Genomic DNA, 57671 nt, shown 5'->3' with positions numbered 1-57671 from the left:
CGCCGTTCGGACCGACGGTCGCGTTGGCGAGGTTCACCTGGCCGAGCGAGCCGTTCGGGCCGAGGCCCACCTGCAGCGCGGTCTCGGTGAACGAGCCGTCGGCGGCGTGCGTCTGCTCGTTCACGCGCAGTTGCACGGCCGCGGTCAGCGCAGTCGACAGCGGGGCGACGAGGCTCGTCGTCATGCCCGAGAGCAGCGGTGTGATGGTCGCCTTCGCGGTCGTGAGCGCGGTCGAGAGCGGAAGGCCGACGAGGCCGAGATTCGAGGCATCCGTGCTGAGCGTCGACAGCGTGTCATTGACCACCTGCGTGACCTTCGCAGCCACCGCGATCGGGACGTACTGCACCAGGTCGGTGCCGGCCGGCAGATCGTTGATGCTCGAGACGCCCGCGGCGGCGAGCAGGTCGTCCATCGTGATGGTGACCGTGCCGCCCGCGATCGGGTCGGCGACGTTCACGCCCAGGGTGCCCGCCACGCCGAGCACGGTCTTCAGGGCGGTGTCGATCGGGGCGAGCGCGCCGGTCAGCACGGTGCCGCCGACCTGGATCTGCTTCGCCTCGAGCGTGTACGAGCCGCTCTGCGTGCCGTCGGCCGTCTGCTTCGCGGAGGCCGCGAGCAACCCCCACTGCACGTCGAGGCTCGCGGGATCCGTGGCCGGATCGCCGACCGTGATCTCGGCGTTCGAGCCGGGCGCAGGGCTGCCGATGTTGCTCGGCGTGACGTCCGTGCCGATGCCGGCGAGGCTGCTCGCCTGCGAGACCGCGCCCGAGAACGCGACGGACGAGCCGTCGCCGTTCGCCTGCGCGTACTGGCCGACACCGCCGAGCTGGATGATGCCGTTGTCGCCGAACAGGTTCACACCGTTGATCGGAATGCTCAGCGCGCTGAGCGCCGTCGGGTCGAGCGGGGTGTCGCTCGTGACGGCGTCGGAGCCGTCGGTGTTCACGGCCTTCGCGCCGCCGAGCGACGCGACGCTGTCGAGCGCATCCGTCGTGAGCAGCGTCGTGTCGATGAGCCGACCGTCACCCTGTGACACGACCGACGCGGCGTTCGCGCCGGACGGGATGACCAGGGCGAGCGCAAGCCCGATCCCTGTAATGGCGCCGGCGACGCCGAGGCGGCGTCCGGCGGGACTGATGGTGTGCATGTTTGGGCCTCCCCCAGGGTCTGCTCCGGCGGCGAATCCACTACGCCGTGGACCGGAACGCGGCCAACGTACGAACACCGAGGTCGCGCAGGCATCGGTAGCGGCCACTGAGTCACTACTGAAAAGACGAGCGTCCGGATTTCCGTAGCCCCCGACCGCGCCTCCCCCCGTTGAGGGGCAGACAGGTGAGTTGTCGGACAGATGTAATAAAGGCGGATTCACAGAACACCGCACCTGATCGATCTGGGGGGAACGATGGAGGACGGGAAGCTTTTCGGACGCGCTCACGAGGTGGAGTTCGCCCGGCATGCCCTTGCGAGCGGCCGCGGTCTGCTCGTCACCGGTGTGGCCGGCGTCGGGAAGACGCACTTCCTCGCCGAGCTGAGCCGAGTCATGACGGATGCCGGGTCATCCGTTCTGCTGACGAACAGCGCGCACGCGGTGTCCGACCTCGCGGCGCTCGAGGCGCGGCATCCGATCATCATCGTCGACGACGCGCATCGGCTCGACCACCGGCTGCTCGAGCTGCTGTGCGATGACGCCGAGCACGGGGCGGTCACGCTCTGCCTCGCCGGGCCGCCGATCACGGAGGTGCCCGAGTCGGCCGCCGCAGCGCTCACTTCCGTCGTGCAGGCGTGGCTGTCGGGCGCGGGGGCGTCGCGGCTGCGGCTGCCGCACCTCTCGGCCGACGAGACGGGCGCCCTTGCCCGGGCACTCGCGGCACCGCACGAGCTCAGCGCCTTCTGGTGCGAGAAGATCCAGCGCGCGAGCGGCGGCCTGCCTGCGCTGATCGAGGTCTATGTGGCGGATGCCGTGCGCAAGGGCCGCCTGTCGCGGACCCCCGAGCTGCTCGACCCCGAGAGCCGCGAGCTGCCGCCCGCCGAAGCGCTCGAGCAGCTACGCCCACGCCTGGCGGGCCGCGAGCGGCCGCTGCTCACCGCGCTCACGGCGCTCGGCCAGCTCGCCGGGCTGCCGCTCGACCGGGCGCACGTGATCGTGCGCCGCGGCGATATCACTGCCCTCGCCGATGCCGAGCTGCTCGAGATCCGTGCGGACGACGACACCGTGCACGTCATTCCCGCCGTCGCGGACCTGGCCGCGAGCGGGCTCACCGCCGCGGAGGAGAACGAGGCGCTCCAGCAGGCGGCGGATGCGTTCATGCGCTTCGCGCCCGACGGCCGCCGCTCGCCCGTCGAGGCAGCCTTCCTGGTGCGGACCTGGCGGCGTCTGGGGGGCTGCGCCGCTGTCGACGGCTGCGAGCCGAGCCAGGTCGCCGAGGTGGTCCATGCGGCAGCGCGCCTCTACACGCGGGCCGGCCGGGCGCGCCAGGCGCTGGAACTGCTCGAGCAGTGCCCGCACGATGCCCTGACCCTCATCGAGCAGGCACGCGCCCTGACCGCGCTGCACGAGCATGACGAGGCACTCGCACGGCTGCAGGCGGCCGAGCCGCTCGTGAGCGAGCTGCGCGAGGCCCGCATGCTGCTCGGCCGCTACAACGTGCTGCTCGTCTGGCACCTGCGCGACCCCCAGGCGTTCGACGCGGTGGCCGCACGCGCCGGCGCGTGGCTCGACCAGCCGGAGTGGCGGCGCGAGCTCGCCGTGCCGGGCAAGCTGCGCCACCTCTCGCCCCGGCGCGGCCAGGGCACGACGGGGACGGTCCCGAGCGTGCTCGCTGGGCTCCCCGCCCACCGCGGGTTCCGCGCCACAGTGCTCGCCGCGGCCGGCCTGACGCGGGTCACCGGGTGCGGCGACGACGGCGACGAGCTGCTGCGAATGGCGGAGGCGGAGGCCCCCGCAGCCGCGCGGACGGGCTCGTCGACCTCCGCCCTCATCGCCGCCTTCGTCGTTCGCGGCTGCCGGCTGCTCGCCGGACTGATCCGCCAGGAGGACCCCGCCGTGCTTGCTACGGCGCTGCAGCGCGTCATCGACGCCGCGGTCGTCGTCGGCGGCCAGTCCGTGGAGAACCTGGCGATCGCGACGTGGGCCGAAGCACTGTACGCATAGCGCCTCGGTGACGCCCACGCGGCCAGAAGGCACCTCGAGAGCATCGACACGAGCGTGCTGCCCGAGCGGCTCGAGACGTGGATCGAGATCGAGTACGCCCGCACGCTCGCCCACACCGGACGCCTCGCGGAAGCCCACGCGCTCGTGCACAGGCTCACGCCGATCGTCGCGGCAGCAGGCGACGACTGGGCGTCGTTCGGGCTGATGCGGGCGCGGGTGAGCGTGAAGGCCGCGAGCGGGCAGTCGGCGCGCGCCGAGATGCTCGCTCGCAGCGTGGCGCTGCGCCTCGAAGGGGCGGCCCCGGCGCTCGCCGAGCTGATGCTGCGCGAGCCGCGGGCCGGAGTGGAGCTCGCCGCGAGCGCGTCGGCGGTTCCGGAGGCCGAGACGAGCGACGGCGCGACGGAGCGCGACGCCGTCGTCACCCCGATCACCCCCGCCCTGCGGGGACTCGCGAAGGTGCTCAGCGGCCGCGAGCTGCTCGTGGCGCGCCTCGCCGCGGCCGGCCGGACGAACGCCCAGATCGCGAGCGAGCTGTTCCTCTCGGTGCGCACGGTGGAGTCGCACCTGCACCACGCCAGGGTCAAGCTCGGGGTGACGGGCCGCGAGGGGCTCGCGGCCCTCTTCAGCAGTCCGGGAGACCCCTTGGCGCCGGCTCTCTAGGCATCCGCCTCACCCGCGCAGTGCGCCGGCATCAGCCGTGCTTCTCGGCCGTCACCGGCGCGAGCGTGTAGTCGGGGTAGGTGCCGGTTCCGCTGAAGACGGCGGTCAGGCTGCTCGATGAGCCGAAGACCGACGACGGCACCTGCCAGACGTAGTGCCCGCCCCTGCTGGAGACGAGCGGCCCGGAATCGAGCGTGACAGGGCTCCAGTTCCAGCTGTTCGAGTCGTCTGCGTCGCGGTAGATGATGCCGTTCTCGATCATGAACTCGGCGCCGACCCCGCCGAACTGGTAGCCGGTCGAGGTCTGCGAGTCGGTGTCGATGAACACGTGGTCGAACGAGAACGCGACGTTGTAGTCGGCCGAGAACGTCGTCACGTCGGGCCCGAAGTCGATCGCGGCGTCCGTGATCGGCGTCGGGCTCGGGATCGAGGCGGTCACGGTCACCGAGGGCCGCGAGTTCCGCCCGTCCGCCCCGAGAGCGGTGACCGTGAACGTGGCGCCCGCACCGAGCGGGAGTCCGCCGATATGGGCGGAGTGAACGGATGCCGGCAGCGCGAGGGTCTGCACGCCGTTCACGGCGACCGAGTAGCCCGTGACCGTGCGCGCCTGGTCCGCGCCCCAGCTGAGAAGCGCCGAGCCCGCAGACACCGCCGAGACCGTCACATCGCTCGGCGTCGCCGGTAAGGGTCCCGATGCGGGCCGAGTGCTCGCCGTGACGACGCGGCCGCTCGCCTGGGCGCCGGACGCGCTCCGGGCGCGCACGTCGAAGGAGTAGCGGTGCGACGGCACGAGCCCCGACACCGTGTAGGCGAAGCCGTTGCGACCGGCCTGGTCGGCCCCCACCGCTGCGACCTTGACCCCGTTCTCGTAGACGTCGTAGCCCACGGCATCCGTCTTCGGCACTGCCGGCCACCCCAGGGTCACGGTGGTCGCGGTGCGGCTGCGCGCCGCCACCCCGGTCACCGCGCGCGGCGGGGTGACGCGGCTCGGTGTGGCGAGAGCGGATTCCTGTGCCCAGTACGCGTCGGACGGGATGGTGTCGTAGGGGTTCGGAAGCGTGTCGTCGGTGGCGTACACATACCCCGCGTTGTTCGCCTTCGCGGCGGCCATGACGGCGGGCAGCTGCGACTGGTCGACGTCGTAGACGATGTTCCAGAACTTGTCGGGGTCCGCCGTGGCCTGCCAGGGCAGCGGAGCGAGGTCGGCGGTCGGGTCGAGGTAGCTCGACGCCGGGCCCTCGAAGGTCGCGAGCACGTCGGCCGCGTCCTCATAGCACTGCGGCACGCTGATGCCGGGGTTCAGGACCGACAGCGCCCCGAGATGCTGCTCGTGGAGCACCTCGGTCAGATAGCGGTAGTCGTCGGCGAAGGCGCTGCTGCCGCTCGTCGGCCCGCAGGTGTTCATGCCGTCGTCGAAGAAGACGCCGTCGATGGACGCGCCGTAGAAGGAGTACCAGCGGTCGACGTCCTGCTCGGCCTGGACCATCCACGAGGTCGCGTCGGTGTCGCCGAGTCGCGTCGTGCGCACGGGGTCGGAGCCGCCGAGGTAGCCGGTGTCGACGTAGCCGAGGACCTTGACGCCGGCCGCGTGCGCCTTGTCGATGACGCTCTTCCATGCGTCGTCTTCTGCGGAGCCCGGCCCGTTCGAGACGTTGACGACCACGAAGCCGAGCGAGCGGCCGGTGGCGATCAGCCGCGGCCAGTCTGGCGAGGTCGGCGTGATGTAGGCGGCCGCCGCGAGGTGCTGGCCGAGCTGCTGCCGGCTGGCCGGCGAGCTGTGCGAGCCGCCCGCGCCCGGTGTTCCGGCGAGAGCGGGTGCTGCGCCGGCGGCGGTACCGGCGACAGCGAGAGCGGCTGCGAATGCCAGCCGGGTGACGGCGGATGCCTTCATCGTGGTTCACCTTCCATTGCGTGGGTCCGGTGGTGCACTTACTTGAGTCCTGAGGTGGCGAGGCCGTCGATCACGCGCCGCTGCATCACGATGAACGCGATCAGCACCGGGGCCATCGCGAGCAGGCTCGCCGCCATCAGCACGGGGTAGTTGATCGTCACGTCGCCCGCGATCGTCGCGAGGCCCGCGGCGAGCGGCATCTGCGCAGAGTCCGTCGTCACGACGAGCGGCCACAGCAGCTCGTTCCATGAGAACAGCACCGTCGTGATCGCGAGCGCGCTGATCGACGGGCGCGCGAGCGGCAGCATCACGCGCCAGAAGATCTGGATCGGGTTGGCGCCGTCGATGCGCGCCGCTTCCTCGAGCTCGCGAGGCAGGTTGATGAACGCCGTGCGCATCAGGAAGGTGCCGAAGGCGCTGAACAGCCCGGGCGCGACGAGGCCGAGCACCGTGTTCAGCCACCCGAGGCTCTGCACGATCTGGTACTGCGAGATCAGGTACGCCTGCGAGGGCACGAGCAGGATCGACAGCACGATGGCGAGCAGGATGCCTTTGAAGGGGAACCGCATGCGCGCGAACGCGTACCCGGCCAGCGTGCACAGCACGATCTGCGCGAGGGTGCGGATCACCGTGATGACGATCGAGGTGCGCAACTGGGACAGGAAGGGCATCCGCTCGAAGACCTGCACGTAGTTGCCCCACTGCAGGTGCGCGGGCCAGAAGACGGGCGTCACGGACTGCACCTCGGCGTTCGTGGACAGCGACATGATGATCTGCCACAGGAACGGCAGCGCCATGATGAACCCGCCGACGGCCAGCACGACGTGGATCCAGGCGTGCGAGGGCCTGCGTCGGCTGCGCGTGCGAACGGATGCCGAGAGCTCAGTCATTGTGGACCCACCGTCGTTGGAAGCGGAACTGGAACAGCGTGATCAGCCCGATGAGCGCGAAGATGAAGATCGCGACCGCGGCGGCGAAGCCCTTGTCGTTGGTGATGAAGCCCGACTGGTAGAAGTAGAAGACCAGCGACATCGTCTTGGGCATGACGGCGTTGTGCGTGCCGAGCATCGCGTAGAGCAGATCGAAGAGCTGGAAGCTCGAGATGATCGTCACGATCAGCACGAAGAAGATGCTGGGCGTGAGCAGCGGCACCGTGATCGAGCGGAACTGCCGCGCGCGCGAGGCGCCGTCGAGCTCGGCCGCCTCGTAGAGCTCGGGCGGGATGTTCTTGAGCCCGGAACCGAGCAGGATCATCGAGAAGCCGAGCGAGGACCATAGCCCCACGATGGAGACGGCGACGAGCGCGAACCACGGCGTGGTCAGCCAGTACGGCCCGTCGATGCCGAGCAGCCCGAGGAACCAGTTAAGCAGCCCGAAGTCGCCGTTGAAGATCATGCGCCACACGAGCGAGATCGCCGTGGGCATCGCGACATACGGCAGGAAGAAGAGCACCCGATAGAACTGCGCGAAGCGTAGCCCCGGGGTGTTGAGCAGACTCGCGAGCCAGACCGACAGGGGCACCCCGAGGAGCACGATGGCGGTGTAGATGACGGTGTTGAGCAAGGAGCGGTAGAGCTGCGGGTCGCGGAAGAGCTGCGCGTAGTTCGCGCCGCCCACCCAGGTCGAGCCGCCGAAGACGCCCCAGGTGGTGAAGGAGTAGTAGGCGGTCTGAATGATCGGCCAGAGGTAGAAGCCGGTCACCCCGATGAGCAGCGGCAGCACGAAGAGCCACGGCCAGGCGCCGTCGTATCTGCGGCGCCGCCGCGGGGCATCCGCTCGCATCGCCTCGCTCGTCGAGCTCGTCATCGTCGTCCTTCCCGATCGCCCGGGCGGGGCCGGTCGCGCTGCTGCACGGCCGGCCGGCACGGGGTCGATCCTCGCTGAGTCAGCGATGGCGTCACTTCTCCTTGGCGAGCGCCGCGTTCATCTGCTCGGCGAGATCCTTGCCGACGTCGCTGACGGACTTCGTGCCGTCGAAGGCGTCGGGCAGCAGGTTGGTCTCGAGCGTGTTCCACGCGGCGGTGTTCTTCGACACGGGCAAGGGCTTGGCGACCGAGACCTCGTCGAGGAAGAGCTGCAGGTTGACGCCGGGCATCGACTTCGCGAACGCGGTCTGGGTGCCGGTGTAGGCGGGGATGACGGCGCCCATGTCGCCCTGCTGCTGCTGGGCCTCCTTGCTGGCGAGGTACACCTGCAGGGCCTGCGCGGCGCCCTTGTTCTTCGAGTTCGCCGCCACGACGTTCGCGACGCCGTGGATCACGTTCGCGTCGACCTTGCCCTTCGGCAGGCGGTACGCCTGCACGTCCTTGGCGATCGGGGCTGCGGCGATCTCGCTGCGGGCCCAGTCGCCGCCCTGGTACATGGCCGACTTGCCCGAGACGAACCACTGGTCGCCCGGGGTCTCGGTCAGCTGCTTCATGTTGGGCGAGGCGCCGGACTTGATGAGGTCTGCCCAGAACTGCAGGCCGGCCTCGGTGGCCGGATCGTCGTAGCCCGACTTCTTCCCGTCGGGCGAGACGACGTAGCCGCCCGCCTGGAAGATCGTCGGGTAGTAGGTGGTCTGGCCGTCCATGCCGGCCGAGACGCCGTAGATGCCCTTCGACTTGAGGTTCTGCGAGATCTCCGTCGCGGTCTTCTGGAAGTCGTCCCACGTCCAGTCATCGCTCGGCAGCGCGACGCCCGCCTCCTGGAACAGCGCCTTATTGACCCACACGCCGATGGTGTCGAAGTCCTTCGGCACGCCGTACTCGACCTTGTTGTAGGTATAGAGCTCGTCGAGCGACGACGAGTAGTTCTTGGGGTCGATCGCCCCGGCCTTGACCTCGCCGGTGATCGGCTCGAGCTTGCCGTTGGCGGCGTAGAGCTGGAAGTTCGGCCCGTTCATCCAGAACAGGTCGGGCAGCGCGTCGCTCGACGCCTGGGTCTGCAGCTTGGTCCAGTAGTCGGCGAAGGGCGTGACGCTGACCGTCACCTTGATGTTCGGGTACTCCTTGTTGAATCCCTCGAGGTTCGCGTCGATCGCCTTGACCTGGGTCTGGTCCCAGACGGCGTAGGTGAGGTCCGCCTTGGTGTCTTTCGCGACGGCCTTGTAGCTGCTGTCGCTCGACGAGCCGGTGGACGTTGCGGCTCCCTGGCTGCAGCCGGAGAGCAGCGCGACGGCGCCGAGGGCGCCGACGATGCCGATGAGCGCACGGCGGCCGTGCGTCAGGCGCTGGGGTGTGGCAGGCATGCTCGATCTCTTTCTTGGGGGTAGGCCGTCAGCGCGCGACGGCGATGGTGGGTGATGCAAGGGGCAGAGAGGCGAAGTAGTCGCGGATGCCGTTCGGCAGCTCGGGCACGTCGAGAGGCTGCGAGCCCGAGCGCAGCGACGTCGTGGCGAGGGCGCCGGCGGCGACCGCCTCGCGGGCCGCGACGGGCGACAGCTCGGGCGGCTCGCCCACGAGACTGCGCAGGAACTCCGAGACGGTGAGCAGGTCGGCATCCGTGTGCCCATCGCTGTCGCCCGCGATCGGGTACTGGGCATCCCCCGCGAGGTCCCACGAGCGGCGACGGTTCCACACCCGCACGACGCCGTCGGCGGTGTCACCGAAGTTCTCGAGCCGCCCCTCCGTGCCGATGACGGTGTAGTTGCGCCAGTAGTCGGGGGTGTAGTGGCACTGCTCGTAGCTGGCCATCACCCCGTTGTCGAGCGTCATGAGCACCATCGAGAGGTCCTCGACGTCGACCACCGGGTTGAGGCCCGTCTGCGCGAGCGGCGGCCAGTTCTCGTACGAGAACCAGTCGGTCATGAGCTGGCCTTCGCGGGTGGCGCGGTCGGCGATGGCGCCGTAGAGGCTGAGCGCCCCCATGCCCACGACGCGGCGGGTGTAGCCGCCGGCAAGCATATGGATGACGTCGAGGTCGTGGCTCGCCTTCTGCAGCAGCAGCGAGTTCACGTGGCGGCGATCGGCGTGCCAGTCCTTGAAGTAGTAGTCGCCGCCGTTGCCGACGAAGTGCCGGCACCACACGGCCTTCACCTCGCCGATGTCGCCGCGGCGCACCAGCGAGCCCATCAGGCGGGCGACGGAGGAGTGGCGGTAGTTGTGGCCGACGTAGAGCGGGGTGCGGGTCTGGGCGGCGGCCGTCATGACGGCATCCGCCTCGTCGAGCGTGATCGCCATCGGCTTCTCGAGGTAGACCGCGACCCCTGCTCGCAGCAGTTCGGTGGCGATCTCGGCGTGCGTCCAGTCGGGTGAGGTCACGATCGCCGCGTCGATGGCCCCGGCCTCGATCAGCTCGCGGTGGCTCGCGGTGACGAGGACCTCGGCGCCGAACAGCTCGCGGGCGCGGGCACGCCCGGGTTCCGTGGGGTCGGATGCCGCGACCACCGCGGCGTCGACGCCGGAGGCCGCGACGTGTTGGGCGATGACGGCACGCTGGCCGATGCCGATCACCCCGACCCGGATGGTCCCGGGAGTTGCCGTCGTCATTCCGTCACCGCCTCTTCGCGCGTTTGTGATCTATATGATGCCGAATCGCTCACATATGCACAATATGAGGACGCGACAACGATCACACGGTCAGCCGGGAAGCTTTTACAAATCGGAAACGTCGCGGGCCGCGCTCAGCCGCGCGAAGGGCCGGCGCGACAGGTGCGGAGCGTCAGTCCGCTGCGACGACGAGCTCGACGCCGGCGCTCTGCAGTTCCGCGGCGAATGCGAGCGCCACGGGTTGGTCGGTGACCAGCAGGTCGATGCGGTCGAGCGGGCAGATCCGCGCGAAGGTCGAGCGCGCGAGCTTGGTGGCATCGGCCACGACGATCACCTTGCGCGCCACCGCAGTGAAGTATCGGCTGACCGCGGCCTCGCCCTCGTGCAGGGTCGTCGCGCCGTACTGTGCGCTGAGCCCGTCGACGCCGAGCACCGCGACGTCGAGCGCGAACTCGGAGAGCGCCGCCTCGACGAGAGAGCCGATCAGCTCATAGGACTGCCGCCGCGCTACGCCGCCCGTGACCACGATCTTCACGTTCGCGCGCACCGACAGCTCGTAAGCGATGTTGAGCGCGTTGGTGACGATCGTGATGCCGCTCTCGCCGTCGGAGCGGATGAAGCGGTCGCTCTTGCCCAGCTCGCGCGTGACCTCGGTGGTGGTCGTGCCGCCGTTGACGCCCACGGTCTGCCCCGGCTGGATGAGCCGCGCGGCCGCGCGTGCGATCGCGGTCTTGGCCTCGGCCTGCCGCGCGATCTTGTACTGCAGCGGCAGCTCGTAGCCGGCGCCGAGCGCCGCGGCCCCGCCGTGCGTGCGGGTCACGAGCCGCTGGTCGGCGAGCGTCGTCAGGTCGCGGCGGGCCGTGGCGGGCGAGATGTCGAGGGCCTCGCCGATGTCCGCGATCGTCACGTTCCCGCGTTCGCTCACGAACTCGAGCAGGGCGTTGAGCCGCTGCTGGGGCGTCATGCGTGCCACAGACTTCTCCTTGCGTCATCCGTTGGCTCATTCTAGGGATGCAGGAAAAGCCGTCATGATCTAGTTTGATTGTCTTGCTTGATTTCGATCATGAATGATCTGCAAGAATGGCCTTGCCGCTCAACCGGGCTGCTCAGAACGGAAGGGACCCATGTCCGAGCTCTTCGTCGCCACCGAATTGACGTCACAACCCGAGACGTGGCGCGCTGCGGCCGCCGCTCTTCCGGCCGTGGCCGAGCACCTGCCGCAGCCCGGCGAGCGCGTCGCGGTCGTCGGGTGCGGCACGAGCTGGTTTATCGCGATGAGCTATGCGGTCGCCCGCGAGCAGGCGGGCCACGGCGTGACGGATGCCTTCGCGGGCTCCGAGTACCCGGCGGGCCGCGCCTACGACCGCGTCGTGGCGATCTCGCGCTCGGGCACCACGACCGAGATCATCGATGTGCTCTCGGCCGTCCAGGGCCGCACGGTGCTCATCACCGGCGTCCCCGGCTCTCCCGCGACGACGGTCGCGGACGAGGTCGTCGAGCTGTCCTTCGCCGACGAGCAGTCGGTCGTGCAGACCCGCTTCGCCACCACGACGCTGGCCCTGCTGCGGGCGGGGCTCGGCGACGACATCGAGAAGCTGGCCGTGCAGGCGGAGGCGGCGCTCGCGATCCCGATCGACGGCCTGCTCGACGCCGAGCAGGTGACCTTCGTCGGCCGGGGCCCCGCTGTCGGGCTCGCCTTCGAGGCGGCGCTCAAGACCCGCGAGGCCGCGCAGTTCTGGGCGGAGTCCTACCCCGCCATGGACTACCGGCACGGTCCGATCGCGATCGCCCAGCCCGGCAGGCTCGTCTGGGCGCTCGGCCCGTATCCTGCCGACCTCGACGCCGAGGTCGAGGCGACCGGCGCGACGTTCGTGCACCACGACCTCGACCCGCTCGCCGCCCTGATCGTCGCCCAGCGCTTCGCGATCAGGGTCGCGCAGCGACGCGGGCTCGACCCCGACCACCCGCGTTCGCTCACCCGCTCCGTCATCCTGCGGTGAACCGGCCCCGCGCCGTCCTCGGCATCGACGTCGGGGGCACCACCGTCAAGGCCCGGCTCGAGACCGTGGCCGGCGAGCTGCTCGAGGCGCGTCGCGAGGCGACCCCGAAGGGCGATGCCGACGCCGCCCGTCTCGCCGCGCTGGCCGCGCGCCTCGCCGTGGACGCCGCAGCGCATGCGGAGGTTGCCGCAATCGGACTCGTCGTCCCGGGCATCGTGCAGGTGGCGACGGGCCGCTCCGTGCTCGCCGTGAACCTCGGCTGGCGTGACGTGCCCGTCGTCGAGCGCGTGCGAGCGGCGCTGCGGCAGCGCGGCGTCGATGCTCCGCTGGTCTTCGGGCAGGACGTGCGCGCGGGCGCCCTCGCGGAAGCCGTGAACGGCGCTGCCCTCGGCATCCCTGGCCCCGTCGTGTTCCTGCCCATCGGCACGGGCGTCGCGGCGTCCGTCGTCACCGACGGCGAGGTGCTGTTCCCCGACGGCTGGGCAGGCGAAGTGGGCCAGTTGCGGCTGACGGATGCCCGGTTCGGCGGTCGCCTGCTGGAGGACATCGCCTCGGCGCCGGCCCTCGCGGCCTCCGCCGGCGCACCCGATGCCCGCATCGCGATCGAGCGCGCGGTCGCGGGAGACCCGCAGGCCGGAGCCGCGCTCGACGACGCCGTCGCAGCACTGGCGGAGGCCGCGGCGTGGTTCGTCGCCGTCCTCGGCTGCTCGCGCATCGTGCTCGGCGGCGGCCTGGCCGAGGCCGGCGAAGCTGTGCTGACGCCGCTGCGTGAGGCGGTGGCCGGGCGGCTTGAGGGGTTCCCGCCCGTCGAGATCGTGGGCGCGGCGCACGGCGACGTGGCCGGGGCGATCGGCGCCGCGCTGCTCGCCCGCCGGGCGGCCGGGGACGCGCGTCGATGAGCATCGTCGTCGTGACGCCGAACCCCGCCGTCGATGTGACCTATCGTGTCGCAGAGCAGCGCATCGGCACGACCCAGCGTGTGCGCGACGTGCGGCGGATGCCGGGAGGCAAAGGCGTCAACGTCGCCCGCGTGCTGGCCGCGCTCGGGCTCACGAGCCTCTCCGTGCTGCCGCTCGGCGGCCCCTCCGGCGCCTGGGTCGCGGCGCGCCTCGACGCGCTCGGCCTTCCGACGCGCCCCGTCCCCATCGCGGGCGACACGCGCTCGACCGTGACGGTCGTCGACGGGCGCGCGCACCCGACGATGTTCGGCGAGCCGGGGCCGGTCCTCACCGCGGCCGAGTGGGAGCGTGTGACCGCCGCGGTCGCCGCCGGCGTCCAGGGCGCCCGGCTCCTCATCGTCTCGGGCTCGCTCCCTCCGCAGACGCCGCCCGAGATCGTCGCAGACTGGGTCGACGTGGCCCGTCGCGCAGGCGCCCGCTCGATCGTCGATGTGCCCGGCGACGCGCTGCTCGCGGCCGCCGCGGCCGGGGCATCCGTCGTCAAACCCAACCGCGACGAACTGCTCGAGGCCACGGGCGCCGACGGCGAGGCCGCGGGCGCCCGATCGCTGCTCGCCCGCGGAGCGGGCGCCGTCGTGGTCTCCCGCGGTTCCGCCGGGATCGCCGCCTATCTGCCGGACGGCCGACTCGAGCTGGCCGCCGTGCCGGGCGTCCGAGGCAATCCGACGGGCGCGGGGGATGCCGCGAGCGCGGGCCTCGCCCGGGCGCTCGCCTCCGACGCCGCGTCGGACCGGGGCTTCGACTCGGCGCTGCGCCACGCGAACGCGCTCGGCGCCGCTGCGGTGCTGCGCCCTGTCGCCGGCGAGGTCGACCTCGACACCTACCACCGCTTCCTCGCCGCACTCCCCTGGCCCGAAATGGAGATGTCATGACCGATGCGGGAATCCGCGCGACCGTCGAGAGGGCGCGCGACCGGGGCACCGCAGTCGGCGCCTACAACGTCGTGCTACTCGAGCACGCCGAGGCGATCGTCGCGGGGGCGGAGCGCGCGGGCGCGCCCGTCATCCTGCAGATCAGCGAGAACTGCGTGCGCTACCACGGCGCGCTCGCCCCCCTCGTGCTCGCGACCGCCGCGATCGCCCGCGCGGCGGCGGTGCCCGCCTTCGTGCACCTCGACCACGTCGAGAGCACGGAACTCGTCTACGAGGGGCTCGAGCTCGGCGTCGACAGCGTCATGTTCGACGCGTCCCGCCTGGACTACGCGGACAACGTCGCGGCGACGCGCGAGGTCGTCGAGCGCTGCCACGCCGCCGGGGTCGCCGTCGAGGCCGAGCTCGGCGAGGTCGGCGGGAAGGACGGCGTCCACGCGCCCGGAGCACGCACGGATCCGGACGAGGCCGCGGCCTTCGTCGCGGCCACTGGCGTCGATCTCCTCGCCGTCGCCGTCGGCACCTCGCACGCGATGCAGCAGCGCACGGGTCACGTCGATCGCGAGCTCATCGGGGCGCTCAGGGCGGCAGTGCCCGTGCCCCTCGTCCTGCACGGCTCCTCCGGCCTCGACGACGCCGAGCTGGCGGCCGCCGTCGGCGCGGGCATGGCCAAGATCAACATCTCGACGCACCTGAACGGCCTGTTCACCCACGAGGTGCGCGCCGCGCTCGACGCCGACCGGGTCGTCACCGACCCGCGCCGCTACATCGCGCCGGCGCGCGAGGCGGTCGCGGCCGAGGTCGCGCGCCTGACGGCGCTGCTCGCAGCCCGTTAGCGGCTCGTCGCTCCCCCGAACGCCGCCACCCCGGTGCGCGTGCCGAGGAAGAGCGTGCCCGCGGCGAAGCTCGGCGACGCGAAGTTCGGCACCGGCCCGGTGTCGAGCCGCTGCAGCCGCTTCCCGGTCGCGGCGTCGAACTCTGTGAGACCGCCGTCCGGATACGACGTCGCCCAGACCGTCCCGCCGACCACGATCGGGGCGCCGTTCGCTGCGCCGAACCGCGGCCCGAGCCGCCAGGTCGCCGTGTCGATCGCCTGAAGCCCGCCGCCGCGGCACGGAACGAACAGCCGCTTCGTCGCCGGATCGTAGGCGGGCCCGCCGTCCGGGTCGCTGCCGCACACGCCGCGCACCTCGGCCGCGCGCGACAGGTCGGAGGCGTGCAGCGCATAGCCGACATCCGTCTTGCCGACCGCGAAGAGGAGTCCGCCGGGAAGCAGCACGGGATTGCCCGTCGCGAGGTCCTCGTCGCCGCCGGCCTCCGGGTCCTTGAACGACGCGAGCACCTCGAGCGACGGCGAGAGCTTCACGACGCTCTCGGTGTACTGCAGCCGGTCCATGCCGGGCGGAAACGGGTTGGCGTTGCCCGTCGTGACGTAGACGCTGCCGTCGACGCCGATCGCGGGCGCACCGCCCGAGAGCCAGATCGCACCGCCCTCGCCGTCGGGCGCGACCTTGAAGCTCACGAGGTCGCCGGCCGCCGTCTCGGACGCCCCGACGAGCCACCCGTGGTAGCGGCCGCAATCGCCGATGTTGCCGCCGTACCCCACATAGACGCGGCCGTTGCCGACCGCCAGTCCCGCGCGCTGCAGGAGATGAACGGATTCCTCGCCCTTCCCGAGCGGCGGGTCGACGTCTTCGCTCAGCAACACCTGACCGGTCGCCACCGCGAGGCCGACGAGCCGGTGGTGCACGGTGCCGCGCGCGTCGACGACCTCGCCGACGGCGAAGATCTCGCCGCGCCGCGGATCGATCGCGAGCGTGGAGGTGATGCCGAGCGGATCGATATTCCCGCAGCCCGTGCGCTCGGCGACGCCGGTGAGCGGCGCGCCGATCGTGTACGACCACAGCTGCTTCCCCGTGGCCCGGTCGAGCGCGACCACACGATTCTTCTCGGTGCCGGCGAAGACCGTGCCGCCCATGACGACGGGCTGGCCGTAGACCGCCGCGCCGAGGTCCGCCGTCCAGAGCTTCCGCGCCGCCTCGGGCGACGGCCCGCCGACGGCGCCCGTGCGGCCCTGGTCGGCGTGATAGCCGGGCCACTCCGCGGCGGCAGCGGCATCGGTGGGCGGACGCGAGGGGGCGACGGATGCCTGCCGCGGCGCCGCGGGCGGCGAGGAGGCCGCCACGTGCGCACCTCCCGCCGAGCACCCCGCGAGCAGTACCGCCGCCCCGACAAGGAGCGCCGCCGCAGGCATCCGTCGCCGTCGCATGCCCTCAGTCTGCGCTCGCACCGGGACGCACGCGAGGGGTGCGTTCGGGTCCCCGCGCTCGCGCGGAAGGGACCCGAACGCACCCCTCGGGGCTTCAAACGGCGAATGCCCTACGGCAGGTAGTACATCGGGTTCGGGAGCTTGAACTGCTCGCCGTGTGCGGCACCGGTCAGGTCGGAGTACTGGTCGCCGAAGTCCGCGACGATGTCATAGCCCTGCGACTCGATGTAGGCGCGGGTGCCCGACTTGTACTCGATCGTGGTGCAGCTGGCCGCGGCGCAGGTCAGGTACGACGGCGGCGTCGGCTGCTTCAGGAACAGCTTCGAGCTGTCGATCGTGCCGTAGCCGTCCTTCGCGAGGTTCGAGATCGTCGCGTCGCGCTGCGCCTCAGGCCGGCCGGTGATGAAGTACACCGTGTAGCCGTGGGCTTGCGCGAACTGGTACAGGCCGACCATGCCGGGCACCGCAGGGAAGGCACCTGCGACGGTCCAGTAGCCGTTGATCGTCGGGTTGTAGCCGAACGCGTTGGCGACCTCGTAGTCGTAGGTGTTGACCAGCGTGTCATCGACGTCGAAGACGATCGCGGGCTTCTTGCCCTTGTCGGGTCGCGCCTGCGGCGAGGTGAGGTACCTCTCGGCGCCCGCGACGATCTTCGCCATCTGCTTGGCGTAGTTCGACGTCGATGACGGGATGGTCGCGGTGACGTTGTCACCGACCCCGGGGATGTCGTACGTCGTGGTCGCCGAGCCGTAGTAGGCCTTGATCTGGTCTTCGACGATGCCGACGTTCGACTCGGTGTTGCCGTCGACCGGCACGAACGAGTTCTGCGCCAGTGCGCCCGCCGCCTCGCGGTCGACCTGCGTGGTCTGCGAGTGGCCGTGGTCCGGATATTGGTTGTGCGCGTTGGCAGCGAGGCCGCCGCCGAGCACGAGTCCCCCTGCGGCGATTGCGGCGCCGAGGATGATGGGGAGGCGGTTCGAGGTGCGTGTCACGAGGACCCCCGTTCGGGTGAATGGACGGTGAATAACCCGTGAACTTAGCAGACCCCTAAGACGGGGGTGTTAACGCTCGATCGTGAACTCCGTCGCGTGCGTCACGGGCGTCTCAGTGACGGCGACGGATGCCAGGCGCGCGGCCCTCGGGCCGCGATCGAGCCAGGCCAGCATCCGCTCGACGGCGCCCGTCTCGCCCTCTGCCTCGACCTCGACCGAGCCGTCGGCGAGGTTGCGCACCCAGCCCGCGAGCCCGAGCTCCTGCGCCCTGGCGCGCGCCGCGTACCGGAAGCCGACGCCCTGCACCTCGCCGGTGACGACCGCGTGCACCCGCCTCATGGCGCCCGCGTCAGCTGGTCTTCGCGAAGACGTTCATCGGCAGCGCGAACGACAGCGCGATCGAGACGATGCCGGCGAAGAAGACCAGGGCCTGCCAGCTCGGAAGCTCTGGGGCGACGGCGAAGAGCACGAATCCGCCCGCGAAGAAGATTCCGGCGATCACGAGCTTGATGACGGTCATGGGGTCCTCCTGCCCACCAGCCTATCGGGGGCCGGGCTGCATGAAGCGCCATGCTTGGAGCATGACGCGCGCCCGGCCCCCGAGCGAGCTCGGTTCGCTCGGCTCGGATCTCAGCGAGGCCACCTCCGCATACCTCGCCTCGTGGCGGCTGACGGCGGACGCCCCGCCCGTGGTCACTCGCACCAGCGCGATCTCGTTCGTGCGCACGAGCGACGGCACCCCGGCCGTGCTGAAGCTGGCGCGGGTCGTCGAGGAGCAGCGCGGCAATGCGCTGATGGCGTGGTGGAGCGGCACGGATGCCGCATCCGCCGCCGTCCTCCAGCACCTCGGCCCTGCGGTGCTGCTCGAGCGCGCCACGGGTCCGCGCTCGCTCTCCGAACTCGTCGCCCGAGGTGACGACGGCGACGATGCGGCCACCCGGGTGCTCGCCGAGACGGCGCTGCGCCTGCATACGCCGCCGCACCACAAAGTGCGCGCGGTGCCCCTGCGCCGCTGGTTCCGCGACCTGCTGCAGACCTCGGATGAGGAGAACGCGGATGCCCGCGCCACCGCCCTCCGCCTGCTCGAGAACCCGCTCGACGAGGTTCTGCTGCACGGCGATGTGCACCACGACAACGTGCTCGACTTCGGCGACGCCGACGCGCCGGCGTGGAAGGCGATCGACCCGAAGGCGCTCGTCGGCGAGAGCGGATTCGACTACGCGAACCTGCTCTGCAACCCGCACGAGACGTATCGATCGAACCACGAGCCGGCCCGCCTCGAGCGGCGCATCGGCGTCGTGGCATCCGTCACCGGCGTCTCACCCGACCGCCTGCGCGACTGGCACACCGCCTGGCACGCCCTGAGCACCCTGTGGCGCGAGCCGCGGCATTAGTGCGCCCCGCCGACAGCTGCGCCCGCGGCGGCACGCACAGTTGTCGGCCGCAGGCGCAGAAACCGGGTCGGGTCAGTGCCCGATGTCGGGCACCGTCTTCGGCCGCACGACGAACCACAAGCCGAGCACCGACAGCGTCGAGGTGACGACCATGATGGCGCCCATCGGCAGGCCGCTCGTCAGGTGGAAGAGCCCGACGATCGGGGCGACGACGCCCGCGAGCACGAATTGGAACGCTCCGAGCAGCGAGGCGGCGGTGCCGGCCTCGTGCGGGTGCGAGTTCATGGTGAGCACGCCGACGGTGGGGAATCCGAATCCGCAGGCGCAGATGAAGAACCACAGCGGCACCATGACCCCCCACACGCCGAGCCCCGCGGCGCTCGTGATGACGATGGCGATCGCGGCGGCGAGCATGACGGCGGTCGAGGAGGCGAGGATCCACTGCGGGCCCACCCGGTGCGAGAGCCGGCCCGCGGTCTGCACACCGATGATGATGCCGACGGAGTTCACGGCGAACAGCAGTCCGTATTGCTGCGGCGAGAAGTCGTAGAGGTCCTGGAACAGGAAGGTGCTCGCCGAGAGGTACGCGAACAGCCCCGCGAAGTTCATTGAGCCGACGAGCACGATGCCGATGTAGATGCGGTCGGTGAGCACCGCCTTGTAGCGGGCGCCGACCGTGGCGTGCGCTGAGCCGTGCCGTGCAGAGGGCGGGCGCGTCTCGACGATCCACAGTGCGACGCAGCCGACGACGAAGGCGCCGTAGGCCGCGAGCACCCAGAAGATGCCGCGCCAGGGCATGATCAGCAACAGCTGCGAGCCGAGGACCGGGGCGATGACCGGCGCCAGGCCGTTCACGAGCGCAAGGTTAGAGAGCATGCGCACGAGCGGCCGCCCGCCGAACAGGTCGCGCACCATCGCCTGCGCGACGACGCCGCCGGCGGCCGCGCCGAAGCCCTGCAGGAAGCGGAAGACGCTGAGCACCTCGATGTTCGGCGCGAGCGCCGCACCGAGGCACGCGATGATGTGCAGGCTCGTCGCGAGGATCAGGGGAAGGCGGCGGCCGACCCGGTCGCTCCACGGGCCGACGAGCAGCTGGCCGATGCCGAAGCCGACCGTCGTCGCCGTCAGGGTGAGCTGAGTGAGCGAGGTCGTCGTGTCGAGGTCGGCCTGCAGCGTGGGCAGCGACGGCAGGTAGGTGTCCATCGTGAACGGGCCGAGCGCGGTGAGCGCACCCAGGATGAGCACGTAGCTGAGCCGTTGGCGGCTGCTCAGCGCGTCGCCGGGGTGGCGGCGGCGCGCAAGCGTCTCGTCAGAGGCGGCGAGGGTGAGGTCAAGAGGGGCGGTCGAGGTCACGAAAGTCCAAAGCGAAGAAGAGAGCGGTGCGAAAGGCGCCCCTGCACGTTCTTCCTCGAATCGATTCGACGGCGCACCTCAATGTTACGCGAGGCCCGGTCGTCACAAAAGCACGCGCCGGCGCCGGATCCCGTGCTTTTGTGACGACCGGCGTGGCCGGGTCAGCTGAGCGAGATCGCCGTCCACGAGACGGGGGGCAGCTCGATCGTCAGCACACCGTCGGCGAGAACGGCGCTCGCGTTGGCCCGCGGCACGACCCGCTCCTGGTCCGCCAGCGTGTTCTGCGCGTAGACGTCGGCGTCGGCGAGGGTGACGGCCTCGGCGACGTGCGCGAATCCGAGACCGCGCACGTCGATCGTGAGCTGGGCCGGCTCCGTGAGGTCGCGGTTGACGAGGAAGACGGCGGCGTGATCGTCGTCGACCGTTGCGACGGCATCGATGACGGATGCCTGCCCGTGACGTGCCGTCTCACACGTCGGCGCCTCGATGACGGGCTTGATCACCTGCCCCGACGCGAGCCGGCTCGTGATCGAGAACGGGTAGAACGTCGTCTGCCGCCACGCCGGTCCGCCCGGCTCGGTCATGATCGGGGCGATGACGTTGACGAGCTGCGCGAGCGAGGCGGAGGTCACGCGGTCGCTGTGCTTGAGGAGCGTCATGAGCAGGTTGCCGACCACCACGGCATCCGCCACCGTGTACACGTCCTCGAGCAGGCGCGGTGCGTGCCGCCACTCGCTCGAGGCGGCGGCTGCGGGGTCGGGGCTGTCGCCGTCGGCATCCGTCTTGTGCAGGTACCAGACGTTCCACTCGTCGAACGAGAGATTGATCTTCTTGCTCGACCGCTTCTTGTAACCGACGTGATCGGCGGTCGCGACCACGGTCTCGATGAAGTAGTCCATGTCGTTCGCCGAGGCGAGGAACGAGCCGAGGTCGCCGTCGTACTCCTGGTAGTACGCGTGGCATGAGACGTAGTCGACGAACTCGTAGCTGTGCTCGAGGACCGTGCGCTCCCAGTCGCCGAAGTGCGGCATGCCCGAGCCCGACGACCCGCAGACGACGAGCTCGAGGTCGGGCTGGGCCGTCTTCATCGCCTGCGCGGTGCGCGCGGCGAGCTTGCCGTAGTCGTCTGCCGACATGAAGCCGGTCTGCCAGGTGCCGTCCATCTCGTTGCCGAGGCACCACATGCGCACGTTGTGCGGCTCTGGCGTGCCGTTGGCGATACGCAGGTCCGACAGCGCGGTGCCCGAGGGATGGTTCGCGTACTCGAGCAGGTCGAGGGCCTCGAGGATGCCGCGGGTGCCGAGGTTCACGGCCAGCATCAGCTCGGAGTCGGTGAGCTTCAGCCAGCGGGCGAACTCGTCGAGGCCGACCTGGTTGGTCTCGATCGACCGCCAGGCGAGGTCGCGGCGCACCGGGCGCTTGTCGCGCGGGCCGACGGAGTCCTCCCACCGGAATCCCGAGACGAAGTTGCCGCCGGGGTAGCGGATCGTGGTGCTGCCGAGCTCCTTGACGAGCTCGACGACATCCAGGCGGAATCCGTCTTCATTCGCCGTCTCGTGGCCGGGTTCGTAGATGCCGTCGTAGACGCACCGACCGAGATGCTCGACAAACGAGCCGAAGGTGCGGCGGTTGACGGGGGCGATGACGGCATGGGGGTCGAGCTCGATGTGGGCGCGCGGCAACTAACGGTCCTCTCGAAGGACGGGAATGGGGATCTTCCTAGCCTTTCACGGCGCCGGTGAGGCCGCCGACGATGCGCTTCTGGAAGATCGAGAAGAAGATCAACGCCGGGAGCATCGCGAGCGAGGTGAACGCAAGGATCTTCGCGGTGTCGGCCGAGTACTGCGACGAGAACGCCTGCACCCCCAGCGGCAGAGTGAAGTTCGACTGCGAGTTGAGGATGTACAGCGGCAGCACGTAGTTGTTCCAACTGCCGATGAACGCCAGGATCGCGACCGTCACGACGCCCGGGATCGACAGCGGAATGGCCATGCGGAAGAAGAAGCCGAGGCGGCTGGCGCCGTCGATGGAGGCCGCCTCTTCGAGCTCGTTCGGGATCGCCCGGAGGAACGGCACCAGGATGATCACGGTCGTCGGCAGGCCGAAGGCGATCTGCGGGATGATCACGCCGAAGAGGTTGTCGATCAAGCCCAGGTCTTTGACCATGATGTACAGCGGCGTGATCGCGATGACCAGGGGGAACATGAGGCCCGCGGCGAACAGCGAGTACATCGCGCCCTTGAGCTTGAAGTCGTAGCGGGCGATGACGTAGCTCACCGCCACCCCGAGAACGACGACTCCGGCCGTGCTGACCAGGGCGACGATGACCGAGTTCGCGAACTCACCCCAGAACGTCGTCGTCGAGAGCACGCCGAGGTAGTTGCTGAAAACCCAGGGGTTCGGCAGTCCCGCCGGGCTCGTGGTGATCTGGGAGTTCGTGCGGAAGCCGCCGACCACGATGTACAGCACCGGCGCGATGCACACGGCGATGAGCAGCAGGGCGATGAAGTACGTGAGCGGGCTGCCCCACTTCTGCGGTGTGTCGCGGTCGACCGTCCTGCGGTACAGCCGACGGGGCTGGACCGGGTTCTCGGCAGCGGTCATCAGTGGACTCCCTCGGTGACGGCGCCTTGCAGGTCGCGGCGCAGGATGAAGCGCTGGTAGAGCAGCGCGATGATCAGCGAGATCAGGAACATCACGACCGCGACGGCCGAGCCGTAGCCGTAGTTCCCGGCGGTGCGGCCCTGGGCGACCATGTAGGTCGCCATGGTCGAGGTGCCGGCGGTGGAGGCGATGTACTGCCCCCAGATGATGTAAACGAGATCGAACAGCTGCAGCGAGCCGATGATCGACAGGAACGCCCAGATGCGAATGGTGGGACCGAGCAGCGGCAGGGTGATGCTCCGCTGGATCTGCCAGTACGAGGCGCCGTCGATCGCGGCTGCTTCGAACAGCTCCTCGGGGATGGACTGGAGGCCCGCGAGCATCAGGATCACGGCGAAGCCGATGTACTTCCACGAGATGATGCCCATCAGCGACCAGATCGCGATGTTCGGATCGCTCAGCCAGTCCGCGGCGAGGAAGCCGAGCCCGATGTTGTGGAGCAGATCGTTGACGGCTCCGCTGGACTGCAGCATGAGGCTGAAGCCGGTGCCGACGATGACCTCGGAGATCACGTAAGGGACGAAGATCAGGATGCGGATGGCCGCCCGGCCCCGGATCTTCTGGTTCAGCAGCAGCGCGAGCACGATCGCGAGCGGCCCCTGGATGACCAGGGAGAGGACCACGATCTGCAGGTTGTGCCAGAGCACCTTCTGGAACTCGGGATCGGTGAGGATCAGCTTGTAGTTGTTGAGCCCCACGAAGTCGGTGGCGGGCCCGTAGCCGTGCCACCGGAAGAAGCCGTAGAACGCGGCGAGCGCGACCGGGAAGATCACGAACGCCAGGAACATCACGATCGCGGGGCCCGAGAGCACGGCGATCTCGAGCCGCATCAGGGCACGGCTGCGGCGCTTGCGCGCCGACGGCGTCGGGGACGCGGCCTGAGCCGTGCCCCCGACGCGAGTCGTGCCCTGCGCCTCGCGGCCGACGGCCGCTGCGGTACCCAGGGTGTCGCTCATCTGCTCGTACTCAGCCCTTCGCCGCTGCGGCGTTGGTGTCCTTGACGATGTCCGCCGCGGTGCCCTTGCCCGCGAGCAGATTGACGACGGCGGTGTTGAGCGCGTTGCCGACGTTCTGGCCGTACTGGGTGTCGAGGAAGTTCACCGTGTAGGCGGCCTTGTTGAAGGCCTGCAGCGACGAGATGTTGTACGGCTGCGTGACGACGGACTGCGCCTCCTTGTTCACCGGGATGGACTGGAACGCCGTGGCGTAGGCCTTCTGCTGCTCGGGGGTCAGGATGAACTCGACGAACTCCAGCGCCTCCTTCGGGGCGTTCTTCGACAGCGAGTAGCCGCCGCCGCCGGCCATCAGGGCCGACGGGTCGCCCTTGCCACCCGCGACCGAGGGGAACGGGAACCAGCCCAGGTCGGGAAGCGGCTTCTGGTCAGGAGTCAGCGACGCGATCACTCCGGGGTCCCAGTTGCCCATGAGCTCCATGGCCGCCTTGTGGTTGGCCACGAGACCCGCCGAGGAGCCGGCACCCTGCTGGGCGGCGGTGGTGAGGAATCCGTTCTGGAACGGGTCGGTCTTGAGCAGCGCCGCGACGTCCTCGCCCGCCTTGGTCCAGCACTCGTCGGTGAACTTGAGCGACTTCGTGACCTCGGTGATGGTCTTCTGGCTGCACTCGCGCAGGGCGAAGTTGTAGTACCAGTGCGCGGCCGGCCACGCGTCCTTGGCGCCGACGGCGATCGGCGTGATGCCGGCGGCCTTCAGCTTGGCGACGTCGGTGTCCAGCTCGTCCATCGAGGTCGGGGGCGTCGTGATGCCGGCCTGCTTGAACAGGTCCTGGCTGTAGTAGATGCCCTCGGGCTGGGTGTCGGTCGGCACCGCGTAGACCTTGCCATCGATCGTGTTGCCCGCGAGAGCCGCGCCCGCCGCCGTCTTCGTGGCGTCGTCGAGGTCGAGCGCCTGCAGCTGCCCCGCGTCGACCATCGCCTGCATCTTGCCGCCGCCGCGCTGCATGAAGATGTCGGGCGCGGAGCTGGAGTTGAGGGCGGTCTGCAGCTTGCCGTCGAAGTCCTCGTTCTGGATCGCTTGGAGCTTGATGGTGACGTTGGGATGGGCGGTGTGGAAGGCGGCCACCGCATCCTTCCAATACTGGGCGCCGGGACCCGTGGTCGAGTTCTCCCAGAGGGTGAGCGTGACCTTTCCGTTGGCGGACGAGCCGCCCTTGTCGTCGCCGTTGCCGGCGCAGCCGGCGGCCGCGAGCGCGACCCCCAGCCCGAGCGCGAGCACCGCCGCGCTGCGTGATTTCCGCGTCATTGTGGAAACTCCCTGATTGTCGTCGTTGACACCGTTGGGGCGAATTAGTTGCGCAAACTCAACGGCCATTCGCCAGAGCCGAGCCCTTTTTACACCGAAAAGGCTCTCGTGCAAAACGATTTCCTTTCGCAAGTTGCAAAACCGTTAGCGACCAATAATGTTGGCGTCATGCCCTCACGGCCCGTCGGCGCCCGCCCGACGCTCTCTCTCGTCGCCGAGACCGCCGGCACCAGCGTGCCCACCGTGTCGAAAGTGCTCCGCGGCGGGACCGACGTGTCCGCCGAGACACGGGCGAAGGTGATGAATGCCGTGCAGGCCGTCGGCTACACGCGCAGGCCGCGCAGCACGGGCGAGAGCGGCCAGGACGAGGGCGCCACATCGACCGCGCTGAACCTGGTGGTGACGCACCTCGAGGGCTCGTGGGCGAACCAGGTTCTGGTCGGCGTGGGGCACGCGGCCGCGGCATCCGATCTTGATCTCATCATCACCCTGGCCCAGCCGGGCACCGACTGGGCATCGCGCATCCTGCGGCGGCGCGGCATCGGTGTCGTCGGCGCACTGCTGGAGCCCACCTCGCCGCAGTTCCACGCGCTCGTCGCTGCGGGCGTCCCGATGGTGCTGCTCGAGCCGATGAGCGCACCGCCGACCGGCATCGCAGGGATCGGCGTGGCCAACTGGGACGCGGGCCGCATGGCCGCCGAGCACCTGCTCGCCCTCGGCCATCGGCACATGGGCGTGATCGCCGGCTATTCGCGGCACATCTACAGCCGCGCCCGCGTCGACGGCTTCCGCTCGACGGTGAGCGCCGCCCCGGGCGACTCGAAGGTCACCGTCGCCCCCGGGCAGTGGGACGAGGAGCGCGCCCGCGCCGACACGCACAAGTTGTTCGACCGCGACCCGGGGATCACCGCGATCTTCGCCTGCTCCGACCCCATGGCGCTCGGCGTGTACAACGCACTTGCGGAGCGCGGCCTCAGGATCCCCACGGACATCAGCGTGGTCGGCTTCGACGACCTGCCCGAAGCGCACTGGATCAGCCCGCCGCTCACGACCGTGCGCCAGCCGAGCAGGGAGATGGGCGAGAGCGCCGTCAGGATGCTGCTCGACCTCGCCCGCTCAGAGGGGGCGGCGGGGCGTGCACGCCCGCGCATCGAGATGTCGGCGGAGCTCGTGGTGCGGGCCTCCACCGGCCCCGCCCGGCCTCGCTAGCCGCTCAGCTCGGGCTGAGCGAGGCCGGGTCGGCGAGCAACGGCTCGAAGGCCAGCTCGGCGGCGCCGATCAGCAGGATGTCGCTGCCGAGGCGCGTGCGCGTGATCTGCACACCCTCGAGCGTTTCGGGCAGGGTCGCGTGCGCGACCGCCCGGTCGAGGGCGGCGGCGTCAGCCTGGTAGAGCGTGGCGAGGAAGCCGCCGAGCACCACGAGCCGCGGGTTGAAGAGCGTGAGCGCCGTGCCCAGCGCGACGCTGAGCAGTTCGAGCTGGCGGTGCACCTCGGCGCGCACGGCGGGGTCATCGGATGCCTGGATCGCGGCGGTCAGCCCATCGGCATCCACGCTCTGCCCCTCGAGCCCGAGCACCTTCAGCAGGCGGGCACGCGAGACCTCGGCCTCGAGCGTGCCGGCGAGCCCGCCGGAGTCGACCGCGTCGGAGGAGACGACGCGGACGTGCCCGAGCTCGCCCGCGTGCCCCGCAGCCCCGGTGAACGCGGCGCCGCCGAGGATCACTCCCCCGCCGATGCCGCTCGAGCCGCCGTTGACGTAGATCAGCTCGCCCACCCCGATGCCCGCGCCGAAGACGTGCTCGGCGTAGGCGCCCAGCTGGGCGTCGTTCGACGCGCGCACGGGCAGCTGCGTGGCATCCGCCAGCAGCTGCGCGAACGGCACGTCGACCCACCCGAGATGCGGCGCGCGCCGCACCAGCCCGTCGGACTGCCGCACCAGCCCCGGCACCGCGACGCCGATGCCGACGACCCGGTCGACGGATGTCGCCTCGATCAGCCCGGCGATCGCGTCGGCCGCCGCGCCGACGGCCTCGCCGGGCGTCGGCACGCGGTCGAGGGCGACGCGCCGGCGCTGCTGCACGCGGCCGTCGAGGCCGACGAGGCCGACCGTGACGGCGTCGATCTCGGGGTTCACGGCGAGTGCGGCAACGCGCGGGTTCGGGGAGATGACGGGGCTCGGTCGGCCGACGCGCAGGTTCGCGTCGGGGCCGGATTCGGTGATGAGCCCGAGGTCGGCGAGCTCGCCGACGAGCGCCCCGATGGTCGAGCGGTTGAGGCCGGTCTCGCGCGTGACGTCCGACCGGGACACGGAGCCGACGTGGTGCGCGATCGTGAGCACCGTCGACAGGTTGTGCATGCGCACGCTGTCGAGGTTGTTGCCACGGCGGGTCGGACTCACGGCACCCCTATTCCTCGGTCTCGGGTCGTCATCGGCGGATTCCCGGTCGCCTCCGAGCATCCCACGAACTGGGACGGCGGCCCATCATCGACGGGGTCCGAGACGCTCGGCGAGGTTGAGGTGCCGCCCGACGCGCGCCCCGAGAAGGGCGCATAGGCACTCACCCGCCCGCAAATAACCGCCGTCGGCCGGGGCTCCCGGACGATTTGTCACCTTTCGCACGATCCGTCACCCCGGGTTCCGGCATCGATGTGACACATCGTGCGAGAGGTGACGGCCCCCGAATCACACCTCGGGAATCACGCCCGTCTCGGCGAGCCGCGCATACCACAGCGCGCTGTCCTTCTTGGTGCGCACCTGGGTGTCGTAGTCGACGTGCACGATGCCGAAGCGCTTCTCGTAGCCGAACGCCCACTCGAAGTTGTCCATCAGCGACCACACGAAATAGCCGGTCAGCGGCACGCCCGCCTCGATGGCGCGGTGCGCCGCCACGAAATGCCGCTGCAGATAGTCCGTGCGCTCGGGGTCGTGCACGTGACGCTCGCCGTCCTCGCCGATGACAACGCGGTCGTCGTAGGCGGCGCCGTTCTCGGTGATGACGAGATCGAACTCGGGGTACAGCTCATGGGTCGAGACCAGCAGGTCGTAGAGGCCCCGCGGCGCGATGTTCCAGCCCATCGCGGTGACCGGCCCGGGTTGCTCGGCCCATTCGACGCGCCTCGCGCCGGGGAACGGCGTGCCGACGGTCGAGTGCTCTGGGCCGCGCCGCACCGTGTCGGTGTTGTAGTAGTTGATGCCCAGCAGGTCGATCGGCTGGTGGATCAGCTCGAGATCGCCCGGCAGCACGAACGACCAGTCGGTGATCTCCTTGGTGTCCTCGAGCAGGTCGTGCGGGTAGCGACCGCGCAGCTGAGGCTCGGTGAAGGCCCGGTTGCGCAGCGCCTCGATCTGCCGCTTGGCATCCAGGTCGTCGGGGTTGTCAGGATCGGCGGCATAGACGGATGCCAGGTTGTTGGTCACCGAATACTTCGCGTCCGTCTTCGTCACGACCTTGCGCAGCTCGATCAGCGCGAGGCCGTGCGCGAGGTTGAGGTGGTGCACCGCCTGCAGGCTCTCGAGCTCGCTCAGGTGGCCGGGCGCGTGCTCGCCGGCCGCGTAGCCGAGGTAGGCCGCGCACCACGGCTCGTTGAGGGTGGTCCAGACGGAGACCCGGTCGCCGAGGCGCTCGCCGACGACGCGGGCGTACTCGGCGAACGCATAGCTGGTCTCGCGGTTGGTCCAGCCGCCGCGGTCCTCGAGCGCCTGCGGCAGGTCCCAGTGGTACAGCGTGACGACGGGCTCGATGCCGCGGGCGATGAGCCCGTCGATGACCCGCTCGTAGAACGCGAGCCCCTTCTCGTTCACCGCGCCGACGCCGTCGGGAACGATGCGCGGCCACGCGATCGAGAGGCGGTAGGCGTGGAGGCCGAGCGAGGCGATGAGGTCGAGGTCATCGTCGACGCGGTGGTAGAAGTCGACGGCCACGTCGCCGGTGTCGCCGTTCGCGACCTTGCCCGGGGTGTGGCTGAAGGTGTCCCAGATGCTGGGCTTCCTGCCGTCTTCGGCGACGGCCCCCTCGATCTGATACGACGCGGTCGCCGAGCCGAAGGTGAAACCCGCGGGGAAGCTCAGACCGCTCTCGCGGAAGTCGTCGGTGGTCATGCGGTGCGTGCTACCTCTCCATCGTGGTGGCGTCGCCGATCCACGACGAGGTGAATCGGTTAAGCGGATCCTATCGGGCGCGCGGGGCGGCGTGCTCGGTTGCGCTGCTCGGATCCGCGATGCGCTGCACGGACGCGAGGCGCGCACTGCGGATCTGAGCAGCGCGTGCGTGGCGGCGCTCAGCCCGCGACGACAATGGCCGCGAAGTTCGCGGCGAGGCGGCGGGCGACGGATGCCGCAGCCGGCTCCGCCGCGTCGGCGGCTGCGCGCACCGCAGCGAGGTCGAGGCCCTCGGCCGCGAGCTCGCGCGCGTTCCAGCCGGCGAGGTCGGCGGCCGCGACCTCGGGGTGGAACTGCAAACCCCACGCCGCATCGCCGAGCCGGAACGCCTGGTTGGGGTGGTCCGTGCTGCTCGCGAGCAGCACGGCGCCCGAGGGCAGAGCGGTGATGGAGTCCTGGTGGTTCTCGATCATCGAGATGGAGCCGGGGATGCCCGCGAGCAGGGCATCCCCGGTGGCGGCATCCGTCAGCCCGATGCTCGTCGATCCGCGCTCTGGCCTGCCGTGCTTGCCGCGCACCTCCCCGCCGGCTACTTCGGCGAGCAGCTGGCCGCCGAGGCAGATGCCGAGGGTCGGGAGGCTCGCGGCGAGCGCGGCGCTCGTCAATGCCCGCTCGGCCGGCAGCCACGGCGCGCGCTCGTCGTCGCTCGGCAGGAAGCCGCCGCCGAGCAGCACGAGCCCGGCGTAGCCGTCGAGGCTCTCGGGTAGCCCGTCGGCACCGGGCCGGATGTCGAGCTCGAGCCCGTCGTCGCTCCACCACTCGCCGAACCGCCGCGGCCCGCTGCCCGGTGAGTTCTGCACGACAAGCACCCGCACCATTCCCACATTCTCCGGTCAACTGCACTGAACGGTCACCTCTGCGCGCCACGCGCTGCTGCGCGCGGCAGCGGTGACCGTCCGGCGCAGTCGAGCCGCCGTGGGGCAGCGCGCTTGAGTCTCCGTCCACAGCCCGCGATCTGCCGCAGTTATCCCCTATTCGGCGCAAAGCGCAGACCGGGCGGATGCCGGAGTCGGTATGCCCTTCTTATGAATCTTCCGCCACCTGATCTGTCCCGCCTGATCGACGCTCGCCGCACAACCTCCGAGCAGGTCGATTCGGCCGTCTTCCGTCGTGCCGCCGCACGCGGCGAGCTCGACCGGCTGCGTCGTTCCATCTATCGCGAGCCTCTCCCGTCGCTCTCCGAGCTGAAGGGGAAGGAGTTCCACGCGGAGACCAGGCGGCGCTACCTCGAGCAGGCCATATCGGTCGGGCTCACGCACTCGGGGCGCGTGATCTTCGCCGGCGAGACCGCGCTCGCGATCCACGGCTTCCCGCTCTTGGGCGGTGTGCCGTCCCGCGTCGAACTGCTGGAACCGCCCGCATCAGGCCGGCGGCGGGTTTCCGACACGACGGTTCACTTCGACGAATTCCGCGAGCAGGACGTGCAGCCGTGGGGCGAGTTCTTCGTCACAACCCCGGCACGCACACTTGCAGACGCGGCGAAGTGGCTCCCCCGCGCCAAGGCCGTCTCCGCGCTCGATTTCGCCCTGAACGCGGATCGCGCCGAGCCGCGGCAGCGCGCTGTGCAAGCAGAGGTCCTGGATGCGCTTGCAGCCTCCGCAGCCGTGCGCAATCGGGTGGCCGCGCAGGCCGCCGTCGATTTCGCAAACGGCGCATCAGGCTCGGTCGGCGAATCGGTCAGCCGGGTGCTGATGGATGCCTTCGGATTTCCCGTTCCACAGCTCCAGGTGCGCCATGCGGCGAGGCCGGGCGGTCGGCGCTGGTACTTCACCGACTTCGAGTGGCCAGAGTTCGGCCTGATCGGTGAGTTCGACGGGCTGGTGAAACTGCGTCAAGCCGAGTTCCGAAACGGGCGCGACGCCGTGCAGGTCGTGATCGATGAGAAACTCCGGGAAGACTTCTTGCGCAGCGGCATCCGTGACTTCGTGCGATGGGACTGGTCATACCTGCGTGAGCCGCTGCGGCTGCGCACCCTGCTGGTCGCACACGGCTTGCCCGCGTCGCGCGGCCCGCGACACCTCGGTCGCCCCTGGTAGCTCATCTGCTCTGAACGGCCATCGCCGCGTCGTGCGCGGTCTCTCACAGCGCAGCACTGACCGTTCGGCGCAGTTGGGTGAGCGCCTCGCACACCGCGTAGGGTCGGAAGCATGCCGTTCACCGACATGCCGCTCGCGCAGTTGCGAGCCTTCACCCCCGCCGTCCGCGAGCCGGCCGACTTCGACGTCTTCTGGAACGAGACCCTGGCGGAGGCCCGCACGGCCGCCGACCTCACGGGCGCGACCGCGAGCCGCACGCCCGCCGACAGCCCGATCACCGAGCTGATCGTGGAGGACCTCACCTTCCCCGGTTTCAATGCCGACCCGGTGAAGGCGTGGGTCACGCGCCCCAAGGGAGACACCGGCAGCGCGGGCCGCGAGGGTACCGAGGGCGGGAAGCTGCCGGTCGTCGTCGAGTTCATCGGCTACAACGGCGGGCGCGGCATCGTGGGCGAGCGCCTCCAGTGGGCGGCGAGCGGCTACGTGCACGTGTTGATGGACACGCGCGGTCAGGGCTCTGGCTGGGGAACGGGCGGCGACACCGCCGACCCGCACGGCTCGACCTCCGCCGTGTCGGGGTGGATGACCCGCGGCATCCTCGACCCGAAGGAGCACTACTACCGCCGCGTGTTCACCGACGCCGCGCGGCTCGTCGACGAGGTGCGCACCTGGGATTTCATCGACCCGGCGCGCATCGCGGTCACCGGCGGCAGCCAGGGCGGCGGCATCGCGATCGCGGCGGCCGGCCTCTCCCCCGACGTCTGGGCGCTGCTGCCCGACGTCGCGTTCCTGTGCGCGTGGGAGCACGGCACGAACGTCGCCATCTCCGACCCGTACCAGGAGCTCAGCCGCTACCTCGCCGCCCACCGCAACGACGTCGAGACCGTGTGGAACACGGCGGCGTACTTCGACGGGGTGAACTTCGCGAAGCGCATCACGGCGCCGTCGCTGTGGTCGGTCGCCCTGATGGACCAGGTCGTGCCCCCGTCATCGACCTTCGCCGGATTCAATGCGCTCGCCTCGGCCGACAAGGCGATCGAGGTGTACCCGTACAACGGGCACGAGGGCGGCCAGACCTACCAGTGGCTCAAGCAGGCGGAGTTCCTCGCGCAGCGCCGCTGAGTCAGCCCACGCGCGGAATCCACACGCGCATGGTGGACGGCCCGCGATTGGCCCATGAGTAGTACGGGACCAGTCGCGCGGTCACGCGCTCGGCTTCGCCGCTCAGGCGATCGGATGCATAGGGCCAGCTTGCCTCGGCCGGCGCGCGTCGCGTCACGCTCAACTCGGTCACGTCGCCGTCCGCGCGCAGCGTCGCCGGGTCGGCCTCGACGTCGTTGACGCTCCAGCCGGCCGGCAGGTCGACCGACTCGAGCGCGAGCACGAGCGGCCCGCGCTCGACCGCGAAGTCGCCGCGCACGGCGTCGATGCGCGGGTCCGGGTAGGTCACGCGCGCGGTGAGCGGCAGCTCGAGGCGCAGCGTCTCGCCCGCGCGGAAGGTGCGGCGCACCTCGAACGCGCCACCGACGAGCGCGGCATCCTCAGACAGCGCTGCCTGCCCGACCGCCCACGCCGGCACGCGCAGCCGCAGCGCGATCTCGGCCGACGGCGCATCTGTCACCGTCACCTCCACGCCACCGTCGAACGGGTAGCCGCTGGCGACCCGCAGCCGCACCGCACCCGCGTCGAGCGTCGTCGCGATCTCGTAGTCCCCGTACTGGTGCAGCTGCACCCCGTCGCCCGTCGCGGTCGCGAAGTACAGCCCGATGCTCGCCAGGGTGCGCGCGACGTTCGTCGGGCAGCACGACACCTCGAACCAGGGAGCGCGCAGGCTCGCCTCGGCGCGGTGCGACAGCTCGTGCTCGTCGGGGATCGCGCCCGGCATCCGCTGGTGCAGGGTGTTGGTGTAGTAGAACGCACGGCCGTCCTCGCGGGGGGAGGCGAGCACGTTGTTGAGCAGCGTGCGCTCGATCAGCTCGGCATATCTCTCGTCACCGCTCTCGAGCAGCAGCCGCCAGCTGAGCATGACCGACGCGATGCCGGCGCAGGTCTCGGCGTACGCGCGATCGGGCGGCAGCTCGAAGTCATCGCCGAAGGCCTCGTCCTGGTGGTGCGAGCCGACCCCGCCCGTCACATAGGTGCGGCGCGCGACCGCGCTGGCCCACTGCAGGGCCACAGCGTCGGCGAGCGCGTCATCGCGCGTCTCGTCGGCCACATCGAGGGCGCCGGATGCCAGATAGAGCGCCCGCACCGCATGGCCGCGCATCGTGACGGCCTCGCGCACGGGCACGTCGTCCTGGAAGTACTCCTGTGCGAACGGCCCGAACGACGCGCCGCGCAGCGTGCCGGTGCCGCGCCGCGCGATGAACAGCTCGGCCTGCTCGAGGTAGCGCAGCTCGCCGGTGATGCGGAACAGCTCCACGAGCCCCATCTCGATCTCGGGGTGGCCGCAGACTCCGACGCGGCCGGTCGGCCCGAACGCCTCGGAGACGTGGTCGGCGAGGCGCCGCGCGACCTGCGGCAGCAGGTCGTCGTGCCCGGTGCGCAGTCGCGCGACGGCGGCCTGGAAGAGGTGCCCGAAGCAGTACAGCTCGTGCCCGAACTCGAGGTTCGAGTAGCGCGCGGGCTGTCCATCGCGCCCGAAGCTGGTGTGCAGGTACCCGTCGGATTCCTGGGCGGCCGCGACCCGTGCGACGAGCGCCTCGTACCGGGCCTCGAGCTCGTCGTCGGGCCGCCGCGCGAGCTCCCACGCCATCGCCTCGAGCAGCTTGTACACCTCGGAGTCGACGAATTCGATGCCCGCGTGGCTGCCGGCAATCGTGCCGGCGGCGGCGCGGTCGAAGTTGCCGATCCAGCCGATGCGCTCCATCCACTCCTGGCAGTGGGCGATGGTGGCGCGCGCGTTCACCTCCTGCCGCTCGCCCCAGAAGCCGCCCGTGATGGCGATCTCGTCAGGGCCGAGCGGGCGCAGCACGGCGTGGGAGGGGTGCACGGGTCCGCCGGTGCGGAGTGATGTCATCCGGTGCCTCGAATCGGTGATGGTGTGGTGGTCATGTGGTCATGTGGTCGTCGGTGAACGGCTGCGTCACGCGGGTTCGACGGCAGCCGCGGCATCCGTCTCGACCGCGTCCGCCGCGAGCAGCAGATACGCGCTTGCCGTCCAGGTATACGCGCGGTCGCGCAGGCCGTCGCCCGTCACCGCGTCGAAGTTCTCGGCGAAGCCCGAGCGCTCGCAGAGCCGCCGGAAGCGCCTGCTCACCTCGGCGGCGAGCCGGTGCTCGCCCGCCTTGCGGAGGCCGTCGTAGATGAGCACCGTCGACGGCGCCCAGATCGGCCCGCGCCAGTACCCGTCGGACTCGTAGAGCTCGCTGCTCACGGGTTCTGTCGCGAGCCCCCACTCGGTCAGGTGCGCGTCGAGCCGCGCGACGAGCGCGCGCACGATCTCAGGCGCCAGGTGATCGGATGCCAGCAGCGGAAGCGCGTTCAGCAGGCTCGAGCTCAAGCTCTCGCGCCCGGTCGCCGCCGCCCGGGCGATGAAATGATCCCCGCGCCACAGCTCGCTCTGCAGCGCATCGAACAGCGCGTCGGCCTCGGCGCGCCACGCGGCGGCGCCGTCGAGCCCGAGCTCAGCGGTGAGGTCGGCCAATACACGCAGCTGCACGCCGAGGAACGCAGCGAGATCGGGAGCCTCGATGAGGCGGTCGGCGTCGAACGTCGTCGAGTTGTCCCATCCGCTGTCATTGCCGTGCTGGTAATGCGGCAGCGCGTGGCCGGGCACGCGACGCGACAGCCAGAACCGCGACCAGGCGGCGAGCCGCCCATGGATCTCGATCAGCGCGTCGCGCCCGAGGGCGTGCGGCGCACGCGCCCGCAGCTCGCGCAGCGCCCAGCCGTGGATCGGCGGCTTCACGAAGTTGTACAGCACTTCGGAGTGCGTCACAGAGTCGGGCAGCGCGCCGGATGCCTCCTGATGATCGAACGGCATGAGGAAGTTGTCGACGCCTGCCCCAGGCAGCCCGCCCACGACGGCGAGGGCGTTGAAGCAGTGGTCCCAGCTCCACACCTTGTCCATCCAGTGCTTCGACATCAGGATCGCCTCGCGCGTGACGAAGCCGCGCGGCGCGACCGTGGCCGACCACAGCACATAGGCGGCGAGCGCGGCGGCAGGGGACGAGGGATTCCGCCACGGGGCGACCGCGGCCAGGAATCCGTCGAAGTCCTGTGCCACGTCAGCCACCGCGTCATCGAACGAGCCGCTCGCGCGGTACGGCGCGCGCCCCGTCTCGTACTCCTCGACCACGGCCTCCCACTCGGCGCCTTCCAGGGTCACGGCACGCGCGGCCGAGCCGAGCGCCTCCTCGCCGACGATGCGCAGCGCGCCGCTCAGCGCGGTCACGCGGTAGCGCCGCCCGGTCTCGTACGAGGTGAAGACGGCCGAGCCGTCGACCGGGTCGCGGAAGAGATAGCTGCCGCTGAACGGCGTGAGCGTCTCCCCCGGGTCGGCGAGCGTCAGCTCGAGGCCGCGCCCGCGCAGCCGCAGGGTGTCGCCGGTCTCAAAGACCGCGTCGACGCGGCCGCCCTCGGCGATCCAGCTCAGGCGCGTGGCTGAGGCCTCGACCGCCGCCGCCCGTTCAGGCCGGAACTGCAGAACCGCAGTCATGCCGGACTGGTGCGAGACGAGATGGAGCAGCTCGTGGGTGCGATGGGTGCCGATGACCGGCGAGACGTCCAGCCACGAGCCGCGGCGGCTGAACGGGATCTGGCGGATGTCGAAGGAGGGGTTCGAAGACACGGGTGTCCCAGGTGTGTCAGAGGTCACGGTGGGGAATCCGATCAGTCCTTGACCGCGCCCGCGGTCACGCCGGCCGCCACGTATTTCTGCGCGACGACGAGCAGCACCGCGGCGGGGATCGAGGCGACGACAGCGGTCGCCATGATCGAGTTCCACTGCTGGTTGTTGTTGCCGATGTAGGCGTAGATGCCGAGCGTGATCGGCTTCCAGGTGCCGCCGCCGTCGAGCGTGTTCGCGAACAGGAAGTCGGACCACGCCCACAGGAACGAGAACAGCGCCACGGTCACGATCGAGTTGCGGCTCACGGGCAGCACCACCGATCGGAAGGTGCGCCACGTGCTCGCCCCGTCGATGCGCGACGCCTGGATCAGCTCGTCGGGGATCCCCGACATGAATGCTGCGAAGATCAGCACCCCGAACGGCACGGCGAGCGTCGAGTCGGCGATGATCAGACCCCAGATCGTGTCGAGGATGCCGAGCCGCACGTAGATCGTGTAGAAGCCCATCGACATGATGATCGCGGGGATGATCTGGGCGATGAGCAGCAGGAAGCTGACCACGCCGCCGCCCTTCGGCCGCAGCTTCGCGAGTGAGAACGCAGCGGGCGCGGCAAGCGCGAGCGTCAGCACGACGGTGCCGAGCCCGATGATGAGGCTCGTCGCGAGGAACGGCAGCTGCTGGTGCAGCACGGCCGCATAGCCCTCGACCGTCCCGTTGATCGGGAACAGGTTCGGCGGGTCCTTGCGCATGTCGCTGTCGCGCGTGAACGAGACATTGACCATCCAGTAGACGGGGAACAGCATCACGGCAGTGAGCAGGATGCCGACGGCGGTGCGCCACCAGGAGCGGCGGGTCATGTCACGCCTCCAATCTGCGCTGCACGCGCGCGTAGGCCAGCCCGAAGACCAGGGCGATGACGATGAGCACGTTCCCGACGGCGGCGGCCGAGCTGAAGTCCGGCAGCAGCGAGCCGAAGCCGAGCTGGTACGACCAGATCGCGAGCGTGGTCGACGAGGTCGCCGGGCCGCCGCGCGTCATGATCCAGATGATGTCGAAGACCTTCAGCGTGTAGATGAAGCCCAAGAGCAGCGTGATCGCCGTGACGGGCCGCAGCAGCGGGAAGGTGATGCGCCAGAACCGCTGCCAGCCGTTCGCCCCGTCGATCGCGGCCGCCTCGTAGACGTCGTTCGGGATTCCCTGAAGGCCCGAGTACATGATCACGAGGTTGAACGGGATGCCGATCCAGATATTGGCGATGAGAACGGCGATGAGCGACCAGTCGGGCGAGGTGAGCCAGTTGATCTGGCCGATCCCGAAGGCCTCGAGGAAGGCGTTGATCACCCCCGAGTCGCTGTTCATCATCCACGACCACGTCGAGGCGGAGACCAGCAGCGGCAGCAGCCACGGTACGAGGAAGAGAGCCCGCAGCAGCCCCGAGAGGCGGAAGTTGCGGAAGAAGAACACCGCGAGCGCGAGCCCGATGGCGAACTGGAAGGCGATCGACACGAAGACGAAGAGGCCCGTGTTGAGGATCGCCGGCCAGAAGGTCGAGCTGCTGAAGATCGCGGCGAAGTTCTGGAATCCGACGAACTCCGCATCGCCCGTGATGAACGAGCGCACGGTGTAGTGGCGGATGCTGAGGTCGATGTTCTTGTAGAGCGGGTAGGCGTAGAACAAGGCGAGGTAGATCACCACGGGGGCGATGAACCCCCATGCGGTCCACTGCGCCCGCCGGTGCGCGCGGGAGCGCGTGGCCCGGGTCGGGGCGGTTGGGTCTGCCGCCCCGGCCCGGGCGCGCGCAGCCGACGGCGCCTGTGACGAGGTTGCTGTCATTTCGGTCCTGTCGGCATTCGGCATCGTGATCCGTTACTCGGGTGCTTACTTGTTGAGCTTCGTGTCGACGGCGTCCTGCGCCGCCTTCAAGGCCGCGGAGGGCGACGCGGCGCCGCTCTCCGCCTTCTGCACGGCGGTCCACAGCTGCTGCGAGATGACCGGGTACTTCGTCCCGAGGTTGTCGCCGGTGCGGGCCTTCGCCACGCCGACCGCGTCGATCCAGGTCTTCAGGCTCGAGTCGGCGGCGAGCTGCTTGGCCTGCCCCGCCTTGCTGGCGACGATGTAGTTCAGCGTCGTGTCCGTCTTGACGATGTTGTCGCCCTGCGAGAGGCACTCGATGATCTTCGCGCTCGTCTTGTAGCGGGCCGTGTCCTTCTGGACGGGGATTGTGAAGAACTCGCCGCCCGTCGGCACCGGCGCCGCCCCACCGCTCTGGGCGGGGATCGTGATCACGCCGGCGCCCATCTGCGCCGCAGCGGCCTTCTGCCAGGTTCCGTTCTCGCCGAAGGCGAAGTCACCGGTCTGGAACTCCTGCCAGCTGGTGGTCTGCGTGTCCTGGATCACGGAGTTCGGCGCGTAACCGTCCTTGATCCAGCCGGCCCAGAGCGACAGCGCCGCCTCGGCCTTGCTCGAGTCGAGCTTGGTCAGGTCGGCGCCCGCGCCCCAGAACCACGGCAGGAACTGGAACGAGCCCTCCTCCGTGTTGATGCCGGCGAAGGTGATGCCCTTCTTGCCCGCCGCCTTGACCTTGGCGAGTGCCGCGGTCAGCGAGTCCCAGCTGGTGATGGATGCCGGGTCGACACCCGCCGCCTGCAGGACCTTCGGGTTGTAGTAGAGCGCGAGCGTGTTCGCGCCGATCGGCACGCCGTAGGTCTTTCCGCCCTGCACGCCGGCGCCGAGGATGTTCTCGGCGATCTGACCGGTCGACAGGCCGTTCTCCTTCGTGTCGGTGAGGATGCCCGCATCGGCGAGCGTGGAGACGACGGGGTTGTCGACGAGCAGGATGTCGGGCGACTTGCTCTGCTGGCCCGCGAGCAGCGCCTTGTTGGTGAGGTCGCTGGTGTCATAGCCGGTGCGCTTGACGGTCACCCCGGCATCCGTGCCGCACTGGTCGATGAGCTTGGCCCAGTCGGAGCTCGCGTCATACTGCGGGTACGGGTCCCAGAAGGTGTAGGTGCCGCCGGCGCTGCCGCCGGACGACCCCTTGTCGTTGCTGCCGTTGCTGGAGCAGCCGGTGAGTGCCGCGGCGATGACGCCTGCGGACAGGAGCGCGACACCGACGGCGCGCGCCTTTCGTGTTGTTTGCACGGGTATTCCTCTCTGAATGGTGCAGGTGGGGCTGTGAAGTTGTGGGTGTGATTCGAACCGGTTCGACTCGTGGTCACGAAGAAGCGCCTGGGCTGCGACGACTATTTCGTGCTTCCCCGGTCGACGATCTGCGGTGCGATGAGCTCGACGCGGTTCGGCGTGCTGCCGCTCTCGTCGAGCATCTGCTGCACGAGCGCCTGCACCGCACGGCGCCCGAGCTTGTCCGGCGAGGTCTCCACCGCCGTGTACGGCAGGTTGAACAGCCGGCCGAAGTCCTCCGAGAAGATCCCGACGACGGAGAGATCGTCGGGGACACGGATGCCGCGTTCATGCAGCACCGCCGGCAGCGCTGCGATCACGGCGTCGTTGTGCACGATCATCGCCGTGCCAAGCCCCGCGTCGAGGATCTCGCCGATCTGCTGGTTGACCGCGGGCTGCTGCGTCTCGCCGTGGAACCAGTGCACGCGGATTCCGTACTGGGCCGCGCGCTGCAGTGCCGCGTTCTGGAACCGCCAGGCATATGCCCCGCCGCGGTCGTAGACGTCCTTGCGGGGCGTGATCAAGACGATCTCGCGGTGGCCGCGCTCGGCGAGGTGATCGACCAGCACGCGGCCCGACTCCTCGAAATCGAGGTCGAAGACGTCGAAGCCCTCCGTGTTCTTGGGGAGGCCGACCATCGAGCCCGGCTGATGGATCTTCCGCATCACCGGAAGGCGCGGGTCCTCGTGAGCGACGTTGAGCAGGATGACGCCGTCGACCATGTTCGAGTTCGAGATGCGCTCGAGCGCCTTCGGGCCGTCGGTCTCGGTGACCATCAGGATGTCGTAGCCGGCTTCGCGCGCAGCATCCGAGATCGGCAGGACGTACTGCAGCATGGCGGGCGAGAACTCGTCTTGGAAGAAGTGCACGAACAGGCCGATGACGAGGGTCTGCGACGTGGCGAGCGCCCGCGCCCCGGCGTTCGGGGTGAAGCCGAGTTCGCGGATCGCCGCCTCGATGCGCTCCCGCGTCTCTCGCGAGATGGTTCTCTTGCCGGAGAGGGCGTACGAGACGGTGCTGCGCGAGACGCCCGCGTGACGCGCCACGTCTTGGATCGTCGTCATCTCGCCTCTTCCTCGTCGAACCGGTTCGATTGATAGTAGCGAGCGCCTCGCTCGGGCGCAACAGCGGGGGCGGCCGTCGGGCCGCCCCCGCTGCAGCTGTGATTACTTGGTGACCTTCACGGTGAGCGGGTCGCTCGTCGTGGCGCCGGCCGCGTTACTGAACACGACCGTGTAGACGTAGGAGCCGAGGGGCTTGCCGCTCACGGCCAGCTTCGCCTCCTGCGCGCCCGGGGTGTTCGCGGTGAGGTCGCCGCTGCCGACCGCCGTGCCGTTCTCATAGAAGGTGTACGACGTCGCGTTGGTGCCCCACCAGAGGTCGGCGGTCACGGTGTACGTGCCGTCGTGGTCGTAGTCATCCGAGCTCAGCACCGGCTTCGCCGGGTTCGCGTCCGTGACCTTGACGGTGTCCGAACCGGTCGCCGTCGTGCCCTGGCTGTTGACGAGCTCGCCGGTGTAGACGTAGCTGCCGTTGGTCCTGCCCGACACCGGGATCGAGACGGACTGCTGGCCGACGCCGCTGAAGCTCAGCTGTTTCGTGCTGATCAGCGTCCCGTTCTCATAGAGCCGGAAGATCGACCCCGTCTCACCCCACCACAGGTTCATGGTGACGTCGTAGGAGCCGTCGTGCAGCCCGGTGTCCCAGCCGTTGTCGTCCGAGAGCTGGCCCTTCCCCGGTGCGCTCGTCGCGCCGTCCGGGATCGTGACCGCATTGCTCCACGCCGACTTCGCGCCCTCGCCGGCCGCGTTGACCGCCGTCACCGCGAACTGTGCGGTGTCGCCGGGCCAGATGCCCGCGATGGTCGCGGAGGTGGTGCCGCCGTCGACCGTCGCGACCGGGTCGTCGGTGCCCTGGCGGTACACCTTGTAGCCCGTCACCACGCTGCCTCCGTTGTCAGTGGGCGCGGCCCACTGCACCTGCACCGAGGTGCCGGCCACCGCTGCGCTCGGAGCCGCCGGCGCAGCCGGCGCGCTGACCGTGTGCAGCGTCCAGAAGTGGTCAGCCGTTGCGGCATCCGTCGCCGACGTCGTGCCCGTGCTCGCCGAGCCGACGGTGATGGTGCCGTTGCGTCCCGCTCCCGACGAGTCGACGACGGTCGTGCCGCCGGTCTCGTCGAAGGCGTAGTGCACGACATCGCCCGATCCTGCGGTGCCCCCGGCGAGCGTCGCCACCTCGCTCGCGCTCAGCGCGCGATCGTAGAGGTTGAAGTCGTCGATGGTCGCGTTGAGCGCGGGGTCACCCCCGTACTGCGACTTGCCAAGGTAGTTGTGCGTGCTCGTGCCGAAGGCGGAGGGGTGGATGCTCATCGCGGTGTTGGTGCCGACGGCCTTGCCGTTCACGTACAGCGTGCCCGTTGTGCCCGAGACCGTCACGGTGACGAGCGACCACTGCCCGACCGGCAAGGTGCTCGAGGCGTTGATCTGCTGCTCGCCGCCTGCGCCGCCGGTGGTGATCGCGTAGCGCAGCCCACTGCCGGCGTTGAGCGTCAGGAACATGTATGCGCCCGTGCCCGTGCCGATGTCGAAGACGCGCGACCACTGCGTGTTGGCGGCGGGGTTCACCCAGATCGAGGCGGTGTAGTCCCCGGTCAGTCCGCCGGTGACGCCGGGGGGCAGGTTCACGTACGACGCCGTGTTGCAGAAGCTCAGCGCCGTGCCGATCTTGCCTGGCACGCGCGGCCCGCCGGCTGTGCAGGCGTTGGTCGCCGAGCCGTCCGGCCACTGGACGACGGGGGCCCCCGCGCTGGTGCTCATGCCGCTGACGGCGAGCACGAGCCCGGTGCCGTAGTTCGCCAGCCGGTAGTCGCCCTTGCCGTCGGGGATCAGCTGCCAGAGGTGATCGCTGGTTCCGCTGTCACCCCAGATCAGGGCGGCGGCGCCACCGCTGGTGGAGGCATCCGTGATCCCGAGCAGCAGGCCGCTTGCGCTGTTCTGCACCTTGTACAGGCCGGAACCGGCGTCGACGAGCTTCCAGGTCTGCGTGCCGCTTCCCGTGGGGGCCGACTGCACGGCATCCGTGCCCTGCGCCGTTCCCGAGCCGGCGGTGTCCAGGGCGAGCCCGCTGTTCAGGTTGGTGATCGTGTAGACCCCGGCGAGCGACGTCGAGTTCGATGAAGCCGGTGTCACGACGACGTGGTAGCCGTAGGCCGGGTTCATGACGAGCGGAACACTGATCGAGCCGTCGGAGCCCACCTGATACGTGGTGTCCGAGATCGTCGTCGGGCCGGCCACCGCGGTGGTGCGCCCGTGCGACGGCGTGTACTCGAGCTTCACATCGACCTTGCTGCCGACGGCGAGCTTGTCGAGGCCGTCGATGTTGATCGACGTCGGCCCGGTCGCGCCGCCGGTGATGACGTCGAGCTCCTTCTTGTCGGGCGTCACCGCCGCCGCCGCGTCGAACAAGCCGTTCGCATCGGGCGGAGTCGTCGTGACCATGTTCCCGGTCATGTCGGCGTACCACGTGTACAGCCAGTACGCGCCGTTGGGCTGACCGCCCTGACCGGTGAGCAGGTCGCCGAGCGCACCCGACTGGTTCCAGAACGCCAGCTCGGCGTTGCTCACGCCGTCGCGTTCGAACTTGGCGATGTAGCCGACCAGATCGCCGGGGATGCCGACCTCGGCCGGCGCCGCGTACTCCTCGATGTCGATCGGCAGCGGTCCGATGCCGAGCGACTTCTCGATGGCCGTCACCTTCGCGATGTCCCCAGCGATCTTGCTCGAGCTCTCGAGCTCATGCCAGGCCAGGATGTCGGGGACCGTGTTGGTGGCGACGGCGTTCTGCAGGAAGTTCTGCATGTCGGAGATGTTGTCCGAGAGGCTCGGGCCCTGGATCGGCGTCGTCGGATCGAGACGGCGGATCTCGTTGTAGGTCTTGGTCCAGAAGTCCTCGAAGGTGCCGTTCGAGGCGAGCCATGTGTTGTCCGCCTCGTTCCACGGCGCGTACGCCGCGAGGTTCGTGATCCCGGATGCCTTCACCTGGGCGATCTGGTCGTCGACGACCTGGAACCAGTTGCTCCAGCTGAACTGGTACGGCCAGCCCGCGTAGTAGTCCGAGAGCCGGTCGACGACCTTCGCCCCCGCCTTCTCCGCCTCGGGGTCGACCTGCAGGATGTCGCCCGTCGGCTGCTGCTTGCCGCCGGCCGGCTTGAGCACGAACTCGCTCGGCTTGATCGGCTCGACGAGGGCGTCCGAGGGGGTCGTGGCAGTGGCGAGCCCGTAGAGCGATCCGGTCGCCACGTGGGTCACCGAGCGGAAGGGCTGATCCGCGTGCACGGTCAGCGTCTGGGGTGTCAGGGTGGCGGCGTGGGCAGGTGCGCCCGTGGCGAGCGCCGCGCCCCCGGCGATCAAGGCGATCGCGCTGATCGCCGCGGTGGTCTTCGCCGCGGGCGTCGCCGACCACCAGGTCGGCGACCATCGCCGGCCGATTGCTTGAGACATGTTCTAACTCCGTTGTTGTCGGTCTTCACGAGATCAATCGAACCGGTTCGACAGTGCGCCGGACTGCGGTGTACGGCGAACTGCGTTGGAGGGGATTGACTTAGCGCCGAAGTTAGTACCGCCGTTAGCACAGGTCAAGGAATGAGGCGAACCGATTCGATTAACCGCTTCATGTGAGCGCGTGGCCAGGCGGTCGCGCACAGACGCGCAGACGCGCTACAGCTGCGGATGGGCGCGCTCGCAGTGCGAGGCGCGCTGACACGCAGCTGTAGCGCGCCTCAGGGGCGGCCGTCGAGGCGCCAGTAGGCCGAGTTCCAGCGCGCGACGTTCTCGATGTCGCGCGCACGGGTGTTCTCGTCGATCGTGAAGAGCTCGATGCCCAGCATCCGTGCCAAGTCCTCGAATGCTTCGAGCCCCACGGCCGTCGACATGACCGTGTGGTGCGCGGCGCCCGCCGTGAGCCAGGCCGTCGCCGATGTCTCGAAGTCGGGGCGCGGATGCCACACCGCACGCCCCACCGGAAGATGGGGCAGCGGCGCCCGGGGCTCGACGATGTCGACCACGTTGGCGGTCAGCCGGAAGCGGTCGCGCAGATCGGCGAGAGCGACGACGATCGCCGGGCCCGGGTCGGCGGTGAACACAAGACGCACGGGGTCGTCCTTGCCGCCGATGCCCAGCGGGTGGATCTCGAGCGACGGTCGGGCACTCGTCAGCGACGGCGACACCTCGAGCATGTGGGCGCCCAGGATCGCCTCGCGCCCGTCGACGAGGTCGTAGGTGTAGTCCTCCATCAGGCTCGCGCCGCCCGGCAGGCCGGCCCCCATCGCGGCGGCCGCGCGTACGAGCACGGCCGTCTTCCAGTCGCCCTCCGCGCCGAAGCCGTAGCCCTCGGCCATGAGCCGCTGCACCGCGAGGCCGGGCAGCTGCTTCAGGCCGCCCAGGTCCTCGAAGGTGTCGGTGAAGGCGCCGAAGCCGCCTTCCTCGAGGAAGGAGCGCAGCCCGACCTCGATCGCCGCGGCGTCGCGCAGCGCGGCGTGCCGCGCACCCCCGGGCAGCAGCTCAGGGGCCACGTCGTACGCGGCGAGGTATTCGTCGACGAGGGCGCCGATCTCGGCATCCGTCGCCGCATCAACGCGCGCGACCAGCTCGTTCACGCCCCACGTGTTGACCTCGACGCCGAGCTTCGCCTGCGCCTCGGTCTTGTCGCCCTCGGTGACCGCGACCTGGCGCATGTTGTCACCGAAGCGCGCGACCTTGAGGGTCGTGAGGGCGCGCCGGCCGAGAGCGGCGCGCACCCAGGTGGCGACGCGCTCCTGCACGCGCGGGTTGGTGACGTGCCCGACGACGGTCTTGCGGCGGATGCCGAGCCTCGTCAGCGCGTACCCGAACTCGCGGTCGCCGTGCGCCGCCTGGTTCAGGTTCATGAAGTCGAAGTCGATCTCGCCGTACGGCAGCTCGACGTTCGCCTGGGTGTGCAGGTGCAGCAAGGGCTTCGCGAGCAGCTGCAGCCCGGCGATCCACATCTTCGCGGGGCTGAAGGTGTGCATCCAGGTGATGACGCCGATCACGCGGTCGTCGGAGTTCGCGTCGAGCACAGCGCGCCTGATCTCGTCGGCCCCGGTGAGCACCGGCTTCCACACGATCTTGACGGGCACGGCGGATGCCTGATCGAGCGTCGCCACGAGGGTCTGCGACTGCGCGGCGACCTGCCGCAGGGTCTCCTCGCCGTACAGGCCCTGGCTCCCGGTGAAGAACCAGACCTCGAGCTCGTCAAAGTCCTTGAACGGCGCAGCGGTCGCGAATGGCGTGGTCACAGTTCTCCTTGAGGCTTCTGTCCGTAGACGTTCTGGTAGCGGTCGTAGAGCGCGTCGATGCGGTCCTGCGGAATCGGGATCGGCTCGCCGAGCTGGCGCGAGATGTGGATGGTGCGGGCGACGTCCTCGGTCATGACGGCCGCCTTGACCGCATCGCGCGCATCCTTCCCGATCGTGAAGACGCCGTGATTCTGCATCAGCACGGCGCGCGAGCGATGGCCCTCGAGCGTCGCGACGATGCCGCGGCCGATCGAGTCGTCACCGATGATGGCGAACGGTCCGACGGGGATCTCGCCGCCGAACTCGTCGGCCATCCCCGTGATCACGCACGGGATCGCCTCGCCGCGCGCGGCCCACGCCGTCGCATAGGTGGAATGCGTGTGCACGACGCCACCCACGTTCGACATATTCCGGTAGACGTATGCGTGCGCGGCGGTGTCGCTCGACGGGCTGCGGTCCGAGCCCGGCGTACCGGGGATGACGTTCCCGTCGAGGTCGCAGAGGATCATGTTGTCCGGCGCGAGCTCGTCGTAGGTCACGCCGCTCGGCTTGATCACGAAGAGGTCCTCGCCGGGAACACGGCCCGAGATGTTGCCCCCCGTCCACACCACGAGGCCGTAGCGCACGAGCTCGGCGTGCAGCGCCGCAACTTCCTCGCGGACCGCCTGGATCTTCTCGTCCGTCGTCATGCCTCTTCCTTCTCCGTTCCTGTGCGGCCGTCATCGTTCAGGGTCGCCACCGCCGCGCGCTCGATGTCGAGCCCGGCCTGGAACCGCTCGAGATAGCGCGCGAAGCCCGTGACATCGGCGGCCTCCGGCTCCACGACCGAGGCGCCCCCCGCTGCGAACACCTCGTTCGCGAGATAGTCCGCGAGGCTGCGATCGGATGCCTGCCCGAGGTACGCCGCCAGCACCGCGATGCCCCACGCCCCACCCTCGCCCGCCGAGCTCTCGACGGCGATAGGCGCGTCGACGGCGGCGGCCAGCAGCCGCTGCCCGACGAGCGGCGTGCGGAAGAGCCCGCCGTGCCCGACCAGCCGGTCGATCGCGACGCCCTCGTCGGCGAGCACCCGCATGCCCAGGTTGAGCGTCGCGAAGACGCCATAGCCTTGCGCGCGCATGAGGTTGGCGAGGGTGAGGGCGCTGCCCGGAGTTCGGGCGATGAGGGGTCGGCCCGCCTCGAGCCCCGCGATGGGCTCGCCCGACAGGAAGTTGTAGGCCAGTACGCCGCCGCCGTCGGCGGCGCCCTCGAGCGCGGCGCCGAGCAGGGCGGAGTACACAGCATCGGCATCCGTCTCGATGCCGAGCGCCGCCGCGAACTCGCCGAAGACACCCGCCCAGGCGTTCAACTCACTTGTTCCGTTGTTGCAGTGCACCATCGCGACGAGGTCGCCGGCCGGCGTCGTCACGACGTCGATCTCGGGGTGCACGGCGGCGAGCGCGTGCTCGAGCACGACCATCGCGAAGACGCTCGTGCCGACGCTGACATTGCCCGTGCGCGGCGCGACCGCATTGGTGGCGACCATGCCGGTGCCGGCGTCGCCCTCCGGCGGACAGAAGCGGATGCCCGGCCGCAGTGCCCCGCTCGGGTCGAGCAGGGCGGCGCCCTCGGGCGTGAGCGCGCCTGCGTCGGCACCGGCTGGGAGCACCTCTGGCAGCAGCGGGGCGAGCTTCAGTTCAGGCATCCGTCGCCCGATCAGCTCGTCTGCCTGTGCCAGCATGCCCTCGTCGTACCCGCCCGTCGCGGGATCGATCGGGAACATGCCGGAGGCGTCACCCACGCCGAGCACGTTGCGGCCGGTGAGGCGCCGGTGCACGTAGCCGGCGAGTGTGGTGAGCGAGGCGAGCCGGCCGAGGTGCTCCTCGCCGTCGAGCACCGCCTGGTAGAGGTGCGCGACCGACCAGCGCAGCGGCACGTTGAAGCCGAGCGCCTCGGTGAGCTCGGCGGCGGCCTGCCCTGTCGAGGTGTTGCGCCAGGTGCGGAACGGCACGAGCAGCTCGCCCGCGCCGTCGAAGGCGAGGTAGCCGTGCATCATCGCCGAGATGCCGATGCCGGCGAGGGTCGCGGGGCGCGCACCGTGACGGGATTCCGCATCGTCGGCGAGCGCCGCATAGGCCGCCTGCAGGCCGGAGATCACGGCGTCGAGCGGGTAGGTCCAGCGCCCGTCGACGAGCTCGTTGTCCCACTCGTACGCGCCCGTCGCGAGCACCTGGAAATCAGGGCCGATCAGGCAGGCCTTGATGCGGGTCGAGCCGAACTCGATGCCGAGTGCGGCTCGGCCGTGCGCGATCGCGTCGGCCGCGGCGCGGTCATGCGATTCGTCAGTCGTCATCGACCGCGATCTCCTCATCGTTTCTGGCAGCTGTTCTTCCAGCTGGTTGTTACCGGTAACAGGCTATTGAGGCGGCGCGACTCGTGCAAGCTCGGCCGCCCAGCGGAAGAGATTCGGGCCGACACGCCGCACAGCGTGCGCGACACGCCGCCGCCCCTCTCGGATCCCTTCCGCCAGAGACCCCGCGTTCAACGCACGCGACCCGTCGACCCGCGCACGATCAGCTGCGGCGCGGGCATCGGCCCCGGCGTCGCACCCCGGCCCAGCTGTGCGAGCAGTGCCGCGATCGCCCTGCGCCCGAGCTCGGGGAAGTCCTGCCGCAGCGTCGTCAGCGCCGGCACGTAGTGCGCGCCCTCGGGTGTGCCGTCGAAGCCCACCACGCTGAGGTCCTCCGGCACGCCGACACCCGCGTCACGTGCGGCGTGCATCAGCCCGAGCGCCATCTGGTCGTTGGCGCAGAACACGGCGGTGAACCCGCCGACGGCGAGCAGCCCGGCGCCGGCGGCATAGCCGGAATCGGCGGTCCAGGCACCGACGGCCTCCGCGACGGGGCGCAGGCCGGCATCCGCCAGCTCGGCGGCGAAGCCGCGCGCTCGAGCTTCCGCCTCGAGCCACCCCGCCGGCCCCGCGAGGTGCGCGAGCGAGGTGTGGCCGAGGTCGAGCAGGTGCCGGGCGGCGGCGCGGCCGCCCTCGAGCTGATCGGCGAGGGTCGCGCCGACGCCCTCAGCGGCGTGGACCATGACCACGGGAACGCCCGCGGCGGCATCGGCCGCCGCTCCGCTGGCCGTTGCGCCGGGCCCCACCAGGATCAGGCCGGCCGCACCCTGGTCGAGCAGGTGCATGACCGCGGCCCCACCCCCCGCAGGGTCGTCCGGGCCTGTCACCGCGATCATCACGGAGTAGCCCTCGACGCGCGCGGCGTCCTCGATCGCGGCGATCGTCGATGCGGGGCCGTAGTGGCGGCCGCCGCTCGCCTCGACGACGCCGATCACACGGGACGCCCCGTTCGCGAGCGCCCGCGCCGTGCGGCTGGGGCGGAAGCGCAGCTCGGCGATCGCGGCCTCGACGCGCTCGCGGGTCGCCCCGCTGACGTTCGGCCGGTTGTTGAGCACACGGGAGACCGTCATGTGTGAGACCCCCGCCGCGCGGGCGACGTCACGGATGCTGGCCGGGGCGGGCGCCGCGGTCGGCGCCTCCCCTGCGACAGGTTCCTCGGGTGCTGGCATCCCTGTCATTCTTCCCCGCATCCCGCCCGATACCGCGCGGGATCGTCGTCACGCCGCTTCGTCCCTCCCGCGCAGCGCGCCCGCCGCGGAGCCCCACGATTCGAGAACGGCCTGCACGTCGGGGCGCCGCTCGCCTGCGACGGCCGCCCGATAGGCATCCTCGAACACCGCATCGAGTGCTACGGGGCGCAAGCTCTCGGCCGAGCGCACCGCCCCCTCGACCATGGCGAGGCTGAACACATTGGAGCGCACCTCGCCCGACGGCGTGCGGCCGGTGCGCAGCGCGTCGACGAACTCGTCGAGGGCGCCGGCGATCTCGGGCCGCGTGGCAGTCCATGCCGGTTCGGCGTCAGGCGACGCGTCGCGAGCCCCCCTCGTCGCGGCCGGCTCGCCGACCGCCTCGACGACGGGGCGCCCCTCGCCGTCCCAGAGGGCGCTTCCGCGTTCACCGCTCACCCGCCAGCTCCCGTTCCACGAGGTCTCGAGCCCCGGGCTGCACCAGCTGCCGGCGAAGGTGTAGCGCGTGCCGCCCTCGAACTCGAAGACCGCGGTGGCCGCGGCATCGCCCCGGTACCAGCTCCACGCGGGGTTGAACGTGCGGCAGTCGACCGACACCGGCTCCGCGTCGAGCAGGTAGCGCGACACGTCGAAGGCGTGGATCGCCATGTCGACGAGCAGCGGGTGGTCCATCTCGTCGCGGAAGCCGCCGAAGTGCGGCGCCTTGAAGAACTCGGTGGTCACGACCCCGATGCGCCCCAGTCGGCCGATGGCCGCCTTCAGCTCGGCGAGGACCGGGTAGTAGCGCCGCGACTGACTCGTCATCAGCAGTTGCCCAGAGGCCTCGGCCGCCGCCGCGAGCGACAGGGCCTCGGCGACCGTCGGCGCGATCGGCTTCTCGCACAGCACGGGCAGCCCCGCGAACAGCGCCTCGGTGTTCACGGCGTGGTGCGCGGGCGGCACCGTGACGTCGATCACCGCCTGGGCGCCGGACTCTGCGGCGACGGCCGTGACCGATGAGCCGACGTCGACGCGCAGCCCGCGATCGGATGCCGCACCCCGCGCCAGCTCGAGATCGAGGTCGACGAGGCCGACGAGCTCGACCTCCGGTGTCCCCGAGATCACGTCCAGCCAGTGCCGGCCCATGTTGCCCGCGCCGACAAGGACGACCCGGAGCGGGGCATCCGTCTGCACGATCTGGAAGCCGCTCATTCGGCATCCGCGTGGTTCGCCATCGCGCCCTGGTAGCCGCGGCCGTTGAAGAAGTCGCCCGTCTCATAGCGCAGCAGGGTGGGCAGAGCGCGGCTGGGGCGATCGGATGCCGCCCACGCGACCCCGTTCGCGATCACCCTGCGTACGTCCTTGTGGTGGTAGACGGGGAAGTCCTGGTCGCCAGGGCTGAAGTAGAAGATCTTGCCGTTGCCGCGGCGGTAGGTGATGCCGCTGCGGAAGACCTCGCCGCCGGTGAACGACGAGATGAAGATGATCTCATCCGGCTTCGGGATGTCGAACTGCTCGCCGTACATCTCCTGCTGGGGGATCACGATCGGGTGCGGCACGCCCTGTGCGATCGGATGCGTGGGGTCGACGGTCCACACGAGCTCGCGGTCGTTCTCGCTGCGCCACCGCAGCGTGCACGTCGTGCCCATGAGCTTCTGGAAGATCTTCGACCAGTGGCCGGAGTGCAGCACGACGAGCCCCATGCCCTCGAGCACGTGCCGGTGGACGCGCTCGACGACCTCGTCGGACACCTCCGCATGCGCGGCGTGCCCCCACCAGGTCAGCACGTCGGTCTCGGCGAGCCGCTCCTCGCTGAGGCCGTGCTCCGGGTCGTCGAGCAGCGCCGTGGTGACGATCGCGCGATCGCCGAGGTTCTCCTCGATGCCCGCTTTGATGGCGTTGTGCATGCCGTCGGGGTAGAGGCCTGCGACGTGCGGCTCGAGCTGCTCGTGCCGGTTCTCGCCCCAGACGACGACGCGAAGCGGACGGGTGCTGGTCATGGAATCTCCTTTTTGTTCGGATCGGTTCACTTGATCGCTCCGCCGAGCGCGCCGGCGGCGATGTACTTCTGCGCAAGGATCAGCAGCAGTCCGGCGGGCACGGACGCGAGCACCGCCGTGGCCATCACCGGCCCCCACGCCGTCGTCCCGTTCGCGCCCAGGTAGTTGTAGATGCCGAGCGTGATCGGCCTCACGGCCGGTGTGCTCGTCAGGGTGAGGGCGAACAGGAAGTCGCCCCACGCGCCGAGGAAGGTGAAGAGCGCGGCAGTGATGATCGCGTTCTTGCTGATGGGGATCACGATCGACCGGAACGCTCTGAAGTTGTTCGCGCCGTCGACCAGCGCCGCCTCGATGAGGCTCGTCGGGATCGAGACCATGAACGCCCGCATCAGGATGATCGCGAACGGGATCTGCGCCGAGCTGTCGGCCAGGATCAGGCCGAGGTACGAGTTCAGCAGCCCCAGGTGGTTGAAGAGCGTGTACAGCGCGTTCGCGATCACGATCGTCGGGATCATCTGCGTGATGAGCAGCACGAACACGAACGCGGTCATGCCCCGCATCTTGAACCTGGCGAGGCCGTAGGCGGCGGGGGTGGCGACGATCAGGGTCAGGATCACCGCGCTCACCGCGACGATGAGGCTCGTCGCCAGGTTCTGCCCCTGCTGGGTGATCGCCGCGCGATACCCGGCGAAGGTCAGGTGGAACGGCAGCCACTGGGTCGTCGCCGCACCGGAGTTCGCCTGCAGGCTGCTGTTGATCATCCAGTAGACGGGGAAGACCATGATCGCGAGGAACACGACCCCGAGCACCGTCATCGGCCACTTCCGCGCGGGAGCGCGGTGCGGAACCCCCGCGAGCCGCAGTGCGCGTGTCTCGCTCATTCGTCGACCTCCTTGCGGTTCAGATACAGATAGCTGATGGCGAAGATCAGCGAGACGGCGATCAGCACATTGCTGATCGCGGCGCCATGGCCGAACGCGAACTGCACGAACGAGTTCTGATACGCCCAGGTCGCGAGCGTCTGCGTCGAGTTCGCCGGGCCGCCGCCGGTCAGGCCGAGGATGATGTCCACCACCTTCAGCGTGTACACGACGCCGAGCACGATCACGACGCTGACGACCGAGCGGATGCTGGGCCAGGTGATGTGCCAGAACGCCCGCCACCCCACCGCGCCGTCGAGCGACGCCGCCTCGTACAGCTCCTCAGGCACGGCCTGCAGTCCGCTGTAGAGGATCGTCGTGTTGAACGGGATGCCGAGCCAGATGTTCACGCCGATCACCGCGATCAGCGCCAGGCTCGGGCTCACCAACCACGGCACGGGCGTCACGCCGAACAGCCCGAGGAACTGGTTCAGCGCGCCGCTGCCCTGATCGAGGATCCACTTCCACACCGCTGCCGACGCGATGAGCGGCAGCAGCCAGGGCAGGAGCAGCAGCGAACGCAGGAACCCGCTCAGCGGGAAGTGCCTCTTGAAGAACAGGGCGAGCGCGAGCCCGATCGAGAACTGCAGCACGATCGACCCGATGGTGAACAGGGCGGTGTTCACCACCGTCGTCACGAAGATCGGGTTGCTGAAGATGTCGGCGTAATTCGCGAACGCGACCCAGGGCGCCTCGCCCGTGTAGAACGTGGTCGTCGTGTAGTCCTGGAACGACATCACGACGTTCTGGACGATCGGGTAGCCGAAGAACACCAGCACGAACAGGATCGCCGGTGCGACGAACAGCCAGCGGGTGAGGTACCGCCCGAGGTGGATGCGACGTCGGGCGGTACCGGTCAGGGCGCTCACTTGTTCTGAGCCTGGCCTTGCTTCAGCGCGTCGGCCGGGCTCGCCTTGCCGGTGAGGGCGAGCTGCACGGCGGTGTAGATCGCCGTCGCGGCATTCGGCCACTTCGGCCCGAGCTCGGCGGTGCGGGCACGTGCGGTCTTCACCGTCTCGACGAACGACTGCACCTGGGGGTGCGACTGGCCCCAGGTCGCGGCGGCGGTCTCATCCGACGGCACATTGCCCGAGAACGCGGCGATCTTGAGCTGCTGAGCCGGCTCGTTCAGGCACGAGACGAACTTGGCGGCGAGCCCCATCTTCGTCTTGTCGCCGGAGTTCGTGACATTGAAGGTCTCGCCGCCGAGGGGCGAGGTGATCTTCTGGTCGGCCGTGCGCGTCGGGATCGGCACGCTGGCGAAGTTCAGCCCCTTGGTGGAGTTCAGCACGGGCAGCTGCCACGGGCCGTTGATCATCATCGCGGCCTTGCCCGCGATGAACTGGTTGTTGACGTCCTGCTGGCTCCAGTTGACCGAGCTCTTCGACATCGAGCCGTCGTTCTGCAGGTCGACGTCGAACTGCAGCGCCTGCGCGGCGGCCGCCGTGTCGATGTCCTTCTCGTCCCCGCCGTTCGTCCAGAAGAGCGGCAGGAACTGCCACGTGCCCTCATAGGTGTTGATGTTGCTCATGGCGAAGCCGTAGACGCCCTTGCTGGGGTCGGTGAGCTTCTTGGCATCCGCCTGCAGCTCGTCCCACGTCGTCGGCGGCGTGATGCCCGCCGCCTTGAGCATGTCGACGTTGTAGTAGAGGGCGATCGAGTTGATCACCGGCGCCAGGCCATAGAGCTGCCCCTTGTAGGTGCCGGCCTTCACGACCGCGGGCACATCGCCCTTGGGTGCGGTGATGCCGAAGTTCTTGAGGGGCGCGAGGGCGCCGGTCGCGGCGATCTGCTGCACGTCGGGGTTGTCGAGCATGAGCACGTCGGGCAGCGTCTTGGACGAGGCCTGCTGCAGCACCTTCGCGATCAGGGCGGCGCCCGCGATATGCGTGGGCGTGACCGTGACCCCGACCTTGGCCGCGCAGGTCTTGTACTCGGTGTTCCAGCCGCTCATGCCGGGGTCCGAGTTGAAGTAGTCCTCGACGGTCAGCGTCGGCTTCGAGCCGCCGGCCGAGGCGCTGCCCGAGCCGGACGAGCAGGCGGCGAGGGTGAGGGAGAGCGCGGCGAGACCTGCCGCCGCCGCGAGAATGCGTGTCTTCTTCACGAGTGAGCTCCTTTGCGTCAGTGCTGTGAAGGGTCAGAGGCCGCGCTCGAGCACAGGTCAAGCGCTTGACCGACAGATCAAAAAAAGAGACCGGGAGGTCTTCGCTGACCTTCGGCGCCTTGCTTGCACGGCAAGCCTGACGGCACGCGCAGAACAAGTCAAGCGCTTTACCGAAACGCAATCGATCAGATGCGATACTTGCGGCACAGAATCCAGCGGGGAGGCGTGCCATGGTCACGATGCAGCAGGTCGCCGACCACGCGAGAGTCTCCATCTCGACCGTCTCCTTCGTCGTCAACGACACGAAGCCCGTCACGCCGGAGACCAGGGAGCGCGTTCTGCAGGCCATCGACGCTCTCGGCTACCGCCGCAACACGATGGCGCGCGCCCTCGCCAGTCGGCGCTCGCACGTCCTCGCTCTGATCTACCCGCTGATCGAGCAACGGAACCACCACGCCTTCGTCTCAGCCGCCGCCACCGCCGCGCGGGAGCACGGCTACAGCCTCGTGCTGTGGCCTTTGCACAGCGACGAGGTCAGCACCGAGATCGCATCGCTGATCCAGGCCGGCTCCGCCGACGGCGTGCTGCTGATGGAGGTGCAGCTCGAGGATGAGCGCGTCACCCGGCTGCGCGAGGCCGAGGCGCCGTTCGTGCTCATCGGGCGCACACGCGAGCTCGACGGCATCGACTACGTCGACATCGACTTCGAGCGCTCCACCGAAATGGCCGTAAACGACCTCGCGCGGCTCGGGCATCGCGACTTCAGCCTGGTGCTCGAGGACCTCAGCGAGACGCCGCTCGCCGGCTACGCACCGCCCCTGCGCACGGAGGAGACGTTTCGCGCGGTCATCGCCGAGCGCGGATTCAACGGCGAAGTGTTCCGCGTCCCCCATCGGGCGCCGGAGATCTCCGCACTGACCGACAGGATCCTGCGCGAGGCACCCCGCACCACCGCCATCATCTCGATGCACGACGAGGCGAGCCTTGCGCTCGTCAGCACACTGCCCCACCGCGGCATCCGGGTCCCGCAGGACATGTCGATCGTCACCATCGCGATGTCGACCGCGATCGCCGAGCTGATGAACCCAGCGCTCACGAGCTACGAGGCACCGGGGTGGGAGCTGGGAAGAGCCGCCGCGGAGGCGCTCATCGCCCGGTTGGAGGGCCGGGACGGGCCCACAGTGCAGACCCTCCTCGCCTGCTCGCTTCGCGAGGGGCAGACCGTCGGCGCCCCGCGCGCCTCGCGCTCCGCGACCGCCCCGGCTTGACAGCCGGACCGCCGGTTTCCTAGCCTGACACTCAGCGAGAAAGTTCCCTCTCGCGATGCGAAACTTTTCGTTTTCTCGCACACGTGACAGTGAGGTCATGGGCATGTCCAGCCACGCCAGCCAGCCCCCGCAGTTCGTCCGCACCGATGGCACGCGCTTCCTCGACGGCTACGGCCGGCCGATCCGCTTCACGGGGGTGTGCGTCGGCGGCTGGCTCAACATGGAGAACTTCATCACGGGCTACGCGGCCAACGAGACCCTCATGCGCGAGAAGGTGGCCGCCGTGATCGGCACCGACCGCGCCGCCCGCTTCTTCGACCGCCTCCTCACGGCCTTCTACGGCGAGGCCGACGCGGCGTTCCTCGGCGAGCTCGGCATGACGCTCATCCGGATTCCGGTGAACTACCACCACTTCGAGGACGACGCCCGCCCCTTCGAGCTCAAGCCGGACGCCTTCGACCACCTGGATCGCGCCATCGAGGCATCCGGTCGCCACGGCGTGTACTCGCTCATCGACCTGCACGCGCTGCCCGGCGGGCAGAACCACCACTGGCATTCCGACAATGACACCCACCAGGCGCAGCTATGGCGCCACCCGCATTTCCAGGACCGCGTCGAGGGCATCTGGAGGGCGATCGCCTCGCATTACAAAGACAACACGTGGGTCGCCGGCTACAACCTCATGAACGAGCCGGCCGATGAGACCCGCCGCGTCGTCGGCCCGCTCTACCGCCGCCTCTTCGACGCGGTGCGCGCGATCGACCCCGACCACGCGATCTTCCTCGACGGCAACACCTACTCGACCGAGTTCGACATGTTCGACGCCACCGACCCGCGGCCGAACACGGTGTACTCGTTGCACGACTACGTGCCCTCTGGCCTCGGCCGCGGGGGCGACTACCCGGGTGAGACCGACGGCGTCTACATCGACCGCGAGTACGCGCGGCGCAAGTTCCTGCAGCGCTCCGAATACGCACGGGCGAGCGGCACGCCCATCATGGTGGGCGAGTTCGCGCCCATTTATTCGGGCAATGAGCGAACGGATGCCATGCGCCGTCAGCTCCTCGCCGACCAGCTCGACCTCTACCGGGAGTTCGACGTGAGCTGGACCAGTTGGATGTACAAGGACCTCGGCCGCCAGGGCCTCGTCTCGGTCGCGCCGGACTCGCCGTACCGGCGCCGCTTCGACGACTTCGTGGCCAAGAAGAACCGGCTCGCCGCCGACCAGTGGGGCAGCGACCGGCTCGGCGGCGAGGGGGTGCGCGAGGTGAGCGAGGCCGTGCAGGCTCTCGCGGCGCGGGAGTTCCCGAACTGGAATCCGTACCCATGGGGCCGCTTCGACACGGTCGCGACCGTCCTCAACAACCTGCTGTTCGCGCAGCCGCTCGCCGAGGAGTACGCCGAGCTCTTCCGCGGACTGTCGGACGACGAGCTCGACGCCCTCGCCGACTCGTTCGCGTTCGAGCAGTGCGTCGTGCGCGAGTCGCTGCGCGACCAGCTCGTGGCGGGCGGCGACACAGCCTCCATCCCGACCCCGGCCGGGCTAGCGTGACGAAGGTGCGCGCTGCTGTCCTCCGCTCCCCCGGAACCCCGCCCCGGCTCGAAGACGTCGAGCTCGCCGAGCCGCGCGACGGCGAGATCCTGGTGCGCATCGAGGCGGCCGGCGTCTGCCACAGCGACTACCACTACATGACGGGCGACCTCACCGCGCCGCTGCCCCTCGTGCTCGGCCACGAAGGGGCGGGCATCGTCGAGGAGCTCGGTCCACGGGCATCCGGCCGCATCAAAGTCGGCGATCGCGTCGCCCTCTTGTGGCGTCCGCGCTGCGGCGTCTGCGACGCCTGCGTCGCCGGCAACCCCGTGCTGTGCGAGCTCGGCAAGGTGCAGGCGGCGACCGGCGGGCTGCCCGACGGCACGTCGCGGCTCTCCCTGCCGGACGGCGGTGAGCTGCACCACCTCATGGGCGTCTCGTGCTTCGCCGAGCGCGTCGTCGTGAACGAGAACGCCGCGGTCGTCGTGCCCGACGGAGTCCCGCCCGAGATCGCCGCCATCTCGGCGTGCGCCGTGATCACCGGCGTCGGCGCCGTCTGGAACGTGGCGTCGAAGACCCAGGGGCTGCCGCTGCTCCTCATCGGCGCGGGAGGCGTCGGGCTGTCGGCCGTGATGGGCGCGGCACTCACCGGCGCACACCCCGTCATCGTGGTCGACATCGACGACGAGAAGCTCGAGCTGGCGCGCGAGTTCGGCGCGGCGATCACGATCAACGGGCGTGAGACGGATGCCGCGGCCGCCGTGCTCGAGGCGACGGGAGGCCGCGGCGTGCCGTGGGCCATCGAGGCCATCGGACGACCGGCGACCCTGCGCCAGGCGCTCGACTGCACGGCCGCCGGCGGCACGGTCATCGCGGTCGGGCT

Annotated in this window: 48 protein-coding genes (2 of these 48 running past the window's edge); 13 read left to right on the top strand and 35 right to left on the bottom strand. The window is 69.9% G+C overall.

Going from position 1 to position 57671, the window contains the following annotated elements; all coding sequences use genetic code 11:
- On the bottom strand, nt 1-1147 hold the 5' portion of the coding sequence (locus ABD708_RS09355; protein ID WP_344753680.1) for a PVV-CTERM domain-containing choice-of-anchor G protein. Its footprint begins 137 nt before the window's first position; the window shows 1147 of its 1284 coding nt (coding positions 1-1147); the start codon lies at nt 1145-1147; the stop codon falls past the left edge of the window.
- Nucleotides 1148-1402: 255 nt separating this feature from the next.
- On the opposite strand from ABD708_RS09355, the gene ABD708_RS09350 reads away from it, so the two are divergent.
- Both ABD708_RS09350 and ABD708_RS09345 read left to right on the top strand, forming a co-directional pair.
- A complete protein-coding gene (locus ABD708_RS09350) occupies nt 1403-3151 on the top strand; it encodes a hypothetical protein (RefSeq protein ID WP_344753678.1) in 1749 nt (582 codons plus the stop codon).
- 54 nt (nt 3152-3205) lie between these two features.
- Entirely contained in the window at nt 3206-3811 is a 606-nt protein-coding gene (locus ABD708_RS09345) for a response regulator transcription factor (protein ID WP_344753676.1), read from the top strand.
- A 31-nt stretch (nt 3812-3842) separates the two neighbouring features.
- Here ABD708_RS09345 and ABD708_RS09340 read toward each other — a convergent pair whose 3' ends face one another.
- From ABD708_RS09340 to ABD708_RS09315, 6 genes are all read right to left on the bottom strand, one after another.
- Nucleotides 3843-5702 carry a spherulation-specific family 4 protein gene (locus ABD708_RS09340; protein ID WP_344753674.1) on the bottom strand — a complete coding sequence of 620 codons (1860 nt, stop codon included), beginning with the start codon at nt 5700-5702 and terminating at the stop codon, nt 3843-3845.
- A gap of 38 nt (nt 5703-5740) precedes the next feature.
- Nucleotides 5741-6592, bottom strand: coding sequence for a carbohydrate ABC transporter permease (locus tag ABD708_RS09335; RefSeq protein ID WP_344753672.1), 852 nt, complete (start codon nt 6590-6592; stop codon nt 5741-5743).
- On the bottom strand, nt 6585-7508 hold the full coding sequence (locus ABD708_RS09330; RefSeq protein WP_344753670.1) for a carbohydrate ABC transporter permease: 924 nt from the start codon (nt 7506-7508) through the stop codon (nt 6585-6587). The genes ABD708_RS09335 and ABD708_RS09330 overlap by 8 nt, the downstream gene beginning before the upstream one ends.
- A gap of 91 nt (nt 7509-7599) precedes the next feature.
- Nucleotides 7600-8931 (bottom strand): ABC transporter substrate-binding protein, encoded by a 1332-nt coding sequence (locus tag ABD708_RS09325; RefSeq protein ID WP_344753668.1) that lies wholly within the window; start codon nt 8929-8931, stop codon nt 7600-7602.
- A 28-nt stretch (nt 8932-8959) separates the two neighbouring features.
- Nucleotides 8960-10171, bottom strand: a complete 1212-nt coding sequence (locus ABD708_RS09320) for a Gfo/Idh/MocA family protein (protein ID WP_344753666.1) — start codon at nt 10169-10171, stop codon at nt 8960-8962.
- Nucleotides 10172-10343: 172 nt separating this feature from the next.
- A complete protein-coding gene (locus ABD708_RS09315; RefSeq protein ID WP_344754518.1) occupies nt 10344-11135 on the bottom strand; it encodes a DeoR/GlpR family DNA-binding transcription regulator in 792 nt (263 codons plus the stop codon).
- Nucleotides 11136-11295: 160 nt separating this feature from the next.
- On the opposite strand from ABD708_RS09315, the gene ABD708_RS09310 reads away from it, so the two are divergent.
- From ABD708_RS09310 to ABD708_RS09295, 4 genes are read left to right on the top strand one after another with little or no spacing between them, the layout of a single operon-like run.
- Nucleotides 11296-12171 (top strand): SIS domain-containing protein, encoded by an 876-nt coding sequence (locus ABD708_RS09310; protein ID WP_344753664.1) that lies wholly within the window; start codon nt 11296-11298, stop codon nt 12169-12171.
- Entirely contained in the window at nt 12168-13070 is a 903-nt protein-coding gene (locus tag ABD708_RS09305; protein ID WP_344753662.1) for an ROK family protein, read from the top strand. Before ABD708_RS09310 ends, ABD708_RS09305 begins: the two co-directional genes overlap by 4 nt.
- Nucleotides 13067-14002, top strand: a complete 936-nt coding sequence (locus ABD708_RS09300) for a 1-phosphofructokinase family hexose kinase (protein ID WP_344753660.1) — start codon at nt 13067-13069, stop codon at nt 14000-14002. The genes ABD708_RS09305 and ABD708_RS09300 overlap by 4 nt, the downstream gene beginning before the upstream one ends.
- Nucleotides 13999-14835: a class II fructose-bisphosphate aldolase gene (locus ABD708_RS09295; protein WP_344753658.1), complete on the top strand. Its 837-nt coding sequence runs from the start codon at nt 13999-14001 to the stop codon at nt 14833-14835. Before ABD708_RS09300 ends, ABD708_RS09295 begins: the two co-directional genes overlap by 4 nt.
- Here ABD708_RS09295 and ABD708_RS09290 read toward each other — a convergent pair.
- The 4 genes from ABD708_RS09290 to ABD708_RS09275 form a co-directional block, all read right to left on the bottom strand.
- Complete coding sequence (locus ABD708_RS09290; protein WP_344753656.1) at nt 14832-16268, bottom strand: outer membrane protein assembly factor BamB family protein; 1437 nt, start codon at nt 16266-16268, stop codon at nt 14832-14834. The genes ABD708_RS09295 and ABD708_RS09290 overlap by 4 nt on opposite strands.
- A 110-nt stretch (nt 16269-16378) precedes the next feature.
- A complete protein-coding gene (locus ABD708_RS09285; protein WP_344753654.1) occupies nt 16379-17260 on the bottom strand; it encodes an HAD family acid phosphatase in 882 nt (293 codons plus the stop codon).
- Between the two features lie 69 nt (nt 17261-17329).
- Nucleotides 17330-17599: an acylphosphatase gene (locus tag ABD708_RS09280; protein WP_344753652.1), complete on the bottom strand. Its 270-nt coding sequence runs from the start codon at nt 17597-17599 to the stop codon at nt 17330-17332.
- Between the two features lie 10 nt (nt 17600-17609).
- The gene (locus ABD708_RS09275; protein ID WP_344753650.1) at nt 17610-17780 is read right to left on the bottom strand and encodes a hypothetical protein; all 171 of its coding nucleotides are present in this window, start codon (nt 17778-17780) and stop codon (nt 17610-17612) included.
- Nucleotides 17781-17841: 61 nt separating this feature from the next.
- On the opposite strand from ABD708_RS09275, the gene ABD708_RS09270 reads away from it, so the two are divergent.
- A complete protein-coding gene (locus ABD708_RS09270) occupies nt 17842-18654 on the top strand; it encodes an aminoglycoside phosphotransferase family protein (RefSeq protein WP_344753648.1) in 813 nt (270 codons plus the stop codon).
- Nucleotides 18655-18726: 72 nt separating this feature from the next.
- On the opposite strand, the gene ABD708_RS09265 is transcribed toward ABD708_RS09270, so the two are convergent.
- The 5 genes from ABD708_RS09265 to ABD708_RS09245 all read right to left on the bottom strand — a co-directional run bounded on the left by ABD708_RS09265 (nt 18727) and on the right by ABD708_RS09245 (nt 24930).
- Nucleotides 18727-19926 (bottom strand): multidrug effflux MFS transporter, encoded by a 1200-nt coding sequence (locus ABD708_RS09265; protein WP_344754516.1) that lies wholly within the window; start codon nt 19924-19926, stop codon nt 18727-18729.
- A 242-nt stretch (nt 19927-20168) separates the two neighbouring features.
- Complete coding sequence (gene arfA, locus ABD708_RS09260; RefSeq protein WP_344753646.1) at nt 20169-21689, bottom strand: arabinosylfuranosidase ArfA; 1521 nt, start codon at nt 21687-21689, stop codon at nt 20169-20171.
- Between the two features lie 37 nt (nt 21690-21726).
- The gene (locus tag ABD708_RS09255) at nt 21727-22611 is read right to left on the bottom strand and encodes a carbohydrate ABC transporter permease (protein WP_344753644.1); all 885 of its coding nucleotides are present in this window, start codon (nt 22609-22611) and stop codon (nt 21727-21729) included.
- Complete coding sequence (locus ABD708_RS09250; protein WP_425553271.1) at nt 22611-23627, bottom strand: carbohydrate ABC transporter permease; 1017 nt, start codon at nt 23625-23627, stop codon at nt 22611-22613. The genes ABD708_RS09255 and ABD708_RS09250 overlap by 1 nt, the downstream gene beginning before the upstream one ends.
- Before the next feature lie 10 nt (nt 23628-23637).
- Nucleotides 23638-24930, bottom strand: coding sequence for an ABC transporter substrate-binding protein (locus ABD708_RS09245; protein WP_344753642.1), 1293 nt, complete (start codon nt 24928-24930; stop codon nt 23638-23640).
- A 168-nt stretch (nt 24931-25098) separates the two neighbouring features.
- On the opposite strand from ABD708_RS09245, the gene ABD708_RS09240 reads away from it, so the two are divergent.
- The gene (locus ABD708_RS09240; protein WP_344753640.1) at nt 25099-26139 is read left to right on the top strand and encodes a LacI family DNA-binding transcriptional regulator; all 1041 of its coding nucleotides are present in this window, start codon (nt 25099-25101) and stop codon (nt 26137-26139) included.
- A 4-nt stretch (nt 26140-26143) separates the two neighbouring features.
- Here the strand turns inward: ABD708_RS09240 and ABD708_RS09235 are convergent, their stop codons facing one another.
- From ABD708_RS09235 to ABD708_RS09225, 3 genes are all read right to left on the bottom strand, one after another.
- Nucleotides 26144-27328 (bottom strand): ROK family protein, encoded by a 1185-nt coding sequence (locus ABD708_RS09235; RefSeq protein ID WP_344753638.1) that lies wholly within the window; start codon nt 27326-27328, stop codon nt 26144-26146.
- Nucleotides 27329-27613: 285 nt separating this feature from the next.
- On the bottom strand, nt 27614-29029 hold the full coding sequence (locus tag ABD708_RS09230) for a GH1 family beta-glucosidase (protein ID WP_344753636.1): 1416 nt from the start codon (nt 29027-29029) through the stop codon (nt 27614-27616).
- 179 nt (nt 29030-29208) lie between these two features.
- Nucleotides 29209-29907, bottom strand: coding sequence for a type 1 glutamine amidotransferase (locus ABD708_RS09225; protein WP_344753634.1), 699 nt, complete (start codon nt 29905-29907; stop codon nt 29209-29211).
- A 111-nt stretch (nt 29908-30018) separates the two neighbouring features.
- Between ABD708_RS09225 and ABD708_RS09220 the strand changes: the two genes are divergently transcribed.
- Both ABD708_RS09220 and ABD708_RS09215 read left to right on the top strand, forming a co-directional pair.
- Nucleotides 30019-31125 (top strand): hypothetical protein, encoded by a 1107-nt coding sequence (locus ABD708_RS09220; protein WP_344753632.1) that lies wholly within the window; start codon nt 30019-30021, stop codon nt 31123-31125.
- Between the two features lie 111 nt (nt 31126-31236).
- Nucleotides 31237-32247 (top strand): acetylxylan esterase, encoded by a 1011-nt coding sequence (locus ABD708_RS09215; RefSeq protein WP_344753630.1) that lies wholly within the window; start codon nt 31237-31239, stop codon nt 32245-32247.
- Between the two features lies 1 nt (nt 32248).
- On the opposite strand, the gene ABD708_RS09210 is transcribed toward ABD708_RS09215, so the two are convergent.
- The 16 genes from ABD708_RS09210 to ABD708_RS09135 form a co-directional block, all read right to left on the bottom strand.
- A complete protein-coding gene (locus tag ABD708_RS09210; RefSeq protein ID WP_344753628.1) occupies nt 32249-34144 on the bottom strand; it encodes a glycoside hydrolase family 127 protein in 1896 nt (631 codons plus the stop codon).
- 66 nt (nt 34145-34210) lie between these two features.
- Entirely contained in the window at nt 34211-35917 is a 1707-nt protein-coding gene (locus ABD708_RS09205) for an amylo-alpha-1,6-glucosidase (RefSeq protein ID WP_344753626.1), read from the bottom strand.
- A gap of 41 nt (nt 35918-35958) precedes the next feature.
- The gene (locus ABD708_RS09200; RefSeq protein WP_344753624.1) at nt 35959-36774 is read right to left on the bottom strand and encodes a carbohydrate ABC transporter permease; all 816 of its coding nucleotides are present in this window, start codon (nt 36772-36774) and stop codon (nt 35959-35961) included.
- Between the two features lies 1 nt (nt 36775).
- Nucleotides 36776-37750, bottom strand: coding sequence for a carbohydrate ABC transporter permease (locus ABD708_RS09195; RefSeq protein ID WP_344753622.1), 975 nt, complete (start codon nt 37748-37750; stop codon nt 36776-36778).
- 45 nt (nt 37751-37795) lie between these two features.
- A complete protein-coding gene (locus tag ABD708_RS09190) occupies nt 37796-39058 on the bottom strand; it encodes a sugar ABC transporter substrate-binding protein (RefSeq protein WP_344753620.1) in 1263 nt (420 codons plus the stop codon).
- Between the two features lie 101 nt (nt 39059-39159).
- On the bottom strand, nt 39160-40161 hold the full coding sequence (locus ABD708_RS09185; RefSeq protein ID WP_344753618.1) for a LacI family DNA-binding transcriptional regulator: 1002 nt from the start codon (nt 40159-40161) through the stop codon (nt 39160-39162).
- Between the two features lie 102 nt (nt 40162-40263).
- Nucleotides 40264-43596 carry a LamG-like jellyroll fold domain-containing protein gene (locus tag ABD708_RS09180; protein ID WP_344753616.1) on the bottom strand — a complete coding sequence of 1111 codons (3333 nt, stop codon included), beginning with the start codon at nt 43594-43596 and terminating at the stop codon, nt 40264-40266.
- 278 nt (nt 43597-43874) lie between these two features.
- Entirely contained in the window at nt 43875-45410 is a 1536-nt protein-coding gene (gene araA, locus ABD708_RS09175) for an L-arabinose isomerase (RefSeq protein ID WP_344753614.1), read from the bottom strand.
- Nucleotides 45407-46099 carry an L-ribulose-5-phosphate 4-epimerase gene (locus ABD708_RS09170; protein WP_344753612.1) on the bottom strand — a complete coding sequence of 231 codons (693 nt, stop codon included), beginning with the start codon at nt 46097-46099 and terminating at the stop codon, nt 45407-45409. The genes araA and ABD708_RS09170 overlap by 4 nt, the downstream gene beginning before the upstream one ends.
- Nucleotides 46096-47742, bottom strand: coding sequence for a xylulokinase (locus tag ABD708_RS09165; protein WP_344753610.1), 1647 nt, complete (start codon nt 47740-47742; stop codon nt 46096-46098). Before ABD708_RS09165 ends, ABD708_RS09170 begins: the two co-directional genes overlap by 4 nt.
- Before the next feature lie 188 nt (nt 47743-47930).
- Nucleotides 47931-48968 (bottom strand): LacI family DNA-binding transcriptional regulator, encoded by a 1038-nt coding sequence (locus ABD708_RS09160; protein ID WP_344753608.1) that lies wholly within the window; start codon nt 48966-48968, stop codon nt 47931-47933.
- Between the two features lie 48 nt (nt 48969-49016).
- Nucleotides 49017-50177 (bottom strand): Gfo/Idh/MocA family protein, encoded by a 1161-nt coding sequence (locus tag ABD708_RS09155; RefSeq protein ID WP_344753606.1) that lies wholly within the window; start codon nt 50175-50177, stop codon nt 49017-49019.
- On the bottom strand, nt 50174-50965 hold the full coding sequence (locus ABD708_RS09150; protein WP_344753604.1) for a ThuA domain-containing protein: 792 nt from the start codon (nt 50963-50965) through the stop codon (nt 50174-50176). The genes ABD708_RS09155 and ABD708_RS09150 overlap by 4 nt, the downstream gene beginning before the upstream one ends.
- 26 nt (nt 50966-50991) lie before the next feature.
- Nucleotides 50992-51846 carry a carbohydrate ABC transporter permease gene (locus ABD708_RS09145; RefSeq protein ID WP_344753602.1) on the bottom strand — a complete coding sequence of 285 codons (855 nt, stop codon included), beginning with the start codon at nt 51844-51846 and terminating at the stop codon, nt 50992-50994.
- Nucleotides 51843-52754, bottom strand: coding sequence for a carbohydrate ABC transporter permease (locus ABD708_RS09140; RefSeq protein WP_425553270.1), 912 nt, complete (start codon nt 52752-52754; stop codon nt 51843-51845). Before ABD708_RS09140 ends, ABD708_RS09145 begins: the two co-directional genes overlap by 4 nt.
- Nucleotides 52751-53989, bottom strand: coding sequence for a sugar ABC transporter substrate-binding protein (locus tag ABD708_RS09135; RefSeq protein ID WP_344753600.1), 1239 nt, complete (start codon nt 53987-53989; stop codon nt 52751-52753). Before ABD708_RS09135 ends, ABD708_RS09140 begins: the two co-directional genes overlap by 4 nt.
- 230 nt (nt 53990-54219) lie before the next feature.
- Here ABD708_RS09135 and ABD708_RS09130 point away from each other — a divergent pair, with 230 nt between their 5' ends.
- The 3 genes from ABD708_RS09130 to ABD708_RS09120 all read left to right on the top strand — a co-directional run.
- Complete coding sequence (locus ABD708_RS09130; RefSeq protein WP_344753598.1) at nt 54220-55257, top strand: LacI family DNA-binding transcriptional regulator; 1038 nt, start codon at nt 54220-54222, stop codon at nt 55255-55257.
- 97 nt (nt 55258-55354) lie between these two features.
- Nucleotides 55355-56809 carry a glycoside hydrolase family 5 protein gene (locus ABD708_RS09125; RefSeq protein ID WP_344753596.1) on the top strand — a complete coding sequence of 485 codons (1455 nt, stop codon included), beginning with the start codon at nt 55355-55357 and terminating at the stop codon, nt 56807-56809.
- Between the two features lie 5 nt (nt 56810-56814).
- Nucleotides 56815-57671, top strand: partial view of a zinc-binding dehydrogenase gene (locus tag ABD708_RS09120; RefSeq protein ID WP_344753594.1) — the 5' portion only. The gene runs 247 nt beyond the window's last position; the window shows 857 of its 1104 coding nt (coding positions 1-857); its start codon is at nt 56815-56817; its stop codon lies off the right edge, out of view.

The sequence above is a fragment of the Gryllotalpicola koreensis genome (genome assembly GCF_039538185.1).
GTDB lineage: Bacteria > Actinomycetota > Actinomycetes > Actinomycetales > Microbacteriaceae > Gryllotalpicola > Gryllotalpicola koreensis.
This window is presented reverse-complemented; position numbering and strand designations above follow the sequence as displayed.

Coding starts and splice junctions, on each gene's coding strand:
- ABD708_RS09245 (WP_344753642.1), bottom strand. CDS start 24,930: ATGACGCGGAAATCACGCAGCGCGGCGGTGCTCGCGCTCGGGCTGGGG.
- ABD708_RS09225 (WP_344753634.1), bottom strand. CDS start 29,907: ATGGTGCGGGTGCTTGTCGTGCAGAACTCACCGGGCAGCGGGCCGCGG.
- ABD708_RS09170 (WP_344753612.1), bottom strand. CDS start 46,099: ATGACGACGGACGAGAAGATCCAGGCGGTCCGCGAGGAAGTTGCGGCG.
- ABD708_RS09155 (WP_344753606.1), bottom strand. CDS start 50,177: ATGAGCGGCTTCCAGATCGTGCAGACGGATGCCCCGCTCCGGGTCGTC.
- ABD708_RS09335 (WP_344753672.1), bottom strand. CDS start 6,592: ATGACTGAGCTCTCGGCATCCGTTCGCACGCGCAGCCGACGCAGGCCC.
- ABD708_RS09325 (WP_344753668.1), bottom strand. CDS start 8,931: ATGCCTGCCACACCCCAGCGCCTGACGCACGGCCGCCGTGCGCTCATC.
- ABD708_RS09150 (WP_344753604.1), bottom strand. CDS start 50,965: ATGACCAGCACCCGTCCGCTTCGCGTCGTCGTCTGGGGCGAGAACCGG.
- ABD708_RS09165 (WP_344753610.1), bottom strand. CDS start 47,742: ATGACGACTGACGAATCGCATGACCGCGCCGCGGCCGACGCGATCGCG.
- ABD708_RS09270 (WP_344753648.1), top strand. CDS start 17,842: ATGACGCGCGCCCGGCCCCCGAGCGAGCTCGGTTCGCTCGGCTCGGAT.
- ABD708_RS09315 (WP_344754518.1), bottom strand. CDS start 11,135: ATGACGCCCCAGCAGCGGCTCAACGCCCTGCTCGAGTTCGTGAGCGAA.
- ABD708_RS09145 (WP_344753602.1), bottom strand. CDS start 51,846: ATGAGCGAGACACGCGCACTGCGGCTCGCGGGGGTTCCGCACCGCGCT.
- ABD708_RS09250 (WP_425553271.1), bottom strand. CDS start 23,627: ATGAGCGACACCCTGGGTACCGCAGCGGCCGTCGGCCGCGAGGCGCAG.
- ABD708_RS09340 (WP_344753674.1), bottom strand. CDS start 5,702: ATGAAGGCATCCGCCGTCACCCGGCTGGCATTCGCAGCCGCTCTCGCT.
- ABD708_RS09330 (WP_344753670.1), bottom strand. CDS start 7,508: ATGACGAGCTCGACGAGCGAGGCGATGCGAGCGGATGCCCCGCGGCGG.
- ABD708_RS09300 (WP_344753660.1), top strand. CDS start 13,067: ATGAGCATCGTCGTCGTGACGCCGAACCCCGCCGTCGATGTGACCTAT.
- ABD708_RS09180 (WP_344753616.1), bottom strand. CDS start 43,596: ATGTCTCAAGCAATCGGCCGGCGATGGTCGCCGACCTGGTGGTCGGCG.
- ABD708_RS09130 (WP_344753598.1), top strand. CDS start 54,220: ATGGTCACGATGCAGCAGGTCGCCGACCACGCGAGAGTCTCCATCTCG.
- ABD708_RS09200 (WP_344753624.1), bottom strand. CDS start 36,774: ATGACCCGCCGCTCCTGGTGGCGCACCGCCGTCGGCATCCTGCTCACT.
- ABD708_RS09210 (WP_344753628.1), bottom strand. CDS start 34,144: ATGACATCACTCCGCACCGGCGGACCCGTGCACCCCTCCCACGCCGTG.
- ABD708_RS09350 (WP_344753678.1), top strand. CDS start 1,403: ATGGAGGACGGGAAGCTTTTCGGACGCGCTCACGAGGTGGAGTTCGCC.
- ABD708_RS09230 (WP_344753636.1), bottom strand. CDS start 29,029: ATGACCACCGACGACTTCCGCGAGAGCGGTCTGAGCTTCCCCGCGGGT.
- ABD708_RS09215 (WP_344753630.1), top strand. CDS start 31,237: ATGCCGTTCACCGACATGCCGCTCGCGCAGTTGCGAGCCTTCACCCCC.
- ABD708_RS09255 (WP_344753644.1), bottom strand. CDS start 22,611: ATGACCGCTGCCGAGAACCCGGTCCAGCCCCGTCGGCTGTACCGCAGG.
- ABD708_RS09240 (WP_344753640.1), top strand. CDS start 25,099: ATGCCCTCACGGCCCGTCGGCGCCCGCCCGACGCTCTCTCTCGTCGCC.
- ABD708_RS09125 (WP_344753596.1), top strand. CDS start 55,355: ATGGGCATGTCCAGCCACGCCAGCCAGCCCCCGCAGTTCGTCCGCACC.
- ABD708_RS09195 (WP_344753622.1), bottom strand. CDS start 37,750: ATGACAGCAACCTCGTCACAGGCGCCGTCGGCTGCGCGCGCCCGGGCC.
- ABD708_RS09295 (WP_344753658.1), top strand. CDS start 13,999: ATGACCGATGCGGGAATCCGCGCGACCGTCGAGAGGGCGCGCGACCGG.
- ABD708_RS09160 (WP_344753608.1), bottom strand. CDS start 48,968: ATGCCAGCACCCGAGGAACCTGTCGCAGGGGAGGCGCCGACCGCGGCG.
- ABD708_RS09310 (WP_344753664.1), top strand. CDS start 11,296: ATGTCCGAGCTCTTCGTCGCCACCGAATTGACGTCACAACCCGAGACG.
- ABD708_RS09185 (WP_344753618.1), bottom strand. CDS start 40,161: ATGACGACGATCCAAGACGTGGCGCGTCACGCGGGCGTCTCGCGCAGC.
- ABD708_RS09280 (WP_344753652.1), bottom strand. CDS start 17,599: ATGAGGCGGGTGCACGCGGTCGTCACCGGCGAGGTGCAGGGCGTCGGC.
- ABD708_RS09320 (WP_344753666.1), bottom strand. CDS start 10,171: ATGACGACGGCAACTCCCGGGACCATCCGGGTCGGGGTGATCGGCATC.
- ABD708_RS09290 (WP_344753656.1), bottom strand. CDS start 16,268: ATGCGACGGCGACGGATGCCTGCGGCGGCGCTCCTTGTCGGGGCGGCG.
- ABD708_RS09275 (WP_344753650.1), bottom strand. CDS start 17,780: ATGACCGTCATCAAGCTCGTGATCGCCGGAATCTTCTTCGCGGGCGGA.